This window comes from Runella sp. R0.1_18, from assembly GCF_057652155.1.
Window position 1 is genome coordinate 1 of the sequence record NZ_JBYFCK010000014.1, and the last position, 57,671, is coordinate 57,671.

The window sequence follows — 57,671 nt, forward strand, 5'->3', positions numbered from 1 at the left end:
AAATGAATCGGAATATCATTCAAAATATCGAATCTGTCCTACAAGGCTCTTTTCAATGGGCTACCTAAACAGTTACTAAAATTTTAATTGAGTTCTAAGCGTAATTTTTGTACTACTTCAACCGTGACATCGGCTAAAGCGGCAATTTTAGCATTATCAAAATCAGTTGAAGTAATCAAGTTTCGAATAAAAGTCAACTTTTGTTCTCTAGCTTTTTTCTCACCTCTCTTTTCACCTCTTTTTTCACCTCTTTTCTCACCAATTCGGCGTTCCCTGTCCAAAACAAACTCTACAAGGCCCATTGTTTTATTTGGTTTATTTAATAACTGTTCCAGCGACGAATCAAATTTAATATCATTTTCTGGATTCCCAAAACGCACATATAATTTTAGGAAGCCCATCAATGCTTCAATCTTAGCTCTTCCAAAGTTGTTTGATACCAACCGTTTAAGCACCCCTATTTTCCGCTCCAAAAGCTCACTTTCTGATATTTTACCGCTTTTTAGCGCCGTTAACGCAGTTAGAACCACCATTGCAAACGGGTTGTCGCTCTTTGCAAGTTCTGACTCATTTTGCTCTAAAATTTTATACCTGTTAAAATCATAGCGGAGCGAGGTACCCATAAATTTTTCTTCAAAATACTTGGGTTGAAAGCTTTTGTTACGGTCTGTCAGAATTGCAAAAGCGATAATTGGATGATTATACTTATCGTAAATTCGGTAAAAATATTGAAACATTCTTTTGGCAAAAGCTCTATCACTACTTCCTTGCACTTCAACGTGCACCAAAACCCACTGCTCTTCCCCAGCTTTTGTAAAAACCTTTACAAGCTTATCGACATATTTTGGAGAAAAATCATCTGAATTAACAGGAAAAAGTTGTTCAAGTTCTTTGTCTAAAAACTCAAAAGGTCTGTTAAAATCAAATACTTCGTCTGCTTTTTCAAAGAAAAAACGGAGAAAATCATCAAATACATCTTCTAGTATTGCTTTCCATAGACTGTCATCACGTTTCATAATAACCTTCTTTTTAACATTGACAGCTCCGTTTTTGCCCTAAAACGCAAATCGTAAACCTCCAGTGACATTGACGACCCCTACATTTTGTTGAATGTCCACCGATTGCGTCACTGCAGGAAAACCTGTCGTTGTTACTTTATTATTTACGCCCTTAAATGTTGTGCTTATCAAACTTGCATCGGCATTTACTACAAGCGCTACTCCACTAAAAAGCCCAAGATAAAACGTAGCTCCTGCACCGTATGCTAAATCTGACGCCATTTGGCTAGAGGTTTCTACGTTGATGTTATAATTTTGAAAAGCACCCGTTGTCACAAACATCGGACTATTCACTTTGGCATAACCCACCAATAAGCGCCCTTCTAATCCAAGACGGCTACCTCCTAAACGCAGGGTTGGCCCAATCATCGCACTCAACACATCCCATTCTTTTGCTTCTACCACCACTGGGTTTACGATGCCGTATTGGTTTGACGCAATTTTTTGAATTCCTTCCTCTCTAGTTTCATTTCTATTGTAAGAAACCCGCGCTGCCAGTCCAAGACGTTTGGTCGGATAAAAACTCGCCACCAATTGCCCTCCAATTCCGTCCCCCGCAATTTCACCGCGCGTTTCCCCAAAAACCTTGGTAGCAAGTTCTCGAACAGACAAGCTTTTTCCAGCCGCAATGTTCAGGGTAAAACGGTCATAATCTTGTGCAAAACCAGTTGATATACAAATAGCAACTAAAAAAAATCCCAAAAAGCCAGAACGTATCATGGGTAGTTAATAAGGTTAATAGATAAAGATGGGAACAAGACGCTAATTACGGTCGAAAGTCTTAAAAAACGAAATTATAAACGATTAGATTATTTTTCGGCGGTATTTTTCGTCGTTTTTTTGCTTTTATACAACAAAGAAAATGGTTGTATCATGGCCCTGATTCACGCGTTTCAAAAGGACGAAGCACTACTTGCCGATATTAGAAAAAGTCAATCAACTCCTTCAGGTTTTCGGACATGGTGGCTGGGGCAAAGTGGTTTTTTGATTCAATGGCAAGGGAAGCATTTATTGTTTGACCCCTATTTGTCGGATTCACTAAGCATCAAGTACGCACAAACCGACAAACCCCACGTTCGTATGAGCGAACGTGTGATGGTGCCCGAATTACTTGAAGGTATCGACATCGTTACGTCATCGCACAACCATACCGACCACCTCGACGGCGAAACGCTTTTACCTCTTTTTGGCCAAAATCCCTCCATACAAATGGTAATTCCTGAAGCAAATCGGGCATTTGTCTGCCAACGACTAGGCTGTTCTACTGCCTGGCCCAAAGGCATCAACGACGGAGAAAGTATTGAAATAAAAGGGTTTACACTTTATGGCATCCCCGCCGCCCACAACACTGTAGAACGTGACGACCAAGGGCGCTGTAAATTTATGGGCTTTGTGGTTGAATTTGGCTCCTATCGGGTGTATCATTCGGGCGACACCCTTTGGTTCGATGGATTAGCTGAACTTCTTTCTCCTTTTAAGGTTGATGTTGCATTTTTACCCATCAATGGCAACAAGCCTGAGCGTCGGGTAGCAGGCAACCTCAATGCCGAAGAAGCAGCCCGCCTTGGGAAGGAAATTGGTGCCAAACTGGTTATTCCTCACCATTACCATCTATTTGAATTTAATACCGCCGAACCAAGTGAATTTGAACACTTTGCTCAGCGGTATAAGACTCCTTATAAAGTTTTACAATTGGGAGAAGGCATCGAAATTGAATAACCATTTTGATTGGTTATGCCCTTACTAACTCCATCAACGTAATTTCGGGCAAAATACCCACGCGCCCTGGATAACCTAAATACCCAAAACCACGATTGACGTACAAATGTTGATCGCCTTCGGTATATAAACCACCCCACTGTTTGTACCGATACTGCACTGGACTCCACTGAAAACCGCCTACTTCTACCCCAAATTGCATCCCGTGGGTATGACCCGCAAAAGCAACGTCGATGTCCTTAAACTGCGAAGTTACTTGGGCGTTCCAATGGCTTGGGTCGTGCGATAGAAGTAATTTTACGGGAAAATCATCGGTACGTTGGTGGGCTTTTTCTAGGCTTCCGTATTTGGCAAAACCGCCCATTCCCCAGTTTTGAATCCCCAATAAGCCAATTTGCTCATTACCCACTTTAATGGCACGGTGTTCGTCTAGGAGTAAATCCCAACCCAACAAGCGGTGCGCATCTTTCAAATCGTTGAGATTTTTTATTTTGGCTTCTACCGAAGGCCATTGGTAATAATCGCCGTAATCGTGGTTTCCCAATACCGAAAATTGGCCCAATGGTGCTTTTACTTTTTTGAAAATATCAATGTAATTTTTTACTTCATCGGCGGTATTATTGACCAAATCTCCCGTAAAGAAAAACAAATCGGGTTTTTCGGCCATTAGCATATCTACCCCGCCTTGAACGGCTGTTTTGTTAAAAAAACTCCCCGAGTGAATGTCCGACAACTGGGCAATTTTTATTCCTTCAAAAGCTTTTGGCAGGTTTTTAACTGGAACCCTAACGCGGCGAATGCGGTAATCGTGCGCTCCCGAAATGATACCATAGGTAAATCCCGCGACCGTCGTGCCCGCCACTGCCAAGGCCGATTTCATCAAAAACTCTGAACGAGGAATTGTAGGGGCGTCCACGGCAGGAGTTGTCGTTGGTGGCTGTGATTGAAAAAGACTGACTACCCATTTTCCAAAACGTACAACATCGTCGATAAGGAGTAAAAACATACCAAAAAATTTGGCAAAATAGGGAATCAACAACGCACTCCAGATAAGTTGGCGCGTGGTTCTCGAAAGTGAATCGGGCGGAATGATGAACTGAGTGACAATCCAAACCACCAAACTTACCACGGGAATTGCCCAATAAATGGTTGAAATGAGTCGGCGGGTTTCTAGTGAACTAGCGCGAGAAAGGGTTTTTACGGCTTGAAAAACGTACAAATCCAACAGAAAAAAAAAGCCTATCGTCAGGAGAATGGCTGGTAATCGATTCATAAAGTTAGAAGGGGAAATTACAATTTTAACAATGGATGAGTAACAAAAGAAGCTTCAAAAAAGTGTTTATGTGCGCTAGTTTTGTGGGAAACGGCAAATAGTTGGGATGAACTGACTATTTTTGAGGCCGAGTAATGTTTGTTAAGATTTTGAAGCAATGATAGATATTCACCTCACCGAGGCGCCGCTTTCGCTCGATACTTGTTATCAATACGTTCTTACTGACGACGCGGGCGGCATTGTCACGTTTGTCGGGACAGTTCGAAACCAAACCAAAGGAAAACAGGTAATGCGACTAGAATTTGAGGCGTATGCCCCCATGGCCATTAAAGAAATGCAGAAAATCGCCGAAGAAGCGGTGCGTCGTTGGCCAGTTTTAAAGATTTCGATTCATCATCGTGTAGGCGTGCTTGCCATCGGAGAGGTTCCTGTCATTATTGCCGTTGGCTGTGCCCACCGAAAGGCCGCCTTTGAAGCTTGTCAATTTGCGATTGATACCTTAAAAGAAACCGTACCGATTTGGAAAAAAGAATTTTTTGAAGACGGCGAGGTGTGGGTTGCTGCCCACCCTTGATGTACAAAGCAAAGTCAGAGACTTTATGCCGTTTCCGCCCCGACGAGACGTCGGGGCGCGCTAAGTTCCGTCCCGACATATTGTCGGGACAAGCTCATTCGACATTCTATCACTCTCACTACATTCCCTTCAACACTTTCCACATTTCATCCGCAACTAGCTGATTTCCTGCGTCATTAAGGTGAACACGGTCGGTAGTAAGGATATTTTTCTCGTCGTTATTAGGATTGTTTTTTAGGCTATAATCTAAAAATGCCTTGCGGAGGTCAATCAAAGGCAGCCCTTGCTTTTTGGCCAAATCTCGAATCAACTGGGAGTATCGGTTCAAATCCCCATCTTGTTGGTTGGAAAAATCGGTGCGCTCGCCAATTACTGCGGGAGTACACATCGCCACTCGAATGTTGGCCGCTTTAAATTTCTTCAACAGCGCTTCATAAAAACGAACAAATTTATCAGGGTCGGTTCCTGTTCCAGAAGAAGCTTTGTGCCAAACGTCGTTTACTCCTACATATATCACGACAATATTAGGCTGCTTTGCCAATACATCATCTTCCAGGCGCAAGTAAAGGTCATATACTTTATTCCCTCCAATTCCCGCTCCAATGAGCTCATATTTATCCTTTAGCCCTTGTTTTTCAAGCATTTCTCCCATTTTTACGATGTAGCCACCAGGTCTTACTCCTGCTTGGGTAATCGAATCGCCAAAGAAAACAATTCGGACGGGTTTGTCTTGTTGAAATGCCAACAAGGGAATGGCCACAAGGGCTAATTTGAGGTAGTGAATAAAGGATTTCATTGAAAAATTGTAAAATTGATTCGTTTGGTAAAGCAGTTTCTTGCTTATTTCTAACCCTGACAACCTCAAAATGCCGAAGGTTAACTTTCTTGGGGTTGTAAGCAACCTACTTGTTCTTCCTAAGCGGCTGGTTAGGAGTAATAAGCTACACATTTTAATAATCAGTAGCACAGCAGGTTTTAACTGAACAACTGTAAAATATCGTCCTTATCAAGCTTTTTAAGAAAACCTGCATCGGTCGAAATAAGGTCGTCGGCCAAGGCGCGTTTTCGTTCTTGGAGTTGCATGATTTTTTCTTCGATGGTGTCTTTGCAAATCATCCGATAAGCAAAAACCCGTTTGGTTTGGCCAATGCGGTGAACGCGGTCAATCGCCTGTTGTTCCACGGCTGGGTTCCACCACGGATCTACGATATACACATAATCGGCTTCCGTTAAATTCAACCCAACGCCACCTGCTTTTAGACTCATCAAAAACACCCGACAAGCTTCATCGCCCTGAAAACGATTAACCCGTTCGGCACGGTCGTTGGTCTGGCCGTCCAAGTATTCGTAAGGAATTCGGTCGCGTTCGAGCTTCACTTTGATGAGGTCAAGCATTTTCAAGAACTGACTGAAAATGACAATCTTATGATCAGAGGCATTTTCTTCAATTTCTCTGACAATTTCGTCCAACTTTACCGAATCGTTACCATAATCTTCATCATCGGATAGCAATGCGGGCGAATCACAAATTTGGCGTAGTTTTAATAATCCTTCCAAAATCAAAAACGACGCCTGTTCGCGGCCAACTTCGTCCATTTTTCCCGCAATTAAGTCACGGTATTTGTCCTTAAAGGCATTGTAAACTTTGCGTTGACGTTTGTCCATTTCGCAAAACAGCACCGTTTCTGTCTTTTCTGGCAAGTCTTTGGCAACCTCTTCTTTGGTACGTTTGAGCATGAATGGATATACCATTCGGCGTAGCTCCGCAGCACGTGTTTTGTCTTGGTATTTATCAATTAATACTGCGTATTCGGCTCGGAAGAAATCTTCTGCCCCCAAAAAACCAGGGTTTAGAAAATCAAATTGGGAGTATAAATCAAAGGTGTTGTTTTCTACGGGCGTCCCTGTCATCGTCAAGCGGTTTTTGGCGTTAATCAATTTCACCGCCTTCGCAATCATCGAATCGGGGTTTTTAATGGCCTGTGCTTCGTCCAAAATCACGTAATGAAACCTGAAATCCTGCAACAACTCTATGTCCGAACGTACGGAGCCGTAGGTGGACAAAATGATGTCGTATTTATTAAAAACCCGCGTATTTTTGGTTCTTTGTGGCCCCGTATGGACGTACAAACGCAAATCAGGACAGAATTTAGCGGCTTCGGCTTGCCAGTTAAAAATCAAGGTTTTGGGTACAACCACCAAATGAACCCCTTTCGGAAAACGATTTTTTTGTTCTTGCAAAAACGTCAGCATCTGCAACGTTTTCCCCAACCCCATGTCATCGGCCAAGCAACCTCCCCAGCCAAATTCATCCAAGAAATTGAGCCACTTATAGCCTTCTTCTTGATAGGGGCGCAACTGAGCTTGCACATTTTTGGGTAATGCAATGTCTTTTATAGCCCTAAAATCAAGCAACTTCTCCCGTTTATCGTCTAGTTCATGTAGCAATTTCGGATTTTCGATATACTCTTTGTAACGTTCCAAAATTGTAAAATGCTGTTTCGACAAGCGGAGCGTGTCTTTCTTATCATCCACTTTTCCAAAACGAAACAACTGTGCGTACTGCGCCACCCACTCATCGGGCAATAAGCCAAAAGAACCGTCTTTTAACTCAACGTAATTTTGTTTTTTTAGAATAGCCTTTCGTACTTGGGCCAAGGAGACGACTTGTTCGCCAAACGAAATTTCTATTTGTAAGTCAAACCAGTCGATTCCTGACGAATTCTTGATTTTGAAGGTCGCCTTGTTGGGGTTGTATCGGAATTTTTTAAGGTTATTGAAGCCAAAAAGTTTGGCACCATGTTGGTTTAAGGCTTCATAAAACTGAAACAACCACCCATTTTCTAAAACCGAATCGGCAGGCAAATAAAAATACTCGTCTGTTTGGTGGGCAAAATCAGGGTGTTGACTTTGCAAAAATTGCACAAACTGTTCTTCCGCATCTCGGTCACGCCGCTGAATTTGCACGGTATTCTTATAGGCGTTCACGCGCGCTTGCCGAAAATCTCGCGGCAATTCTATCGACGCTTCATCGTCGCTGGAATAAATAAAAGCGGGGACTATCAGCAAATTATCCTCGACCTCTTTCAAATACACCCGACCTTCCTGCCATTCTAAATCAGCTTGGGTAATGGATTGGTCTTTGTCAAACTCCAACGAAAACTGGTCGGCCAGCGGAATCACAAAACCATTAAAGAAATCATCGTCTCGTACACTTCGTAAGCGAATAGCCCCCCCCAATTCCAGAAAATGACGTGCTACTTTGGCCGCCGCCGTTGACCGAAAACGGCACAGCAGGTTATCGGGCAGCACTGCCAGCCAGTACGTTCCGACGTCTTGTAATTGCTGAAAAGAAATTTGTTCGCCCGTTGGAAGCACCACAAATGCCTCCAATAAAGTCTCTTGGCCCGTCCGAGAGAGTTTAAAATGCAAATCAAGCGGTGTTTCCGAAACCTTTACTGCATGACCCGTATTTCCGTAACTGTCATTTTTTTTGTTGACCCGAACCACTTTTTCCACCAACATCGGAAACAACTTCTCCAGCACCTTACCCGTAATTTCCAATGCTTCGTCGATGGCTTCGCTGGTGTAGTTCAAGTTCCAAGAATTAGCGGAGATTTTATGCCCACGTTGGCGAAGGGTTTCGTGCAAAAACTCTTGTTCCAACAATCGACTGGTTTTGATTATTTCTAAGTCTTCCGTTTGGGTAGTCGGGCGCTCTTTGTCTCCCCACGTACTGCGGGTGACGTTCGTTACTTTACCTGATTTAGCGTTGAGATTTCCCTTGGCAATTTCCAAGCGCATAAAGGGCAAGGTTTTTACCGAAAATTGCTCAAAAATATACACGTAAACCAACCTCTCTTTGCCCGCATTTACGGGAACAAAAGGGCTATTGGGCTTCACAGGCAGGGTATTTTTTAGAATATTGTTCCATTCTACTCCCTCAATGGGCTGAATGCTTTTATCCAACAAAATAATTTCTAACTCCCCTTTTGAATTGAATTTAAAATCAAACTTTCCCTCCAAATCATCTTCCAAGGTGTATCCATAACGCACCAATAAAGCGTTCTTTTCTGGGCTCCAATCCCGCAGCGATTCGAGGTAATGCGCACCGTATTGTATTTTTAACCAAACCAATGCTCCCATCATGTGTTCGCACAAAGGCGTGCGAAGCTTTTGCTCACAACTGCACGACAGATGGACACGCCCTTTTTCCAATCGCTTCACTGTCACGGCATATCGTCCGTCTTTTTTCACATATACATCCAGCGTCTCAGAATCGTTTTCTTTCAACACCGAAAACACATTCAAATAATGACGACGCCCCATCCAGTGCTGTGGAGAGCAATGCCGTTGAATATAATGCTCCTCCAGCGACGGCATTTCAAGGGTAACATCTGCCATTGAATGTAGCCCTTTATCCTGAAATTCAATCACTTTTGGCGGTTGTGGGCGTTTACCATTGGTCAGGTCAATGATTACCTTTTGAAGGTCTTGCACCGACGCTTTCGGTTTTTTATTGTCACGCTCAAGGTACTCATCTAACGCCAACGACGCCGCTACGGCATGCTTGCAAGGATAATGCTCTGAAGGACAATCACAATAACTTTGAACGCCCTCGGCATCGTCGAGGTTGACCAGTTCTAATTCATATTTTTCAAAACTAGACTGACTTTCAACTTCAAATTTAGCCCCATAATAATCTCCGTTGAAGGACGTCATTTTTACCCCTCCATTTCGGTAAATATCATTCCCTCGCTGCCGCACTGCCGTCGATGCTTCTCTTCGTAACGCTGCTAAACTCTCAAAAATAAGTCCTTTATAAAAAGCCATGAATATTATAATCTCGTCTAAACTGTACTGTTTTTTCTACCCACATTCTTCTAAACACGCTTCGGGCAAGTCATAAAGTTGATTTTCAACTTCTTTCATTTTAGGAAAATTGGTCGTATCAGGTAATACACCGTAACGAAATGTGAGTTCTGCCAATTCATATTCGAGGTTTGCTTTGGTTGCCCAAAGCAACGGAAACGCCACCCGAACCTGGTACACGGTCCCTTCAATCACCTCATAGGGTGGTTTTTTGTAGAGGGTTTCAATATGAACCCGCACTTTATCTCCTACTTTGAAAGGAGACACTATTTCTGTTTGTGGAAATATCACTTTCATAATTGCGCGAATAACGATAAAACAACCCACCTTTGCAACGAAGTTCCGCTCGGAATCGTAATATTGTACAACATCCACCAACGAACCAAATGCTGCGAACTCTATTCTTTGTTTTGTTTTGGGCACCCCTCCTTCCTGCTTCTTACGCCCAGGTCGAAGACTATTACACTCCCCGAAGAAAGAGTAGTCCTATTATCTTTAACCACCCTGATTTGATAAAAGTTGACAACCATTGGTACATGGGGCTCGAAGGGGGAGGAAAATGGATGGGAACCCAGCTCAGTAGTTCGTTGACAGGGCTTATTGGGTTTCAAAAATCGGTCATTAATGGATACGCGGCAGCGCAATTTGGCTACTTGCACCACCTCAAATGGGGCATCGAAACGGGTTATATTCGCAATCCTTCGCGCATGGTATTGGCCATCAATAGCGCGCGCCCTTTTGTATATCGGATAGAGGATTTACAACATAGCATTCCTCTCCGCTTCAAGTGGCGGGTATTTCGACTTGGCAGAATCCAAAAAAAATCGGGCATGTACATTGGAACAGGATTCGTCTGGACACCCACCCGAAATCGTACCCAAATCAATCAGTTTGATTTGGCGGGGCTGGCGCGGGTGAGTGGTTCGCGAACCCAATTTGATACCCTAACTATTGAAAATTACGCTTACACGACGGGCAAAGCCAAACTCGAATGGGAAGGGAATTTGGAGTTTGTCGGGCGGATTTCTCAGCATTTTGAGATTGTTGCCTACGGCCGAGCTACCCTTGCTCCGTCCTCAAGTATTGAGTCACGCACTGAACTGTTTGTCAATCGTCTTTCTCAAAGTACTTCCATTGCCTCATTAAAACCAATGACATACCAATTTGGCATTACCTTTCGGTATTTATACGGCTTTATGAATACCTACCGAAGTACGTATGAAGAATAAAATGCTAATTATTCCTTTTGCGCGTCCATACAAACACCCCCAACGCAACGACAAGCATTCCCAAAAAAAGTAAGCTTAGGTACAGGTTGTAATACACAATGGCCACCAAACAAAGTACCGCAAGCCCCAACGCTAAAAGAGGCACCCACGGATAAAAAGGTGTTCGGTAGGGCCTTTCCAATTGTGGCTCAGTTTGTCTCAAACGAAACAAACTTAGTAAACTTGTCAGGTACATCACCATTGCCCCAAGTACTGAAAAAATAATAATTTCGTCAGTTTTACCCACAAAAAGAGCCACCAAGCCCACAACTCCACCCGCCAATAATGCCCAGTGGGGAGTTCGAAAACGTTGATTTAATGCGGCTAGTTTGTGAGGCAAATAGCTCTCGCGCGCCAACGCATAAATTTGCCGTGAATAGCTAATCGTATTGCAGTGAAAGGAAGCAAGTAGGCCAAATAACCCTAAACTTGCAAAAAGCTTAGTCCAGGCGTTATTTCTCCCCAAAGTAATGGAAAGCGTCTCTGGCAATGGATAATCCATGTCAATTAACGTCCGCCAATCGGTAGCCCCGCCACTCAACACCATCGTCCCCAAGGCCAGAATAACGAGCGTCAAAATACTCAAAATATACCCTTTGGCAATGGTTCGTTTGGGGTCTTTGACCTCTTCGGCGACCATGGCAACTCCCTCAATGGCAACGTAAAACCATATAGCAAAGGGCAAGGCTTCAAAAACACCTCCAGCAGTAATAGGAAGATTGTGCGCCACAAAATTTTCGGTTTTGTAAAACGGCCAAACTAATCCCATAAACACCAGCAGTTCCACTACCGACAACGCCGTGATAATCAAAGAGAAATTGGCCGAATCGCGCATTCCGAACAGGTTGATTGCGATGAATACAACATAAGTGCCAACAGCTACGCCCATCACCGACAAATCGGGGTGTAAAAAATGGGCATAACCACCTAATGCAAACGCGATAGCAGGAGGCCCCATGACAAAATCGACCAAGGTGGCAAACCCCGCCACAAAGCCCATGACGGGGCCAAAAGCTCGAAAGGCATAACTAAATGCCCCGCCTGCTTCGGGAATAGCAGCGGTAAGTTCGGTATAGCTAAAAATAAAAGTCAGGTAAAAAACGGTGACAATGAGCGTTGCCACCAAAAAGCCCAAAGTACCTGCGACGGCCCAGCCATAATTCCAACCAAAATAAACGCCCGAAATGACTAGCCCAACGGCAATGGCCCAGAGTTGGGGCGTGGTGATGACTTTATGAAGCGTGGGGGTTGGTTGTGAAGGCGGCTCGTAGGTGGGCATAGTAAAAAATGGTTCTGTGGGTAGTCCACAGAACCAAAGTAATCCTAAAAGTTAGGTTTGAGCAAGTATTTAGCGTAGAAATCGTCAATGACTTTCACTGCTTCCTCGGCGGTATCCACCACGCTAAACAGTTTTAAGTCTTCGGGATTAATATTACGTTCGGTTTCCAACATGGTGTCTTTTATCCAATCAATCAGTCCCGACCAATAACTTCTTCCCACCAACACAATCGGGAAACGCCCGATTTTCTTGGTTTGAATCAAGGTCAAGGCTTCAAAAAGTTCATCCAATGTTCCGAACCCTCCAGGCATTACCACAAAGCCCTGGGCGTACTTGACAAACATCACTTTCCGAACAAAAAAGAAATCAAAATTGATGTTTTTGTCGGCGTCGATGTACAGGTTAGAATGCTGTTCAAACGGCAAAACGATATTCAATCCTACCGATTTCCCCCCTTGTTCAAACGCCCCTTTGTTACCCGCTTCCATGATACCAGGGCCACCACCTGTAATAACTCCGTATCCGTGGCGTACCAATTTGGCCGCAATTTCTTCCGTCATTTTATAATAAGGATGGTCGGGCTTGGTTCGGGCAGAACCAAAGATGGACACACAAGGACCAATCTTTGCCAACTTGTCGAAACCTTCTACAAACTCGGCAAGTACCTTAAATATTACCCAAGAATCGGCTGTTTTTATCTCGTTCCAATTTCGATCTTCAAACGCTACACGAATCCGATCTTCTTCATTCAATGCTTCAAACTCTGACATACTCATTTTGGTTTTTTAGGGTTGTTCTTAATGAAGACATCCGTACCTTTGCGGTAGGGATTACAATAACGAAAACTTTTCTAAAAATAGTTCTATAAATGGCTAAAAAAATTGCAATTGGAGGCGACCACGCAGGTTTCCCCCTAAAACAACCGTTGGTAGATTGGCTTATTCAACAAGGATATGAAGTAAAAGATTTTGGTACATATAGTGCCGACTCCGCCGACTATGCCGACTTTGCGCACCCTGTCGCACTAGCTGTAGAAAGTGGTGAATTTGAGGCAGGTGTGCTTGTGTGTGGCAGCGGGCAAGGCGTGGCTATTACGGCCAACAAACACCAAGGGATTCGTGCGGCGTTGGTATGGGACAAACCTTTGGCAGAACTTGCCCGTCAGCACAATGACGCCAACATCATCTGCCTTCCTGCACGTTTTATCAGTCAGGAAGTGGCATTTGAATGTGTTAATCTCTTTTTAAATACTGCGTTTGAAGGCGGTCGCCACGCAATTCGCGTTGGGAAGATTTCTTGTTAGCTGTACGTCGGGGTGTGAGCACCCCGACGTACGCAATATGTGTGTCAGGTTGCTCACAACCTGACTTTTATTCATAAAAGAACAAATAGCCCAGTAATATCCCCGCAATTACTCCTACAAAATCCGCGATAAGTCCCGCCACAATCGCATAACGGGTGTTTTTAATACCTACCGAACCAAAATAAAGGGCAACGATGTAAAAAGTTGTATCGGCCGAGCCTTGAAAGATACACACCAGCCGACCAATGAACGAGTCTGGGCCAAACTGTTTCATACTATCAATCATCAAAGCTCGCGCCCCACTACCGCTCAGAGGTTTCATCAGTGCCACAGGCAACGCCTCGGTAAAATCGGTATTCACTCCCATTAGTCCAATTACCCACTTAAACCCTTCCACTAAATAGCTCATAGCGCCCGCATTGCGAAATGCGCTGATGGCCACCAACATGCCAATAAGATAAGGCATAATTTTAACCGACGTTTCAAAGCCTACTTTTGCCCCTTCAATGAAGGTATCAAAAATATTGACTTTCCTAACCAACCCTCCCACGAGAAACGTAACGATAATTGACATCAAAATCAGGCTTCCCGTTATTTTTGAAAAGGTTTCAAGCCCTTCTTTCGACAGACCAGATAAATACCAAAGAAGCAGAGCAATGCCAAACGTAATTCCCCCTAACCACCCGATGACTGTTCGGTTCCATAAGTTGATTCGTTGGTAAGAGCCCACAATCAGAATACTCACCAGCGTCGTTACGTACGTACCAATCAAACATGGGATAAAAATATCCGAAGGATCTTTCGCCCCCAAAATCGCCCGCTGCGCCATAATCGATAACGGAATGATGGTCAAACCCGAAGTGTGCAATACCAAAAACATGATTTGGGCATTGGAAGCCGTGTCTTTGGACGGATTCAGCTCTTGCAAACTTTGCATGGCCTTGAGACCAAAGGGCGTAGCGGCGTTGTCCAGACCCAACATATTGGCCGAAAAGTTCATAATCATCTGCCCATTTGCGGGGTGATTTTTAGGTACTTCAGGAAACAATTTATTAAAAAATGGCCCGATGATACGTGCCATGAAGTTGATGGCTCCCGCTTTTTCGCCAATGTTTAGAATTCCCAAAAAGAAGGTCATCACACCTGCTAAGGGCAACGCAATGTCCATCACGGCCACTTTGGCCGAGTCGAACATTCCCTCCACCATGAGTTTGAAAATTTCGGTGTCGCCCAAAAAGATTAATTTTAGCAACGCCACCACGAACGCCACGACAAAAAATGCCGCCCAAATGTAATTCAATGCCATAGGTATAGGGTTTAGGGACTACGTTTATAAGCAAATGTATTGACTAGACTTTCCAAGTTTTGTTTTTGACCTTGCTGAAACTTGGAAAGTCTATGATTGCATGATTATTGACTAGACTTTCCAAGTTTTGTTTTCGACCTAGCTGAAACTTGGAAAGTCTATGATTGCATGATTATTGATTAGACTTTCCAAGTTTGTTTTCGACCTGGCTAAAACTTGGAAAGTCTGGCCAATTTATTTTCCAATTAGTTTTTTTGCAAAGCCATAAGTATGAATCAAAGCCAACCACGACTTGCGTTTGAATAAATCATAGTAGTAAGAAGTCGTCACTGCCGAACTGAATTGAATCTGTCCAAACTTCTCATTGATGTATTTTTCGGCGTTTCGTTCGGCATTCCAGTACGTTTCTGAGCTCGAATTGGCCTTGGTTCCACTCCCTGTGGTGTCAAACGCTGCGTGACGCGTATAATCTTCGAGGGTCAAATGGCGAAACGTATATCCACGCTTAAACATATCGTGCGACCATACCGTAGCCGTGTCAACCCCGTTCCAACCTCCTCCATAACATCCAATATCTCCATTAGGCAACGTTTCTTTTCGGTATTTTTCAAGGTCAATCATGGCACAATATTCGTTCAAACGACACTCGGGCAGTATGTGCGTGCGGCCATTACGAATCACTTTCAGTTGAATATCGCGGCGGGGAGTAGCATGAGCTTCGGCGAGTGCAATGGCTTCTTCGGTCGTTGGCACATATTGCTCAAACATCTTTGAGTTACACTTATTGCCCCAATCAGGCCCAGCAGGGCAGCTCCAGCATTGCCCGATTGACCCCACTCCTACCAAGTTTTTTGGGCCTTTTTCAAACTCTTTGAGCATATCACCGATCATGTCTCCATAAAAAAGCATGTCGTTGTGCATCACTACCAAGTACTTTTTATCTGATACCTCAAGCGGGTATTGGTACATGATACTCTGGCGAAAACGCGTATCAACTTTGGCTCGCTCATGGTCGCGTACCCCCAGTCCCAAAAAATAATGCGGGTATTGCACCACTAATTTGACCGACGGGTCGTTACGGAAATAATCAATGATTTTAAAAATTCCCACGTAGTCGTCGTGGGGTTGGAGTCGCTCGCGAGAAAGGTAAATTTTATCAATGTGCTGACCACTGTACTGCATCAAAGTTTTAATAGTGACAATGGCTTGGTAAGGCTTGCCGTAAAAGGCTATGCTTACATCTACTTTTTGACTCATTCGGGAGGAGTTAGCGGTGGTTTTTATCCGTTGATGGTTAAAAAATCAAAAATCTAAGTTCCAAAATTACGACGACGGCGTGATTTTGCCAAAGTAACTTGATTTTTCATAACTTTGTATGTGATTTATAAACTTCAATACCCTTGAAAGAATACGGTAGCAACGTCCAAAAATTAGCCGATTATCTCGTTTCCATTCCTGAACGTGATAAACGAACCCTCCAAGCCCACGTCTTGGTCGAATTAATGCGTCAAATTCACCCCAATATGCGTGATGGACAAGATTATTCTCAAAAACTTTGGGATGATTTGTACATCATGACCAACTTTAAATTGGACATTGACAGTCCTTTTCCTCCTCCGTCGCCCGATGCCGTAGGAAAAAAACCGCTTCGAGTTCCTTACACCCAAGAGCATATTCGTTACAAACAATACGGCAAAAATTTGCTTTTGCTCGTTGAAAAAGCGATTGCTTGCACCGACCGCGAAGAAAAGTTTGCATTTATTTCGTATTTGATTCGTCAAATGCGTACTTTTTACAATACTTGGAACAAAGACAACCCCGAAGACAACGTTGTATTTACACAACTCGATGAAATTTCGCAGGGGCGTCTGAAAGAAGAATTGGCTTACCTTCGCCAAAACGGATTGGTGGACTCGACGCCTCGCGACAAAGGAACGCACGTTGAACGCTATCAACGTAACCTACAGAACAATCGCGGAAGTTATCAAAACCACAATCGCGACCGTAGCAATAACAACAATAACCGCAATAACAACAACGGCAATAGCAATAATAATAACAACAACAATAGTAACAACAGCGGAGCAGGTAGGAGTAATAACAACAATAAGTTTCGGAACAACAAAAACAACCGAAGACGCTGATTTAGATCGTTCGAGACGGCACAAACGCCGTTTCACAATTCATTACTGACATGCAAATTCAAAAAAGCAAACGCCTTGAACATCTACGGTACGATATTCGAGGCCCCGTTTACGAAAAAGCGCTGGAACTTGAAAGCCAAGGGTACAAAATTGTCAATTTGAACATTGGAAACCCCGCCCCTTTTGGTTTTGACGCACCCGATGAAATCATTCACGATATCATCCTCAACATTCGTAACGCCCAAGGGTACGTTGACTCTCGGGGATTGTTTGCCGCCCGCAAGGCAGTAATGCACTATACCCAAACCCAAGGCATCAAAGGGGTCGAAATCAATGACGTTTATATCGGAAACGGCGTAAGCGAGCTTATTGTGATGGCCATGCAAGCTTTACTCAATGAAGGAGATGAAATTTTGGTTCCGTCTCCTGACTATCCCCTTTGGACAACTTCGGTGGCACTGAGTGGCGGCAAACCCGTTCACTATATTTGCGACGAACAGAGCGATTGGAATCCCGATTTGGAAGATTTGGAGAGCAAAATCACGCCACGTACCAAAGGGATAGTGATGATTAATCCCAACAACCCGACGGGTGCCGTTTATGAAAAAGAGGTCATTCAAAAAATAGCCGAAATCGCCGAGCGTCATCAGTTAATTTTGTTTTCTGACGAAATCTACGACAAAATCCTCTACGATGGAGCCAAGCATTACCCCGTGGCCACGATGGTTCACGATACGCTTTGTGTTACCTTCGGAGGACTTTCCAAAAATTACCGTGCGGCTGGTTTCCGTGGTGGTTGGTTGATTTTGAGTGGGGCAAAACACCGTGCCAAATCGTACATCGAAGGCTTGACATTTTTGGCGAGTATGCGTTTATGTGCCAACGTTCCAACGCAATACGCCATTCAAACCGCTTTAGGAGGATACCAAAGTATTCAAGACTTGGTACTACCAATGGGCCGTCTTCATAAACAAATGAACTTGGTCTATGACCGACTAACTGCCATCCCTGGCGTAAGTTGTGTCAAACCCAAAGGTTCTTTGTACGTTTTCCCTAAAATCGACCTGCGTAAGTTTGATTTTCAAAATGATGGGGACTTTGTCTTTCAATTACTTTCTGAACAGAAAGTGCTTGTGGTAGCAGGGACAGGGTTCAACTATATTCACAATGACCACTTCCGAATTGTATTTTTACCTTCAACCGACGAGCTTACAATTGCCATGAATCGGATAGAACTGATGCTCGATGAACACCGCATTCATGCGACAAAGTCGGTTGAAGAATATTTGGTCTAACATAAAAAAGTACAAAAAAAGCGGTGGCAGAGCAAAGCTCTACCACCGCTTTTTTATATAGGCAAGTAACGTTTTTATTCGCCAATCGCTTTCATAAACTCTTCAACGTATTGCTCTCCCACTGGAATGACGGCTTCCCCGATATGGATTTTCAGGTTACGTACCGATTGGATTTTGTCAAGAGAAACAATGTACGACTTGTGTATTCGCATAAACTCATGAGAAGGAAGCTTTTGTTCGATTCCCTTGAGAGTCATTCTAGTAATCACTGGATGACGCGCGGAAGAAAGGTAAATCTTCACGTAGTCTTTCAAACCTTCGATGTACAAAATTTCGTCGTAACGTATTTTTACCAAAGCGTAGTTTGCATTCACAAAAAAATGCGTCGCGGTTTGCTCGGTAGGCGTTTGTTGGTGCAGTTTAAACAAATCGTAGGCTTTATTGACCGATTTTAAAAAGCGCTCAAAGGCTACTGGTTTCAACAAATAATCTACAACGTCCAACTCAAATCCTTCTAACGCATACTGTTCATAGGCCGTAATAAAAATCACCATCGGGGTAGTGTTTTGCCCCTGAATAGATTTTAAAAACTGAACACCCGTAATACCAGGCATTTGAATATCCAAAAAAATCAAGTCGGCTCCCTGTTCGTGCAAAATATCCATGGCCTCAAACGCATTGTGACAACTTGCTACTAGCTCCAAAAAAGGCACTTGGCGAATGTTATCTTCTAAAAGTTCGAGGGCTAGGGGTTCGTCATCAACCGCTATGCAACGTAGCTTAGGCATGTTCATTGTTTGTTATTTACTTCAAAAGTATTTCTAAATCTGTCACAAACATAGCCTTATCTTTTGAAATTTGTAACGTATGGGTTTCTGGATAAAGCAATTCGAGGCGGCGTTTTACGTTGGCCAACCCAATTCCTGAACTATTATCTTTGGCTTCTACAAAGTCAGCATTGTAGCGGTTTTGTACTTTGAACCGTATTTTATTGTCACCCGACACCAGCATGATTTGAATAAAAGGTTCACGAATAAGCCCCGTACCGTGTTTAAACGCATTTTCTACAAACGGAATCAGCAGCATAGGCTCAAGGGCTAAATTATTGTAGGATGTATCAAAAACCATGTCCACCTTTACTTTATTTCCAAAACGCAATTGTTGCAACTCCACATAACTTTTCAAATAATTTATTTCTTTGTCCAAAGGGATTTTTGAATCGTCCGAATCGTACAACATGTAACGAAGCAAATCTGACATTTTGACAATCATGGGCTCTAGCAAATCTGATTTTTTTCGGGCCAACGCCGCCAAGCTATTCATCAAATTAAACATAAAATGTGGGCTAATCTGCGAACGCAAAAACGACAATTCTGACTGTAGCCGTACCTTCTCCTGTTCATTCTGCAAGCGATGTTCACGTTGATAATCACCCAATAATCGAAAACACGTACTAATGCCAAAGGACGAAATCAAGGAATAGAAAGTAGTGTAGCTAAACCAAGTCTGAGGCGGCATTCCCCACATCCAGTACCGAAAAAAATACGTAATCGTAAGGACTAAAATCAGGGCAAGCACAATCACCAAAATATATACGCCGAGCCCTCGCTTTTTGAATAACCTTGGCAGTAAAATTTCGGAGTTGGTGTAAAATAATAAAACTGAGAAGAACTGACTAAAATAAAAAATTGTCTGCCAAATTCGATCTTTTTCTTCTTGCGACAGTTTAAGTTGAGAACTCGCTAAGGCGTTGGCTTGCTGCTGCGATTGTATCAACAAAAAGGGTAAAAAGATGAAACAAGCCCAGAAAAATATATGGGTAACCACCACCAAAACTTGCCTCCAGCGAATTTGCTTGGTGCCTGGTGGTACTGGTAACGAAAGAGTCGTAGTAGATGTCATGGTAAGTCAGTAAGAGATTTTAAGCTTATGAGGTTAAGAGAGACATTCTTCAAAAATTATGTAATGGTCGTTTTATCTTTTTGAAAATTAGCAAATAAAAGTCACGATTTCAATAGGAAGCGACGTTTCGGGAAAATGATTAGACAAAGTAGGGCATCATGCCACCCATTGAGGTATTTTAGCATTAAAAATATACCTAATCTTCAAAAAGGGCGCTTATTCCCATCATTTTGATAGGTAATTTCTTGCCAAGTAGCTAAAATAGTACTACTCTCTGGCAATTGTGACACCACAAAAAAGGGAAAAGATAGTTAGGTTTGTAAAAACTTAAACCCACTCCAACCATGCAAACTTTTATTAGGCGCGCTTACCAAGGTTTGGTTATGCTTCCCCTTTTAACTGGGCTGTTGTCCCCTATTTCAACCTTCAGTCAAGGAACGGCAGAAGACTACCAACGCTCAGAGACGCTTAAAAACAGGCTCAAAGACAAAGTCTATAACGCCCCTGCTCAGGTATTTTGGTCAAAATCGGGTAAAATCGTTTGGTACGTAATTCAAACCCCTCGCGGAAAAGAATTTATTTCGGTAAACCCGCAAACCAAAACGCGTCAGTCGGCCTTTGACCATGAGCAATTGGCCCAACAATTGGCAACGTTATCAAAAACCGACGCCAAACCTTTCAGCTTACCTTTCAATTCCATTACATACGTCAAAGACGACCAAGAAATCGAGTTTAGTGCAGAAGGGTTTGTTTGGACGTACGGGCTCACTACCAAATCTTTACGCAAAAAAGAACCCATTCGTAACGACCCACAACGCTATTGGGCAGCCGCACCCAGCGACCAACCCGAAAAACCCGTTTACTCTCCCGATAGTTTGTGGACGTCGTACGTCAAAAACCATAACTTGTACGTTCGTTCGGAGAAAACAAAAAAGGAATCACAACTTACCTTCGATGGCTCTGAAGGTGAATATTATTCTGGCTATGTTCAGTGGTCGCCCGACTCTAAAAAACTGGTAGCCAACAAAATACGCCCCAACCAAAAGCACCTTATCTATTTTGTACGTTCGTCGCCCGAAGACCAGCTCCAACCCAAACTCGAAAGCCGCGAGTACCTCAAACCTGGCGATGCGTTACCGATTCGTCGCCCGCATCTTTTTTTGGTGGAAGAAAAAAAACACATTCCCATCGACGATGCGCTGTTTAATCACCAGTACAACATTTCGAGGATGGATTGGCGCAAAGACAGCCGCGCTTTTAGTTTTGAATACAACCAACGAGGCCACCAAGTGTATCGGGTGTTGGAAGTCAATGCGGCCAATGGAGCAATTCGTGCGCTTATCGACGAGCAAAGCCCTACTTTTATTGATTATAGCGGAAAAAAATATCGCTACGATGTGGCAGACGGTAAAGAAATTATTTGGGCTTCTGAACGTGACGGCTGGAACCACCTTTATTTATACGATGGTGTGACGGGCAAAGTAAAAAAACAGCTAACCAAAGGTGAATGGGTGGTGCGTAACGTAGTAAATGTCAACGAAGAAAAGCGCACCATTACCTTTGCCGCCAGCGGCATGAACCCCAAACAAGACCCGTATTTTACACATTACTACCGAATCAATTTTGACGGTACTGGGCTTACGCCACTTACTTCCGAAAACGCCAACCACACGGGCGTATTTTCATCTGATAATCAACTGTTTGTTGACACCTATTCGCGGGTGGATATGCCTCCTGTCACGGTTCTGCGCTCAGCTACCGATGGTTCGGTGGTGATGGAGCTGGAAAAAGCTGACATTTCGGAATGGACAAATGCGGGTTGGAAAGCCCCTGAAGTATTTACAGCCAAAGGGCGTGATGGTAAAACAGACATTTGGGGAATTATTATCCGACCGACCAATTTTGACCCCAACAAAAAATACCCCATCATCGAAAATATCTATGCAGGGCCGCACAGCTCGTTTACGCCCAAAACGTTTATGACCTACAACCGAAGCATGTTTGAATTGGCCGAACTTGGGTTTATTGTGGTTCAATTAGACGGCATGGGCACCTCCAATCGTTCCAAAGCTTTTCACGATGTATGCTGGAAAAATCTCAAAGATGCGGGCTTTCCCGACCGAATTTTGTGGATGCAAGAAGCGGCTCGCAAATACCCTTCGATGGACGTAAGTCGGGTGGGGATTTATGGAACGTCGGCGGGAGGACAAAGCTCAACAGGAGGATTGTTGTTTTATCCCGATTTCTACAAAGTAGCCGTTTCTTCATGTGGCTGCCACGACAACCGTATGGACAAAATTTGGTGGAACGAACAATGGATGGGCTACCCCATTGGCCCACAATACGAAGAATGCTCTAACGTGGTGAATGCCAATAAACTCCAAGGAAAACTGATGCTTGTTTTGGGAGAAGTGGACGACAACGTTGACCCAGCATCGACGATGCAGCTCGTCAATGCCCTCATCAAAGCCAACAAAGATTTTGATTTTCTGATGGTTCCCAACATGGGCCACTCAACGGGCGGCGAATATGGCGAACGCAAACGCAGGGACTTTTTTGTTCGCCACTTATATAAAATCGAACCTCCTGCTTGGAAAGAATAATAAATTGAATGTCGAGTGTCGAGTGGAGAGTGCAGAATGTCGAATAAGGGTATTAAATTCGACATTCTGCACTCTCCACTCGACACTTAAAAAACAGTTTTTATTCTCCGAACTACTTCTTCTAAGGTAGCTCGTGGACAGGCAAAATTGAGACGAATGAAACCTGCCCCGTCAAATTGTACCCCGTCTGATACACCAACGCCAACAGCTTCCAATTTTTGGGCAAAATCAGCAATACCGGACTCCCGCGTATCAATCCATGCCAAATAAGTCGCTTCCAAAGGCACCATTTTCATGCCCTTCAACTGGTTGATTTCCGTCAATAAATACTGGTGATTTTGGCGAAGGTAGTCCAACAATTCTTCGTGCCAAGCGGCGCCGTCGCGGTAAGCTGCCAAGGCCGCTTCATAGGCATAAGCCGATAGCATAGGCATGAGCCCCGCTTTGGTTTTGATAAATTTGGCCCGAAGTTCATCATTAGGAATAATGGCCATAGAGCAGCCCAAACCTGCAATGTTGAAAGTCTTGCTCGGTGCTAACAGCGTAATCGTTTGCTGTGCCGCTTCAGGACTAAGGGTAGCAATCGACAGGTGATTTTTGGTTTTGTCGAGTAATAAATCACAGTGAATTTCGTCCGAACAGATGACAATGTTGTTTTTAAGACAAATTTCAAGCAGTTTTTCTTGTTCTTCTTTAGTAAAAACCGTCCCTGCGGGATTATGAGGATTACACAACAAAAACAGTTTTGTTTGAGACGTAACCGAAGCTTCTAACGCCTCGAAATCAATGACCCAACGGTTGTTTTCTAGTTGTAACGGTACTTTTTGTAACGTACGACCTGCCGCATGGGTTTCTAACATAAAAGGGTGATAAACGGGTGTCGCGGTCATCACTGCCTCGGCTTCGGTTGTCACCGTTCGGATAGACAAACCAATACCTGGCACCAAGCCTGGCAACCACACAATCCAGTCTTTTTTTACATCCCAGCCATGGCGGGTTTTTAAACGTTCAATAACGATGTCATAAAGCTCATCGGGACATTTGGAATACCCAAAAATGCCGTGCTCAGTCACTTTTTGTAGCGCCTCCAAAATAGGCGGGGCGGCTTGAAAATCCATGTCTGCTACCCAAACAGGAATCACAGCTGGGTCAGCGTATTTATCCCACTTATAACTATTGGTATTTCTTCGGTCAATAACTTGGTCAAAAATGCTCATTATTAATGCGTTGGTTTATCTTGGGCGGGTGCCGAGGCGTGATAATCGTGGCGTATCATCTCGGCATATTTATCCATCAATTCCATGACCCGGTTCCGATTGGTTGATTGTACAATCAGCCCGACATGGTATTCTTCTTTCATTTGCCATACAATTTCGGGATCATTAAACGGCGACATGTCGGGCCATTGCTGACGTGCCAACGAGATAATGATGCCTGAGTATAAATTCTGAACTTCGGGCAGTTCATAGTCTGCATTGATTGCTTTGGCATGTTCTATAAACGCCCATTCTTTCCACAAATTAATTCCCGACGAATAATCGACCATTTCGGCCAAATGCGCTCCACCCACCCGCGAGGCCGTTTCGAGAAAATAAAACTCCCCATCTTCGTAACATTTAATGACCTCCGTGTGAGAAGCGCTGTAGTTCATTTGGAAAGCTTTCAGCACTTGTTCGTTTACTTTCTTGAGTGCTTTGGCATCTTTGGTACCAAACTCAACCGTCACCGAACGAAAAATACCGCCCCCGTGTGCCACTTCAAACGGCGTATTGAGGTATTGACTACTTCGTTCAAATATTACTTTTTTATCCAACGTCAGTGCATCTACGTGATAGACATCACCTGGCTTAAATTGCTCAATCAGAAACATGTGCCGTTCTTCCCCAAGGCTATGAATGGTGTTCCAAGCTTCGTCAAAACTATGCACTTTTTTAATACCTGCCGCAGAGGCTTCGGCACGAGGTTTGATTACCCACGGCGCTTGGGTAGCCCTCAAATATTCCGTAATCTCCACGTCGTTGAATAAGCCCGTAAAAGCGGGCACTTTAATTCCTGCATCACGGGCTTGTACGCGCATCGCCAATTTGTCCCTAAAAAAACGTGCGGTGGTTTGTCCCATGCCTGGGATTCGGAAATGTTCGCGCAAAATGGCCGCTTTTTCCACATCAAAATCGTCCAAAGCTACCACACGGTCTATTTTTCGCGTGCGCATGATGTACGCCATCCCCTTGATGATATTGTCAAAATTCGACAGTGTATTGGAATCATCTTCTAAATAAAAAAACTCATCAATCGACTCGTAAGGCCATTCTTTCCCTTCGGTTCGTCTGGCGGTCAGTAAATATACCGTGTTGCCAGCCTCTTTACAGGCCCGCAAAAAATCACCGCCTTTAAAATAACACGTAATACACAAAAACGTTAAACTCATGGGTAGTTAAGGTTTAATCAGAAAACGTTAGTATTGTAGGAACTTTTCAAACTTACAAACTATCAAACATTCAAACAAACACCACTTGTGAATTTCCCCTTTTTCGTAGCTCGTCGTATTAGAGAGCCTCAACAAACCACTTTTTCTGCGACGGTGTCTCGCGTCGGAATCATTACCATTGCCTTAGGTGTAGCAGTCGGAATTGTTGCATTATCAGTCTTATTTGGCTTTAAAGATACTATTTACCAAAAAGTCTTCCTCTTTGGCTCGCACCTTCAAGTCAACAAACTTTCGCTCAATCAATCTTTTGAAAGTGCGCCCCTCCCCCTTCATACCAAGCCTTACGACCAATGGCAACAAATCAAGGGGATTCGACATCGGCAAGCAGTGGCGCACAAAGCTGGCATCCTAAAAACGCCCGACGAACTTCAAGGTGCGGTTATCAAGGGTGTGGGACGCGATTATGATTGGAAATTACTCGCTGAAAATTTGGTAGAAGGTCGGGTGATTCAGTATTCTGACACCGTCTATGCCAACGAAATTATCGTCAGTCGCATCATTTCTCAAAAACTCAATTTAAAGCTCAATGATGAAGTCTTGATGTACTTTGTACAAAATCCACCCCGCGTTCGCAAACTGAAGATTGTCGGCGTGTATGAAACCAACCTCGAAGAGTTTGATAATCAACTGGTTTTAGGCGACATCGGGCTGGTTCAGCGCCTCAATGGCTGGGGGCCTGACTCGGTAGGTTCGTACGAATATTTTGTCAAAGATTTTGCCCAACTTGAGCCTACGGCCAAAGAACTTTACGCCCAACTTCCCAGCTACATGCGCCTCGAACGGGTTACCGACAAATACCGTCCACTGTTTGAATGGTTACAATTGCTCGACCAAAATACCATGGTCTTGCTCGCTTTGGTGTTTTTTGTGACTTGTTTCAACATCGCTTCTGTGTTGTTGGTAATGATGATGGAGCGTACGCCCATGGTCGGTCTCCTCAAAACCCTCGGCAGTCCCGACAGCCAAATCCGTCGCATTTTCTTTTACGTGGGGCTGCAATTGACTTTGAAAGGCTTGATTATTGGGAATGTTGTCGGTTTGGGGCTTTGTTGGCTTCAAAGCAAGTTCCATATCATCCCGCTCGACCCTGTCAATTATTTCATGAATACCGTTCCTATTGTTTTTGATTGGCCATCCTACCTGCTTCTGAATGTCGGGATTCTGAGCGTCATTACGTTGATTTTACTCATTCCAACCCTCATCATCAGCCGCATCCGTCCTGCACAATCGTTGGTTTTCAAAAAATAGAGGTGTACGAACAAATGATAGACATCATTAAACCTATTTGCTCAAATACCTTTTCTTGAACGACAAGGGGTTCTCGCCCGTCACTTTTTTAAAAGTTCGGTTAAAATAAGACAAGCTATCAAAACCACATTCAAAGCAGGTTTCCGTTACGTTTTTGTCCATCAAAAGCAGTTTTTGGGCTTGATTGATGCGGTAATGATTTAAAAATTCGGTAAACGTCAAACGGGTCATTTTCTTAAAATACCGACAAAAAGCAGGGATACTCAGGTGGCACAAACTCGCCACCTCTTCCATCTCAATTTTGTGGTGAAAATGCTCGTCGATAAATCCATAAAGTCGTTTTAGGCGTTCTTGGTCTTTTTTAGTATATTGATTTTCAACGGGTTGATCGTGCAATAAAGTAATATCCGAAGCATTGGCTAACCTTTGCAGTATTTTCAATATTTCCAAAAACTGCTCAAAAGGTGGCAACCCCGCCAAGTGTCGCATTTGTTCTCCAATCATTTGCTTGGTATCAGCCCCAAAAGCCAAACCATGTTGCGCTTTTTGAAAAAGATGGGCAATGCTCGACAATTCGGGCGTGGTCTCAAAAGCAGCCCCTAGAAAATCACTTTTGATGTGTAAAACGACTTTTTCATAGTCGGATTTGATGCCATAATCAAAGTTAAGGTGCGGGATGTTTGACCCAATCAATACCAAATCGCTCCCAATAAAACGCGAAATGTGTTCACCAACGTGTCGCATTCCACTTTCTGCCTCAATATAGACCAGTTCCAGTTCAGGATGAAAATGCCAATAAAACACGTCGCTAAGGCGCGGGTTGAGAAGTAAACGAAATGAGCTATTTGAATCGGGAACGAAAGCCTCAAAAACAACCTTCATACGAAGCAGTTTGTCTATTTTTAACTTTAAAATTATCTAAAAATACTATTTATATCAATATAATTCAAATTTATGCAATTATTGGCGAAGATTTTAGCGGCTTCACTGTGCTACCTTTGTATCATTATTTCTACTCAAAATAGAACATATCATGGAAACACAAGCACACACAATGACCCCAACCATGGCGCCAGTTAAAATGGCCAATACCAACCATGAAGACATTCCTGGTAACCCATCCACTGCTACAAGTAGTCATTTGACCCTCAACGACCATTCCAATGGAGAACCTTTGCGGGTGTTGAGCGAAGAAGATTGGCAGTTTTGGATTCATAACGGCTACATTGTCATCAAAAACGCCGTCCCTCGCGAGCAAGCGCTCAAAACGGCAGAATTTCTGTGGGAGTTTGAAGAAAAAGACCCTAACGACCCCGAAACTTGGTACGCCCCTCCCCGCGCCGATGCGGAACTCCGCCCGATGAAGATGAAGGAGTTGATAGGTACGGGGATGGTGGAAGTGTATAACAATCAACACCTTTGGAACAACCGCCAAATGCAACGGGTCTATGATGCGTTTGTGGATATTTGGGGCACCGAGAAACTGTGGGTGACCATCGACCGCGCCAACTTAAACTTCCCGATTCGCCCAGGTTTTGAATACAAAGGCTTTATTCACTGGGACTATGACCCCGAAACAAAGCCCCAAAACGTGCAAGGTGTACTGGCTTTGGCCGACCAAACCGACGAAAACATGGGTGGGTTTCAGTGCATTCCCGAGCTGTACCGCACCTACGATACGTGGAAATTGACCCAACCCGCCGACCGTAATCGTTTCCAACCTGACGTGACAGGCTTAGAAGAGCACATCGTCAAAGTAAAAATGGAAGCGGGTGATTTACTGATATTTAACAGTACCCAACCGCACGGCATCCGCCCCAATTTATCAGGGAATAAAGTTCGGATAGCCCAATACATCTCTATGATGCCCGCCGAAGAAGAAAACGATGCTCTGCGCGACTGGCGCGTCAATTCGTGGAAAAATCGCATTTCGCCCGAAGGCTATGCCTTCCCAGGCGACCCACGTAACTGGGAACAAACGAAGTACGGCGTAGCCGAATTGAACGACCTTGGCAAGAAGCTGCTAGGACTTGAAAAATGGTAAGTAGGTGCTACAATCGCTTTTTTACTTTTTGTGCATCTAATTCTCAAAGAATCAGGTCTCCTAATTTTTTTTGCTTTGAGGTTCCTTTGTTTTTTAACCTTTGAGCTGTTCTCCTTATCCATTGGTCACTCATTTGTGCGAATTTAGCTGGGTATCTATAAATGTTTGGCCTTTATGTTATGGATATCTGCGCGACGACGCTCACGCCATCAACCCGTCCACAAAAAAAGCCGCCCTCGATAAGCTTTCGGGGCGGCTTTTGTGCTTTTTAGCTACTTAATTAACTTTAAACGTCCTTTCTTTCACGCCCAATACTCCTGTAGAATTCATGCCTTCTACCCGAATTTTTACGTCGGTTTGGGCGTCTGAGGCAAAAAAAGAAACCTTGGCTTTTCCATCTTTGTCAGTCTGAATCATTGGAGACCAAAACATCGTCGCTCTAAAATCAGGCTGAACGTGTTCTGGCATGGCTTTGTCATATTTTGGCGCATAAAATTCTCGCACGGGGCTGTAGCCCAGTATTTTCTCCGTAATCACCCCTTCGGCTTTATCTTGTGTCCAGTCATAGTTAGAGCCTCCTCGTTTTGTTAAAATCGCAACTACGCCCCCTCCCCCTTGGCTACCATAAATAGCCGCATTGGCTCCTTTCAAAATATCGACCGCCTCCACATCACTTGGAGGTATTGAGATAATCGCATCTTTGCTCACTGCCATACCATCCAGCAAAAACAAGGGCTCAATCGCTCCGCTAAAGTTGGCCGCTCCTCTGATTTGGATGGAGCGATTCATGCCACTTCCCGTCACTTGCACCCCAGGTACTCGCCCCTGAATAACATCAAAAATCGACATCGCTCCTGCCGTATTCATGTTGTCAAATTTTACGGTATTGCTTGGTTCTCCATACATCGCTCGGCGCGAATCGTCTTTGATGGGGTCTGGCCGTTTGGCTTTTACCACCACTTCATTCAGCAACTGCTCGCGGCTGGCCCGAATTTGGCGCTCAATTCGCAAGTACTCTTCAGTACGCTTGAGGTATTCTGCCAATTCGTTGGGGTCAAATTCGATGGGATTGAAAGGTATCTTAGTAACCGACACTTTTGCTGGTTGAAAAGGATTGAGCATAATCGAAAGATTTCGATTTCCGCGCTCTGTCATGGCCTGTACCAGAACTGTTGTTGTATCTCGCACATCCAAGTCATAGACCAAAAACTCACCCGTTTCGGCCGTTTCGCCCATCAATACCGACCGCGTACTGTCTTTTTGAACAAGCATATACGTCAATTTCACCTTTCCAGGTTGTTTTTTATTCATACGCGCTACTTTTCCCGAAAACGAAATACCTTGTTCTACATAAAATGGCGCAGGGGCTAAAGAATCTTTCAGTACTTCGCTCCAGTTAAAACGACGCCACCCTTGCGTCATCAGCAAAATATCCAACTGTGCCGCCGCATTTGGGTTTGTTTTGTCAAAATAATAACCAGGCTGCTCAATGCTTCCTTTCAAATCCGACGTAAGCAGGATATACGAACGAATCGACAACGCATGAGGCTCTTTTTCTAGCACTTGTTTGGCATCGGTAGCCGCCAACGAAAAGTTGCCCATCACGGGTTTTCCCTCGGCGTCTTTTGCCGTAATCTCAAGTTCTACTTTTTCCCGTGGCTTATACGCATTTTTATCGCTTGCTATTTCTAGCTCAATCTCTCGGTTTCGTTGGATATAAACCAGTCGTTCCGCCGTTGGAAGGTTTTTTTCATCAAAAAGTGTGATGTGCGTAATACCATCGTTCAAATTAGCGCGTGGGATGTTAAATAAAACCGTTTTTTTGGCCAAAGTAGCCTTGGCGGCATAACCAACTGCCCCGCGGGTATGAACAAAAATCGACATTTCGGCCGACGGATTCAACGGTTTGTTGTGGCGCACAATCACCCTTACGTTGTCTTTGTTAGACAAATTATCGACTGTCACCGTAAATCCTTCTTTTTTAACCTTGGGAATAGGGTATTTCACGTACTGTCCGTTAGGTTTTCGTACTTCAATACGGTATTCTTGACCTGCTTCTGGCATAAAGCTAAAAAATCCCATGCCTAGATGCGACGTCGAAAACCCAGCCAAGGTATCATTCGCCTGATTTACCACCGCTCCCGTAACTCCAACGCCTTTACCCAACACATTGACCGCTTTGAAAGCGACTCTTCCTTCCAGACCTTCCACCAAATCGCCACCTTCGGGCATAAATTGCACATCAATATCATCCGCATTCTGTGGTAGCGACGTAACAGGTTTGTTAGATTTTAGCACCCGCAGATCGCGATGGAAGTAAAAATCCTCCGAAAAATTGCGCATCCATTGGGTGTAAGCACGCAGTTGGTACTCTCCCTCTTTCAGCGAATCGGCCAAGGCCATTTCACCATGGCCAGTTCCTCCGTTGAGGGCTACTTTTTTGAGCAATACAACTTTTGAAGTCGCTTTATCCACCAAGTCAACGTACAAAACACGGCTTACCGAATCGGCCGCATGGCTGATTCCGTACACCAAATAAGCTTTAAACCAAATCGTTTCCCCCGTCGAGTAGTAGGGACGGTCGAGGTGCAAATACGCCTTTTCAGCAGGATAGGTTTGTTGGTACTTTTCAAATTTGGCGACCAATTTGTCTAACCACTTGTCTTCCCATGGAAGTACATTGACCCCCAACAACACCGCGCTAAGGGCAACTAGAATAAAACTACGATACATGGCTGTACACTATTTTGGTTTAGATTTTAGAAATAACGCAAGTATAACTAACTATTATGTACTTAGCAACAAAAAAAACTAACCGAATAGTAAACTGTCAAAATCGTATAGTAAACCGACCAAAATATGTCACTTAATCAACACCCGTTCGGACAACCGCCGTCCGTTCACTTCTACCTGAAGTAGGTAAGTACCCGTTGGTAGTTTTGAAGCGTTTATTTCACGCTCGTTTATCCCTTCTTTGAGTAGAACCTCTTCTTTTGAATGTACTTTTCCTACGAGGTCGGTCAGAAAGATGGAGGCTGCTGTACTCGTCATACCTTCAACTTGATAATAAATTTTTTCGTGAGTAGGGTTCGGAGTCACTTGTAGGCTTTTCAATCTATATTCTTCCTTTACGGACGTAATTGTATTCAAATCAAACGAGCACAAAAACACTTCGCGGCCTTTGAGGGTAATTGTTTTTTGCCAATTTTGAAAGCTTACATTGATGATTGTTTCTTGGGTATCCGACGAAACATAGGGATTTTGGGCAGCAATCAGGATGTTAGACCCTTTAACAACGCCCCGCCAAATGGGCGATTTTGTTTTCGATGATTCAAGGGCAGGCGTGGGAATGACCAATTGATTTGTTCCCTCAAAAAATTCTTTAAACTGCGACAAACGATACAAACCACCAATAAAATATTCATAACTGGCGTAGTTATCTTGGCGGCTCAAATCAACGGGGGCATCCCAAAGCCAAAGCCCTTTCGCCCCCGAAAAGAAAGGAAAAATGGCGGTTGCCTCTGCCACAAACGAAGGCACAAAAGGCACTGTTGGGTTAAACGCATCGTGGTAGCGCATCCAGATGTAAGGAATCACGGGTTTGTCGGACCACGCCCGATTGGCCTCAATAACAAACAGCAAATACGCCAAGTAATCTTTGCCCAAAGGAGAGGTATTGTAGTCGTAATAGTAATAACAAGAAGGCGTGAGCAGGTTGAGTTGGTTGTAAAAAGGCCCTCCAGGCTGCCCCGACGTCGAGTCTTTCATCACGTGCAGTAGCAAATTGGAGTTGGTTGTCCAATCTTTCCAAGTTGTCAAGTCCATGGCCAACCAATTGGTAAAGCTCCCCCGAATCAAAGCATCGCTGTAGCTCCCAATTTTAGTAGTTTCCACTGATTTTTTTCGCAAAAAATCAACGGGTGCGGCATATTGTCGCTGCATATCTCGTTTGTATCGTTCCACAAACTGCGCATCGGTCAAGGAACGGTAAACCTCGGGAATCCTTGGTTGGGTTTTTATCGCCGCTATTTCGCGGTCAGTATCAAAAATCCGTTCGATGTCCAGTCCAACTATACTGTATGCCAAAGGTTTCCCTCCTTGCGAATCTTGAAAAGCATCGGCATGACCCCGAAGTTGGTTTTCCCAAATCGAATTATAGAGGTTTTGATCATTACCCCAAGGACTCCGTACAGCTCTATCAGCCCAAGGTTGGCTACTGGCTTCGGTGGCTACGTGATACCAAGTCAGGGCTCGCTTTTCAAAAGGTAACGATGCACTTTCGTTTCCCGAAAAAGTGGCTAAATGGCTAAATCCACGACTAAGTGGGAGCGATTTTGTGTCGCCAAACCGTGGCCCTTCATAAATAATTGTAAACGGGAGCGAAAAAGCTGGAAATTTTTCCCATTCGATGACGTTATTGGTACTGACAGGGGTCCATTGAAACGATGAAGTACATTCTTGTGCCTTTAGCTCCCTCATTGTCGTTATTCCATACCCTATCAGCACAAAAACAATTCGAGCACGTAAATCAATGGCTCGAAACGGATTCCTAACTCTGTTTTTCAATCGTATTATCGTTTAAAGTGAAAACTGCGACGTCTGTCAACCAATATTCGTATATCTGGGGTTTATCCTAAGAAAAACGCTATTTTTGTGTACAAATTTAACCCGTATTTAGAAGCTATGAAAAAGTGGTCGGTTCTTTGTTTCGTTTTTGTGTCACTATTTCTTGCAAGTTGCAAGAAAGTAGAAGTAGGTGATACCCCAACAACTCCCGATGCAACGGTGAGCGTATTGACAACCAACCCCTGGAAAGTTACTAAGATTACTGACCTCAACGGTAATACCATTGACAAAAACTTACTACCGACTGATGTAAAAAGCTTTTTTGAAGTCTATATTTATTTTAAAGAAGACAAAACGGTTCGTGCACTCGACCCCGTCGCTCTTACGGTGCAGCAAGGTGGTGCTTGGGATTTGTTAGATGACTCCAAAACGCTGTTTATCGACTTAGGCAAAACATTTAAGGGAAACTATCCCATTAATAAGCTAGAAAGAGCTCGGATGAGTCTGCGTCATACAGCCGTGTATAATGGGCTTAATTTTGACGTCTATTTAGAACTTGTCCCCGCAATTTAATGCCATCTCACCCGCTTCGGTTTGAAACAGAACCTCATTTTTTTCTGTCGGCAGAAGGTTGGGGAAACCCAACTCATCCACCCTTAATTTTACTTCATGGTGGCGGGCAAACGCGTCATTCGTGGGGAGATACCGCCCAAAAATTATCGAACCAAGGTTGGTATGCCATCACATACGATGCGCGTGGACACGGAGAAAGCGATTGGTCGGCCACGGGCAACTATTTGGTAGATGGCCTAGTTGCTGATTTAAAAGCAATTATTCACCAACTTGGTACAAAACCTGCCCTCGTTGGCGCTTCTATGGGTGGGCTTACCGCCATGGTGTTAGACGGCGAATCGGACGAATCGCTCGCCTCGGCCATTGTCTTGGTGGATATTGCGCCCAAAGCCGAACAAAAAGGAATTGAGCGCATTTTTGCCTTTATGAGCTCACACCTTGAAAGTGGATTTGGCAGCTTGGAGGAAGCCGCCGCTGCCGTATCGGCCTACTTGCCACAGCGCTCAAAAAATTACGACCCCAGTCGGTTAGAAAAAAATCTCCGTTTTCGAGAAGGGCGGTATTATTGGCATTGGGATCCGCAAATGCTCAAAGTGTGGAAAAATGCTACGCCCGACCAGCAAATTGCGTACGAAGAACGCCTTTATCAGGCTGCCCAGCAGCTAAAAGCACCCACGCTTATCGTTCGTGGTGGCATGAGCGACGTCGTAAGCGAGCGAGTCATGGCGGAGTTTTTGGATGCCGTTCCGCACGTTCGGAGCACCACCGTTTCGGGCGCAGGGCACATGGTTGCGGGAGACTCAAACCATGCCTTTACCAACGCAGTCATTACTTTTTTGGAAGAAGTATATCCTAGCCATACCCCTTAAAACAAAACGCCACCGCGTTGTGCGATGGCGTTTGACAAATATTAATCTTTTACTTTGCCCCAACCCAAGGTCGCTACCATCCAGTCGGGTAAATGTGTTTGTTTCTTTCTTTTTTTCAAATTGAGATAAATCCCCAATTTCTTCACGATTGGTACCTTGTGCGTTTCGACAAACTCAATAAGTGTTCCGTCGGGGTCTTCAACGTACGAAAAACGTCCTGCGGCTTCGCCCATATCAAACGAATCGGCGCTATCGACCGTAAACGGAAAACCATTGGCTTGGCACTGGTTCTTGAGGGCATCCATGTCAAGGGCATCAAAGCACAAATGGATAAAACCAGCATCGCCCCAATCGCGGTCTTCAAAAATTTTGCGCGGCGTCCGATCCAACGCTTGTACCAGTTCGATTTCAATGCCACCTAGCAACTTACCAAAAGCACCTACTTTGCCCAAGGTTTTGCGCAACAATACCCGACGAAAACGTTGCTTTTCGACGCCCAAAAACGCAAAATCCTCGAAAGTACCCGTTTTGTCATAGACGATTTGGTCAATCTGAAGCGTTCCTGCGTAAAAAGAAATGGCTTTGTCCATGTCGCTAACGCCAATAACCGCTCCACACACCCCACCTGTCAAATGGCCATTGGGACGAAACCACGAGTCGTTGGGAACAATTTGAAGAATATTATTACGGAAATCACGCAACCAAAATTGCTTACGATTTTCGGGGGAAGAACCTAGCGTAGATTTTTGCTCTTTGCTGCCTAGTTGAGCGTAAAATGTAGGCACGTCAAGGCATTTAATTTTAATGGAAAAAATTCCTAAATCACCCAACACAGGCTCAAACGTCGGTTCAACTGGGACGCGGTTTTTGTATTGCCAAATTTCGACACCTCCACCGCCTGCCATGTTTAAGGCCATGATGGCATGACGGCGACGAACTTCACCCGAGGTATAACACGTCATTAATTTTGCATCTGCTTCATCATTAAAGATGGGGACATTCAGGCCAAGTGTTTTCCGATACCACGTAAATGCGTCATTGGCGTTTGGAACACCAATACCCACTTGTTGAATTCCGCTAATTAGTGCATTCATATAAGTAGAGAAAGAGGGGGTTGGGTTATTTGATGATGGCTAAGATAAGAAGTTTTTTTTAATATGAAGACAACTTATCGACCTCTTTCCCCCATTTGGGATTTGGACTTTCGCTCATTTCTAGTACTAAGGTGCCTCCGTTTTGAATTTGTTCGTGGGTTAAAAACGCTGTTTTCAAAGGTTTTCCATTCAACACCGCCGACCGAATATACCTATTTTTAGGGCTTTGTTTCTTGGCTACTATTTGAAATGTTTTTCCGTTGGGTAACTGTAACTTTGCCTCTTCAACACTGGGGCTTCCCAATACGTAATATGGCTTTCCTGGACAAACAGGATAAAATCCAACCATGCTAAAGACCAACCAAGCCGACATCTGCCCGCCGTCTTCGTTGCCGCTCAAACCGCCCGCATCCGTCGAGTACTCCTCTTCTACCAGCTGCCGCACCCATTTTTGGGTTTTCCAAGGTTCTCCGCCGTAAGCATACAGATAAACCGTATGGTTGCCTGGCTCATTTCCATGCCAATATTTTCCTTGTTCAAACATGGTGTCTAATTTTGCGATAAAACGCTCACGACCACCTACTTGTGCCATCAACCCCTGGACGTCGTGGGGCACAAACCACGTGTATTGGGCGGGAGAACCCTCCGTGATAAACGGCACCCTCGTGGCAAAAGGGTCAAAATTTTTGCTCCATTGCCCATTGGCATAACGTCCTCTTGCCCAGCCCGTTGAAGGATCAATAACGTTTTTATAATTCAATGCTCGGCGGCGAAGTACCTCATAATCTGCCGTTTTGCCCAACGCTTTTGCCAACGTACTAAGACAAAAATCATCGTAGGCATACTCAAGCGTACGCGAGGTTTGTTCGCGCTTGTGAAACGCTTGCCAAACGGAGTCTTCGAGCGGAATGTAGTTGTATTTCAAATAGCTCAACAACGCCCTACGTCCTTTGCCTGCTTCGTAGCTTTTGGGGTCGGCATTGGGTGTAAAAGCATTTTGGTGCAAATAATGATAGCCCTTTTCGACATCGAAACCCCGAATACCTTTGGCATAGGCATCTGCCATGGCCGACGCGACGTGATCGCCAATCATGGCTGCCGTAAAATGATTCCAACACGGAAATATCGGCATCCATCCACCTTGTTCGGCTTTGGTGACCAGCGACTGCATAAAATGCGACGAACGCTGGGGTTCTAACAACGTATGGAGCGGCATTCCTGCCCGAAATGTATCCCAAAGACTAAAGTCACAATAGTAGTCAAACCCGTTTGTTGTATGGATTTCGGCATCATCAGCAAAGCCTGGATAACGCCCATCGACGTCCGAAAAAAGCCGAGGTGTATGTTTGGTATGATACAATGCCGTATAAAACAACGTTTTTGTCTGGTCGCTGCCTTTGATGGCTACGCGCCCCAGTTCTTTGTTCCATGCTTCGGCAGCTTGGGCTTTGACCTTCTCCAGTTCCCAATGCGAAAGCTCGTTTGCGAGGTTGGTACGCGCTCCTGCCGCATCCGTAAAGGAGGAACCCACCCGAACATTGATCACGGGGTTGGTTGTTATGTCAATTTCTACATAAGCCCCCACCGATACCCGATTTCCAGTACCTTTTACTTTTTGGCTGCGGGGTTGGATTTCTCCCCCTTCCCACGTTCCGTAGTTTTTGAATGGTTTTTCAAACTGAATAACGTAATATCCGCTAAATCCTGCCGATTGTCCACTGCCTTGGTAAATACGATGAACTGGGTTATACACCACCAGTTCGTTGCGGTCGGGTACGATTTCGACGTAGCCTTCGCCTTCGTCGCTGTTTGGTTCAATCAACAAATAAGCAGGTGATTTGTCCTGAAATGTAAACCTCAACAGCCCCGAACGCTTCGTCGCTGATAATTCCGCTTTGATGTGCGCGTCGGTTAATTCAACCGAATAATAAGACGGCGACACCATTTCTTGCTGGTGCGAGTACGAAGCGGCACGATCCGCAGGCGTGATTCTAAGTTTACCCGAAATCGGCATTAGCGTAAGACTACCATAGTCTTGCACGCAGCTTCCGTTGAGCCAGTGGGTAGCCCGAAAACCGTTGATTTTGGGGTCGTTGTAATAATAAGGAGCAATGCACTTAGTTTCGGTCGCGCGGGTTTGTGGGGTCCACGTTGTCATACCATGTGGATGGCCAATCGCAGGGGCAATTTGTCCACGTAGCTCACTCGCTCCTTCACTGTGACGGCGCGCGCTTTCGGTGGTAGAGGGCGCCGATCCAATCAAAGGGTTGACATAATCCACAGGTGTTTTCTGTGAAAAACAAACAAGGGGCAATAGCCCCATCACTAAAAGACGTTTCATTCCAAATAGCAAATGGTTCAACTATACAAGTTTCTAAATAAGAAAATCTTCACAACTACTCACTAAATCAGGAAAAAACGAACGAAAGTAGCTTTCATAAAGCGGTTCTCTTAGCAACAACTCCTCTCCAGCGTGCTCAATGCCTTTTAAAAAAGCAAATCGATGCGCCATGCCCCGAAACGAACGATTCATTCCTTCAATAAACTGGTAGTGGTACAGCCAGTCATATTTAATCATCGAATCGACCAGTGGCACTGCATCAGCGGGCAAAATTGACCGATTCATTTCCAGGGTTTGATATACCTCTGCCACAAAGTCAGGCAAAGGTTGGGCGTGATATTCGCTAAAATGTTTGGCCAGAAAATAATCAAAGTACATGTCCATCACCACACCGCGATACTTCCCAAAGGCGGGGGGAAATGCTTGGCGGCAAGCCAATCCCACAGGGTGAGCGTCCGTAAAAGAATCTATGTGTCGATGAAGAAGAATTCCTTGTTTGATGGGCGTTGGGTAGTGGGCATTTCGAGGATGATCGAGGCGGCCTCGCACAAAATCGCCCAGTAGATTGCCTACAACCAGCGGTTTTTGACCAAATGACAGATAAAAATGTGCGAGATAGTTCATGGTGTTTTGTTAAGCACTTACGGCCGAATGATGTCGTTCGACTTGCACCCCAAACTTCCGCAAAAACTCCACACCTTCGTCAATCCCGATTCCCTTGTAAGCCGCATAAGAATCCAAATAGATAACCCGTTTGATTTTCATGGTATAAATCACCCGCGCACAAGCAATACAAGGCGAAAGCGTCACATACAGGGTTGTTCCTTCGAGGTTAGCACCATTTTTGACGGCATATAAAATCGCATTTTGCTCGGCGTGCAAGGCCAACGAGCAGCTCCCTTTTGAATCACGCGGGCAGCCTGTTTCAGGAAACTCTTCGTCGCAGTTGTGCGTTCCTGACGGTGGGCCGTTGTATCCAATCGAAATAATCCGTGTATCTTTGGTAAGGACAGCCCCCACTTGCGCTTTAATACAATGCGAGCGCCGTGCTAAATTTTGGGCTAATTCCATAAAAATATCGTCAAATGCGGGACGTTCCTGTAAAGCCATAAAGTTTGAATAAAATACCGTGATTGAACCAGCGAGAATCTGCAAAAGTAACAAAAAGAAGAGGTATGAAGCATGTTTTAAGGGGAATTAAGCGCAGTCTTTTCTTGTGGCTTCTATTTCCATACGCGATTTTAGCACAAGTTCAAACGATTGCCCTTAAACCCGAACGATTGAGTGTCAGACCCAACGGTTATTATATTGCCGAAGTGGTTGACGAGCGAGCCGTCACGGCCAACGTTGGTAAAATTTGGAGTCGTCCGCAACCCATAACGGCCGTACTGCAAGGAGGGACGACCAAAGCCATTGAAAACTTCCTGAACCGTACCTTCAATCCAACCAAAACTGACACCTTGGTGCCAATCATTGTCGTTATCAAAGAACTCCGCATTAGCGAAACCCTTACACCTGCCAACCGCGTCAATGGTGAAATCAAATTGGGACTCAATTTTGAAACGTATCGAGAGGGCAAGCGGGTAGCGCTAACAGGTGCCAGCGCGGCAAGTACCTATACTCGCTCGGGAATTACGCCCGAAGAGGTTATCGAGTCTATGCTAAGAAAACTCATTGAAAATCAACTCAAAGGCTTCAATAGTTGGTTTTCAAAAGGTATAAAAACATCCGATGTATTTGTGCGAGAGGTGAAGCTGATTTTTGAAGATGATTTACCAATTTCCGATGGCGACACCCTGTATTATCATTCTGAACGCCCCTTGGTGTGGAAAGATTTTTTGGGCGCCCCCAGCGTATTAAGCCGATGGGCAGCCCAAATTTTTACCAGTTTTGGTTTTGAAGCTAGGTCTTCCGTTAGCAATCGGGTGCTAGAGCTACGGGTGAAGACCAAAGTTTGGATGGACAAAACGATTTCGTGGGTGAGACAAGACTCAAAAAACGACTATGTGCTTGACCACGAACAACTTCATTTTGACATTACCCGCCTGATTTCGGAACGATTCCGACGCCATTTAAAAACGATGGCCATTTCCTCAGAAGATTTCAGCAGCGAAATCCAGTACCAGTACATCGAATATTACCGAAAACACACCGAACTTCAGCAGCGATACGACGAGGAGACGGCCCACGGCATCAACAAACCTCAGCAAGTCGAATGGGCAAAAAAAGTGCGGGACGAATTGCGGAGCTACGGCATCAAACCCGCCCATCCCTGAGCATTACGCTACTTTTTTTATCCAATTTAACACATAGCCAGCCACCTCTTCCCAGCCTTTTTCACCCGCTATGAAGTGACTTTTTGGTATGTTTTAAATTTCCAATAGGGAGTAGATAGCTCAAATTCATCGGCAGTGAGACCTGCAAACTGCTGAAGCGCGTGTTGTAATTTTTCGGTATTTGTCATTTTTGAAGGCGTTTTGGGCTGCAATGGGAAAGATACTACCTAGTGACCCATTTTCAAAAAAAAGACCCGTGCAAACAGCGCACGGGTCTTCTACACTCTTGGAAACCTTACTTATTTATTGAAGAATCCACATGGTTTTGTTGTAATCGTCATTTCCAGCATACTGCGACTGAATCGCGCTGTTTACGTTTGCTGTATTGTAATCAAGCTCCTTTTGTGGGTAAATCCAACGAACAGGAAACTTGTCGGCAGGAACGTTTAAGTTTGACTTAGGGTTCAACGGAAACACAGGGAAACCAGTACGACGGTTTTCATAAAACGCATCAAACGGTGCGTGGAGCATAAATGTGCTCAAATAACGCTGCGTGATGATTTGTTCCAACTGAACCGCCTCGCTCGCCGTCGTTTTCAACTTCACTTTATCAGAAGCTACGTACGCATCAATGTACGCATCGGTCATTTTACGCTTGTGGTGGAATAGCTCGTTGTCAGGCGTAAATCCAGCTGTAAACTTCATACTTGCCTTGATACCATCCGTATAGTGTGTGCTTGCTGAGCTAGAAATCCAGCCACGAAGTGCGCCTTCGGCCAACATAAACTTAGCCATAGCGTAGCTCAAAACATACACAGGTTCTGCGTTTGGTAATTCTAAGTAGCGGCTATTTACGTTTGAATAATCCTTACCTCCAAAAATGGTTGTCAATTCGGCATACACCATTGAAGGGTCAAAACCTAAGTACGAATCCCAGCTATCAATCGCCGCCCCTTTCGAGATTTTAACTGGCGAAGGATCGGCGTAGTAGAACAAGCGATAATCCTCCAAAGCTTTAAGTTTATCTACTACCACGGTTGTCATCATGGTATATAAGCGCGTCGTATTGCCCAGTTTGTAGAATGGATAACGTTGCCCAGCCAAGTCCGAATAAGTTACTTGGAAGTTGTCAGCATTGCTTTCAAAAATAGGCTTGGTCGTAACGATGGTGTTAAAGCGCTCTTTTACTTTCAAATCAGCATCGCTTGTTTTGCGGTACAAATGCAACAATACTTGAAGTTCAAAAGTATTGACCAACTTTCTCCATTTGGTAATGTCTCCGCCGTAGATAGGGTCACCGTCGAATTTAATACCAGCAGCAAATAATTTGTCGGCTTCTTCCAATTCGTTCAATACGCCTACCATTACTTCTTTTTGGGTCGAATATTTGGGGTTCAACGTCCCTTTTTCGCCCAACAACGCCTCAGCGTAAGGAATATCTCCCAACTGCATCGACAACCAGAAGAACTTGCTCGCTTTTACAAATTTACCAAGAGCCGTGTAAGAGTTTTTGTAAGCGCCCGCAGGTGAAAGTTCAATCATCTTATCGACGTTGTTCAACACCGCAAGGCCGTCAAAACTTGCTCTCCCAAGGTAATTGTACTGGGCGTTTTCGGGAAATTCCATACGGATGATGGATTTACCGTTCATCATGGATGAGATACTTCCGAGTGAGTTTCTCGTTACATCCAAGATAAGCGTAGTGGCCAGCATAGGCGCCGACGCTTTGGTCGCTGCGTTAGGGTTGGTATTGATCTCATCAAAGTTTGAGCAACTGCTCATTGAAAGACCCGCCACCGCGATTAAAAAGTATTTTTTCAATGTAAATTTCATACCTAATTCTTTTTAATGTGATGCAATTGATTCTTAGAACGTCAGCGTGATGTTACCACCCATATAACGTACCGATGGCGACGTCAACTGCGTATCGTCTGCTTTGTCTGGGTCAGCAAAACGGAACGCTTTTGTCCACATCCACACGTTTTGTCCCGTCAATGAGATTGAACCCGAACGCGCTCCGAGCAACTTAGCTACGTTTGATGGAAGGTTGTACCCGATTGACACCTCTCTTAATTTCAAGAAAGTTGCATTGGTGATACCACGCGTTCCGTCTCCGTATGAGCGCGCATAGTCTTGGTACGATACCTTTGCTTCGTTTGGTGCAAACACGCGGGTATCGCTGGTGATGTTACCGAAACTATCAAACGTGACAGCGCCTGACTTCACAACCACACCTTGTCCGTTGAAAGACTTGTTTTTGTTAACCACTTCGTCGTATCTCCATTGGTTGTCCGAATCTGGGTGAGCACCCGTATCCCACATTTTGAACGCAGTATAGTTATTCAATACTCCACCTACACGGCCGTCGAAGTTCACCATCAAGTTAAATTGTTTGTACTTGATGGTATTGGCAAAGCCCCACAAGAATTTTGGATCAGTATAACCACGCAAATAGCTAACATCGCTCAACAATGGCAAACCATTGGCACGGTGAATAAGGCTACCCGAAGCTGGATCTGTCAACCAAACACGATCCGTGTAAACATCCATACGTCCACCAGCTACTGTCCACGCATTTTTAGCAGAGTTGGCTGCGATGTCCTTAAAATAACGGTGGTTGTACGAGTAGTTAGCTACCGCATCCCACTGCCAATCTTTGTTTTTGAGGATGGTTGCATCCAAGCTCACTTCCAAACCTCTACGTACGATGGTTTCGTCCCAGTTGATAAGGGTAGTATAGAAACCAGAAGCAGAAGAAACGTTGGCTTGTGTTTGACGGTTGTAAGTATATTTATTGAAATACGCTACGTCTAATTTCAAACGTTTTTTCAAGAAATACGCCGCCGTTCCGATTTCCCACGTACGGTTTGTTTCAGGAAGGATGTTTTCGGCGTTACGAATCGTGGTTGGATAAGAAGCTGAGTTAAAGGTATTCCAAGCTCCAATTGTCGTTCCATAAGTTTGGTTAGTGGCATAAATATCTAAATCTGACTTCGACAAAGTCCACGAACCACGCAATTTCCAGAAATCTAACCACGAAGGCATTGTCCCCAACACTTCACTGATGACGAAACTACCACCCACAGATGGGTAGAAGTACGAGCGTGAGTTTTTAGGCATGGTTGAGCTCCAGTCATTACGACCCGTTGCATCCAAGAAGAGCATGTTTTTATACGAAAGCGTTAGCTTCGCGTAGGCACTGTTTACTTGTTTAGCACGAGTTCCTTTGCTGACATCAGGAAATCCAAGGGCCGTATATCCAACAGAAACGTTAGGGCGTTCAACCGAGTTATTCAGCGAATAATAGCCTGGAATCAAAATACCACTACGTGTTGAGCTATACAAACTGTTGTTGTCCATTTTATAAATAGCCGCACCTAACAATCCATCAACGTTAAATTCGCCAAAGTTTTTATTGTAGGTCAACAAGGCGTCTCCGTTGAAACTATAACCCGTACTTTTGTTAATCGAATACAATCCTGGCGTATCCCAACCACGGTTTGAGAGAATGTTTGGTGGGTTACGTTTGGTTTCGTCGTTGTTATACAAATCAAAACCTGGACGAATAATCAAGTTAGCTCCGTCAAACAATTTATAAGTTGCCGTAAGGTTGGCATTCAAACGGTTTTCATATACCCCCCATACTTTTTCGTTGGCCATTAAATACGGGTTGTCGTACCAAGCCTTGTAATGCCAGTTTTGCTGAACGTCAGGAATCAACCAGTAGTTATCTTTGTAATCGGCCAAACGATACTCAGGCCCCATCCAAATCAAGATGTTGTACATATACCCTTGGTCACTGTAACCCGCACCCATAATCTGCGGAGCGTCACGTTTGTTGTAACCCATTTGGCTCGACAACTTGAAGCGATCTCCCACTTTCATTTCACCACTCAACGTAAAGTTGTAGTTGTTCGATTTCAAGTTTGGATATTGTCCTTTGTTGTAAATGTGCGTCAATGAGGCGCGGAAACTTCCATTTTCACCCGTTTGTGCCACGCTCACGCTGTTGTTGGTAATCAAACCTGGCACTAAGAAATCCTTGAAGTTATCTTTACCACTCGACACAAGCTCACGCATTTCCATTTGCTTAGTAAAGGGGTTCCATTGATTGGCCATGATACCAGCATCCAATTTTTGTCCCCATATATAATCGGTAGGGTCATACACCCCCCCAATACCCGCGCTGTATGAATGCTGCACTTCAGGGAGCATCAAGAACCCTGCGTTAAACATATTGTTGGTGTTTACTGTCACCGTCAAGCCTTTATTGGCGCTACCTTTTTTAGTAGTTACAATGATGGCTCCACTCCCCCCGCGTGAACCGTACAAGGCCGAAGCAGTTGGCCCTTTCAAGACGTCGATACTTTCGATGTCATCTTGGGCAATGTTATTAAGGGAGATATTATTATAAGGTACACCATCAATTACTATCAATGGTGTCTCACCCCGCAAATTGATGACGGGCATCTGGTTAAATTCGGTACTGTTTCGTACCCACAAACCAGCTACTCTACCCGTAAGTGAAGTACCTACGCTTACCCCTTTTACCGTTTGCACGGCAGGCCCTGCCACTTTTTGAACGGCATAACCCAGCGATTTTTCTTCACGTTTTACTCCCAAAGCCGTTACCACCACCTCGTTCAAAATTTTGGTATCGGTGGTCATTTTAATCGAAAGTGAAGTTTGAGTACCTACCACAATTTCTTGCGAAGCGTACCCAATAAAAGAGATAGAAAGGACGGCTTTATCACTTTTAACAGAAAGTTTAAACTTTCCAGCGGCATCGGTAAGCGTACCGTTGGTAGTACCTTTTTCTACGACGTTCACTCCAGGAAGTGGTTCGCCGTTTTCGTCTGTGATGGTTCCAGTAATGTCTTGTGCTGCTTTCTGAGTCCCCACTTTGTGCGAGGGAGGGGTGGCAGCATAAGCCCCCATCATAGTTGAACTGGTTAGAACAGAAAGCGAAAGCATAGAACCCGTCAATAAAAAAAATCGACTCCTATCTCTCAGCGAAATGTGGGAAAGTAATGTTTTTCTCATTTGCTTTTCATTGTGATTTGGGAAATTAAAAAACAAAAAACTAGTGTTCCACACGTATTAAACGGTGGCAAAGTAGGGCGAAACAAAGCTTGTAAAATCAGTTTTATGAATGTAAACTGATCAATGAAAGTAGTCTGTAGAAACGAAACGGTGGTTTGTTGTACGTTAGTTAAGTTAGTTTGTGAATGATTTATTTTAAAATGATGAGGTTGCCAATATACTATTTCTTTTACATTCATGAGCAAAAGTGGCGCAAAATTAGTTTAGGCATTCTACACACAAAAGCCAAAACCATTATCAAAATATTAACTCTAATAAGTCGCAAAGCTATTTTTTCCAAAAAAAGCCAATGGCGACAGTATAGGTAAATTAAACCATAACCCTTTCCGTCTTATCCTCTGATCTCAATCTTCTATTAAAATAAAAACATACTTACGGTATATTTTTCACTAAAATAAGGCGTAATTGAAGTTATTCAAGAAATGCACTTTATTAGGTAGCTCTTCTTGAAATTTTTGCCAATAACTCACCTAATCCTAATACTGCACAATGGTAAAAAAAGACTACTTGTAGTATGTTATTTTATTGTTAAATTTCATTTTCAATCTTAACCGTCAACTTACTCCTAACCTTCTCTATCCTTGTGAAACGTTTTATACTTTTCTCGTTTAGCCTCATTTCTGGGCTAAGTTTCGCCCTTTCTGCCCAAGAACTGTCCGTCAAAGGGTTTAAGCAACCCGTCGAAGTCATTCGTGACCGTTGGGGAATTTCGCATATTTATGCCCAAAATGAGCATGATTTGTTCATGGCACAGGGCTACGTAGCCGCGTCCGACCGTCTTTTTCAGCTTGAAATCTGGCGGCGACAAGCTACAGGTACGGTGGCCGAACTGCTGGGCGAAAAGGAATTAAAACGAGACATTGGCACTCGTTTGTTCAAGTTTCGGGGAAATTTAACGGCCGAATTAAACCACTACCACCCCCGTAGTGCGCAGATTATCAAGGCATTTGTGGAAGGAATTAACGCCTATGTGGGCGAAATGCGGCAGCATCCCGAAAAACTTTCCTTTGAATTTAAAGTATTAAATACCTTACCCGATTTCTGGACGCCCGAAGTCGTTATCAGTCGGCACCAAGGGCTGTTGAGCAACGTCAAAGACGAGCTGAACAATGCCCGAATTGTACACCTTGTCGGCGCAGAAAAACTCCGAGAATTGCAATGGTTTCACCCCGTACAAAACCCTCAAGAACCCGATTTGAGTCTTGATAAAGTCATCAAGGGAGAAGAATTGTTTCAACCCATTTTAGAGATGTACGAGGCGTTTCGAGCACCGATGAAATTCACCAAAGAAGACAAGCGCACGGGACAAGCCTTCGATTTTGACGCTTGGTACGAAGAAGAAAAGCTGCAAGTAGGTTCTAACAACTGGATAATCGACGGAAAACGCTCCCAAAGTGGCTATCCGATGCTTGCCAACGACCCCCACCGAGCGCAATCTGTGCCAGGGCTTCGGTACTGGATTCATCTCAACGCCCCAGGGTGGAATGTGATTGGCGCGGGGGAACCTTCACTTCCTGGCGTTTCCATTGGCCACAACGACCACGCAGCTTGGGGGCTCACTATCTTTGAAACGGATAACGAAGATTTGTACGTGTATGAAACCAATCCACAAAACCCCAATCAGTATAAATACCAAGGGAAGTGGGAAGCCTTGAAGATAATTCAAGATACCATTAAAGTAGCCAACCAGTCGCCCGTAGTAGTTGCGTTGAAATACACCCGCCACGGCCCCGTAACGTTTGAAGATACCAAAAACCATAAATTATATGCCGTAAGGGCGGGTTGGCGCGAAGAAGGATGCGCACCCTATCTGGCCAGCTTACGCATGAACCAAGCAAAAACGTGGGAAGAATTTCGTACGGCCTGTACCTACAGTCGGATTCCAGGAGAAAACATGATTTATGCGGACCAAAAAGGCAACATTGGTTGGCAAGCCGTTGGGATTTCTCCCATCCGTAAAAATTGGACAGGACTGGTCCCCGTCGCTGGAGATGGCCGCTACGAATGGGCAGGATACCTGCCGATTGTACAGCTTCCCCACAAAATCAACCCATCGGAGGGCTATGTGGTGACAGCCAACAACAACTTAACCCCTGTCGATTTTCCGTACCGCAATGCCATCGGATGGACGTGGGCAAACCCCGTGCGGGCACACCGCATAGAAGAAGTACTCAATGCAGGTAAACGGATGAACCTCCAAGATTTTGCTACGCTACAAACCGATTACCTTTCGATTTCAGCCCGTACGCTCGTACCGCTTCTCCTCAAAAACTCAACGGATGATTCAAAAGAAGCCGAACAAGCTAAACAACGGCTGGCCCAGTGGGATTATCAACTTACGCCTACCTCTATCGCCGCCGCTATTTATGCCGAGTGGGAAACGCAGCTAAAACTAGCCATGCACACACTGATAGTGCCCGAAAACATTCGACCGTATTATAAAACCTTGCCTATGAAACGAATCGTGGATTGGTTGGTGACGCCAACGTCGGCATTTGGTCCAAACCCCGTGGCAGGCAGGGATGAGTTTTTAAGTAAATCCTTTCAAAAAGCGATTGAAACGCTCCAAAAAAGGCTTGGTAACGACATGAATCAGTGGCAATATGGCCAACCCAAAAACAAACACATCGCCCTCAAACACGCCCTGAGTGATTTGGTCAGCGAAGAACAACGTGCAAAAATCAATCTTGGCCCGCTCCCTCGCGGTGGCTATGGCGAAACCGTGGGCAATACAGGTGGCCAGTTAAATCAGGAACATGGCGCTTCTTTTCGGATATTGGTGGACACCGAAGACTGGGATAAAACCTTGGGAATAAACAACCCAGGCCAATCGGGCAACCCCGACGACCCACATTACCGCGACTTATTTGAACTTTGGGCCAGAGACGGCTTTTTCCCCGTTTATTTTACCAAAAATAAAATCAAAAACATCGCTGACCGAACGTGGACGTTTAAGCCTCAATAGAAATACGTACTTTTACCCCGAAGTCAGACCGAATCTTACTGTAGAATGAAAATAGTGAATATCGTGGGGGCACGCCCCAATTTTATGAAGGTAGCGCCACTGCACCGAGCCTTTCAAAAACGAAGCGAAATTGAGTCTAAAATTGTCCATACTGGCCAACACTACGACGCCAAAATGTCGGACGTGTTTTTTAATCAACTCGAACTTCCTCAGCCTCATTATTTTTTGGGTATTGGAGGCGGTACTCATGCCCAACAAACCGCCAAAATTATGTTGGAGTTTGAAAAAGTAATGGAAGAAGAGCAGCCTGATTTGGTGCTCGTGGTTGGGGACGTTACTTCTACCATTGCCTGCGCGTTGGTTGCCAGTAAAATGCACGTGCCGATTGCGCACGTAGAAGCGGGTCTGCGCAGCGGCGACCGACGAATGCCCGAAGAAATCAATCGAATTTTGACGGATAGTATTTCAGATTTACTTTTTGTGACCGAACAAGCAGGCATTGATAACCTAAAACGTGAGGGTGTTCCCGACGAAAAAGTATTTATGGTGGGAAATTGCATGATTGACTCCTTGGTGCATTACCGCCAAAAAGCCCAACAACTTAGGGTGTTGGCTGATTTTGGGGTTACTCATGGCGAATACGTGCTAATGACCATGCACCGCCCTGCCAACGTCGATACGGCCGAAGGACTGTCGAGTATTTTGCAAATTGTAGCCGATACCGTTAAATACAAAAAAGTCATTTTCCCGATTCACCCAAGAACTCGTTCTAATATCGAGAAATTTGGGTTGAATGACCAACTTGCTAGCATCGAAGGCATACTACTAACCGAGCCGCAGGGGTATTTGGAATTTCTTCATTTGATGGAAAATTCAGCACTGGTCGTTACTGATTCGGGTGGGATTCAGGAAGAAACCACGTATTTGCAAGTACCGTGCCTGACGTTTCGAGACAGTACCGAGCGCCCCGTCACGGTCGAGCTTGGAACGAATCAGTTGCTCGCCGACTTAAATCCCCAAACGGTTCACGAAAAAGTGGTTGAAATTTTGGAAGGGCGAACGAAACAAGGCATCATTCCGCCGCTCTGGGATGGGAAAGCAGCGGAACGGATTGCGGATATTTTGGTACAAAAATTTGCCTAATAAGATGTGGCCTCTACCGAGGCTACATCCGATATACTTGCCCACTGAAAACCTACAAAGGTTGCGCCTCTACCGAGGCTACTTCCGATACACTTGCCCACTGGAAACTGCCTACAAATGTTGCGCCTCTACCGAGGCTACTTCCGATATACTTGCCCACTGGAAACTGCCTACAAATGTTGCGCCTCTACCGAGGCTACTTCCGATACACTTGCCCACTGGAAACTGCCTACAAATGTTGCGCCTCTACCGAGGCTACTTTCGATACACTTGCCCACTGGAAACTGCCTACAAATGTTGCGCCTCTACCGAGGCTACTTCCGATATACTTGCCCACTGCAAGCTGCAATTGGTGAGGGCGAAATCTGCGCAGTGGTAGCATAAATCAACTCGTACCCTTTCAGCGACAAATCGTCTATTTCTAGGCTTGGCTCCGTGCCTAAATTCGCCACAAAAACGTAAGAATCATCTTCCTCCAATGTCCACGCAATGAGCTTCTTTTCGGCCGTTGCATCAGGAGCGAGTAGCCATTTTACCCTTTTTCCATCAATCTGCGGCCATATTGTTTCCGCAAAAAGGCGCAACTCCAGCATTTTGCTAAACTGCTCGATGTTTTCTCCCCACTCAAACGACCCATGAGTTACTTTGTCGGTCTCGGCATCGTCGTGGATTTGAAAGACGTAGAGTTTGGTATATTCTTCATTTTTGCCCCGTTGTTGATGAAGATTTCTTACCTCAAAACCTAGGCTGTAATAACTCGGCATGTCGGTGAGAAATAACCCCGTAAAATACCTAACTAAGTTTCCTGTTCGGTAAAACTCATCAAACCGAGGGTCGTCTTTATCAGCCGTAATCATGGTAAAACTTGGTGCAAAAGCCCGCGAACGGAGCAGTTGATCATATAGGCTAAAACGCTCCATAAATGTTGCCTCTCCCACAATCGACGACTGCAAATCGCCTAGCGTTGCATCGGCTTTAATCGCCTCTAAATGATCTAGTTCATTCCCATAACCCATCGTATCAGGTGGCGCAATGAAGGTTTCGGCATAAAAAGCAAAGTGTTTTACCCCCTGTTTTTGAATGTACTCTTTTACCGCTCGCAACGGATCATAAAAATCATCGGGCTGGGCAGGCACTCCCTCAGCCCGCATTTGGACGTGCGCCATGTCTCCCCGCATAAAATCAAAGTTGAATTGCTGTTGGCATTCAAAATATTTGCGAGTAAAATAGTCCCAAGCGGCCATGTGCGGACGCTGAAAATCAAGCTCCCATTGTTGGTTATTGTTTTTGGAATGATAAAAACGGTAGCGCGTCAACGGCCCAAATACCCGCGACATATCCTGTGGATGGTCAAATTCATACTGGTACCAAGGTGTGCCGCGTTCGTCAAGGACAAACTCCTCAGGATTAATGTGTAACCCCCTATACGGCGGCGCCATGGTCATGGGCAAGGTTTCAAACCCTCGACTTACCAAGGCTTGCATCAACGCAAGTCGGCGGTGTAAGCGTTGTTGCTGGTCAAAACCAAACAGTATTTCCTGCCTTTTTTTGTCGTGTAAAAAAGGGATGGTGGGGTCAAAAAGTACTTCTTTCCCAAAGTTCAACCACGAGCCATCGGCTGTTCCGTGATGGTGGAGATGCTGCCAAATGGCCTCTTCTACTTGCTCCCACACGTTTTCTGAATGGTTGACAAGCCGACCGCCATCTCGCTGCACCCACTCAAACAAGCGAGGATGCGTCAATACAATTTCCGAAAAACGGTCAGTGTGTGGTATCACATCCAACCCAACCGTTTTGCCCATGGCGTGTAGCAAATTCACCACCACTTTGAGTTGTTTCTCGACCGTATCCAGCCACGGTACGGCACGTTGAAGCTGCCAGCTAAAAAACTCAGCATTGATATTCCAACTCACTTTTCCGTACAGGCTCCCCACCACCCCAGGCTCCCAAATGGGAAGTAGGTGAATAGAATCGTGGAAAGACGGCAGGGTAAGCGCATACCCCACCACGTTCCAAAAGCTCCCAATCGTTCGGACGTTTACACCCACCATGTTGGACGTCTTAAGCCATTGACTGTCTGGCTCATTTGCCCGTGGCGAAACAATGCTTTCCGTGGGTTGTAGCGCGCGGCCAAGTAACTCTGTTCCTAGGCGTTTCTGCAAAATATCTAGCAGTTGAAACGCATCAAATTTAGTAGGCAAATCAGGCAATAAGCCCGACACAAACGAGGATTGCTTTCGTTCGTAGCTTGTTAATGAACGGTGATAAGTAGTACGCCAATCTTGCACGTACGCATCACGCGTCAGCGAAGTAGTAGAAGTCAAACTGTTCATCATAGGTCTTTGTAGGTCAGCAAGGTACTATTTTTTAAGAAAAGGTCATATCTTGTGTTGGAAAAATTAAACAAAGATATGCCTGATTTAACCCCCGCGCTAGCCACCCTAAAAACCGTAATAGATACTACTCACCCACTCTCAAATGACAGTTTGGAGGCTTTCAATGCCATTTGGCGGCCTTTTTCTGCCAAACGAAAAGAAACCTTGACCGTGGCAGGAGAACGGGAACGTTATTTATACTTTGTGTTGGAAGGTGTGCAACGGGTCTTTTATTTTGACGATCAAAACCGCGAAGCCACCTTGGTTTTTACGTATGCACCTTCGTTTGGGGGAGTTCTCGACGCACTTATGCTCAACACCCCTTCCCGTTATTATTACGAAACCCTGACACCCTCCGTTTTTTTGCGGGCTTCCATCACCGATTTACAACCTCTCATTGACGCTCGACCCGACATCGCTACTTTGATTCGCTTGGGTGTAACAAATGCTTTAGCAGGGGTACTCGAACGGCTCGTTGAACTTCAAACGTACAGTGCAGAAGACCGATTTCTGCAACTTCTACGGAGAAGTCCACACATTTTGCAGCTCGTTCCTCATAAATATTTGGCCAATTACTTGGGAATAGACGCAACTAATTTTAGCAAATTGATTAATCGAATTCGGGTGTAGAAAATCTTGGTAAATACCAACTCTTCACAGCAAAATACCTCCGATTTTTGCAGGCGTTAATCCAATAAAACAATGGCTAAAATCATACAAGACCAACTTATACAGCAGCTCGAAAGCCGCATTGAGCAACATTTAAAAGATACCATTTATTCACTACAAAACCTCCCAGAAGAAGTCCTTCTTCGCCCAGCCGCCGACGGAGGTTGGAGCATTGCCCAGTGCCTAGAGCACCTCAATACGTACGGTGATTATTATTTACCACAGATACAACAAGGCTTGGCGCAGGCTTCTCCTACCCCTACTGTGTTCTTTCAAAGTTCGTGGTTAGGGAGCTATTTTACCAAAATGATGGAACCTACAACGGGGAAGAAAAAATTTAAAGCATTTAAAGGACATATTCCAGCGGTTCAGCTAGACGGGCACGCAACAGTAGCGCGGTTTATTCAACAACAGGAAGAATTGTTGTCGTATGTGAAACAAGCCAAGTCCGTCAATCTCAACAAAATTCGGATTCCAATTTCTATCACTCGGCTGATTCGACTCAAATTAGGCGACGTTTTTCAGTTTATTATCGCTCACGACGAACGGCATTTGCAACAGGCTTTTCGTAACCTTACCGATTACACCAAAATACCATGATTTATGAGTATAAGTTCTTTGATTATCAAATTTTTGCCGTTTGGCTCATCCAATAATTCAACAGGTTTTAATCCTTTTAAAGCATTGTTTGGAGTATGTAACCAAATCTCCCACTTCTCCATACCTCCAAAAACATCAATACCAATTTTTGTAATTTCCTCCATTAGAATAAATAATCATTGAGGTTAAACGCATTAAAAAAATAGCCTCAGCGAGGCTAAATCCTAGTAGAAAAAAAGAGGTAAAGGCCGCCCCGGTGGGGTTTTGGGGGAGGATTTAATTTGTTTTTCTACGAAGATTTAGCTCCTCTGGAGCAATAAAGAGTAAAACCCTTACAGCTTCATACTCAACGCAATTCGCTTGCGTGACAAATCGACTTCCGTCACTTTTACCGTCACGTGCTGTTGGAGTTTTACTACTTCGTTCGGATCTTTGATAAAACGGTTGGCCATTTGCGAAACGTGTACCAAGCCATCCTGTTTGACGCCAATATCAACAAATGCCCCGAAAGCGGTGATGTTGGTCACGATACCTGGCAGCACCATTCCTTCGTGCAAATCTTCGGGCTTACGAACGCGGCTGTCAAACTCAAAGGCCACAATGGTTTCCCGAGGGTCACGCGAGGGTTTTTCGAGTTCTTTCACAATGTCTTGCAAAGTCAACAAGCCAGTGGAAGCACTGACGTATTTTTGAGGATTAATTTGGCGACGCAACTCTGGTTTGCGCATCAATTCGGCCACGTTGGTTCCCAAATCTTTTGCCATTTTCTCGACCACAGGGTAGCTTTCGGGGTGAACAGCGCTGTTATCGAGCGGGTTTTCCGCATTTTCAATCCGTAAAAAACCAGCGGCTTGCTCAAAGGCTTTTCCTCCCAAACGTGGCACTTTAAGCAATTGTTGGCGCGACTTAAAATCCCCATTTTGAGCACGATACGCCACAATGTTTTTGGCCAAAGCAGGCCCCAATCCCGACACGTATTGAAGAAGGTGTTTGCTGGCGGTATTGAGGTTGACACCCACGGAGTTTACGCAACTTTCAACCACGGCATCTAGCGCACCTTTCAGCATGTTTTGCTCAACGTCGTGCTGGTATTGCCCAACCCCGATGGATTTAGGGTCAATTTTAACCAATTCTGCCAAAGGATCCATCAAGCGACGGCCAATCGATATCGCGCCTCTCACTGTCACGTCTTTGTCAGGGAACTCGTCGCGGGCTACTTCTGAGGCCGAATAAATCGATGCCCCTTGCTCCGAAACCATGTAAATGGCTACGCCGCTGAAGCCGCTGTTGGGTCCAAGTGGGCCATTTTTTATAAAATCTTCCGTTTCGCGCCCTGCCGTCCCGTTACCAATGGCCACGGCTTGAATCTGGTGTTTTTTCACCAAATTAAGAATCGTTGCTTCGGCTTCCAAACGTTTATCAAAAGGATAAATAACGCCATCGGCCAACAGATTACCCTGAGAGTCAAGGCATACCACTTTACAACCCGTACGAAAACCTGGGTCAATGGCCAATACCCGTTTTTGGCCTAGAGGCGACGCCAAAAGCAACTGGCGTAGGTTTTCGGTAAATATTTGAATGGCGTATTTATCCGCTTTTTCTTTTGATAAATTTGAAAATTCCGTTTCAATACTTGGCTTCAACAAACGCTTATACGCGTCCGAAACAGTTTGTTCTTGTTGGTCTCTGCACGCAGGTAACCCTTTGACAAACAAGCGATCAAGGTATTCAATGGCTTGTTCTTCGTCGGGAGAAATATCAATATTTAAGAACCCTTCTTCCTCTCCCCGTCGAATGGCCAACAAACGGTGCGAAGGAATTTTGTTGAGCGGTTCGCTAAAATCAAAGTAATCGCGGTACTTAGCGCCTTCTTCTTGCTTCCCTTTTTTGACTTTTGAAGTAATAATGGCCGAACGCTCAAATGCAAAACGCATTTTGTTTCGTGCCTCGGTGTTTTCAGAAATCCACTCGGCCATGATGTCACGCGCCCCTTGTAGGGCATCATTGACTGATTCCACTTGTTCGTTGAGGTATTTCTCAGCCAAACGCTCAGGATTTCCTTCTTTGCCCGAAAAAATCACTTGGGCCAATGGCTCTAACCCTTTCTCAATGGCCATCGAAGCCCGCGTCTTGCGTTTGGGTTTGTAGGGCAAATAAATATCTTCCAACGATTGAAGATGGTAGGTATTTTCGAGCAGTTTGCGTAGCTCGGGCGTCAGTTTACCTTGTTCTTCAATACTTTTAAGAATGGCTTCGCGGCGTTTTTCGACCTCCTGAAATTTTTGGTACTGTTCTTTAATGGCGAGAATTTGAACCTCGTCGAGCTGACCTGTCATTTCTTTCCGATACCGCGCAATGAAAGGCACAGTAGCGCCTTCATCGAGCAGTTGAATGGTATTTTGGGTTTGTCGTTCGCTAATGCCCACGATGGGCGCAATGAATTGAGATGCGGTCATTTATGTTAATTATCCAATTTAAGAATGTATATCGCTCTATTGCTCTCCCCAAACTATCATTTGGGGAGAAAAGGCGCTGCGTCTCTGACGCAATGCTATTTTTGCACCGAAACAGCCCGCAAATAAGCAAACAGAAGCGGATTGGTGCAAACTATTTTTTCAATCTAAACCTAAAACGCTGGCACAATTGTTTTAGTCGTACCTTCGGAAATTCAAATTTGTACTTTATGCACCTCGACATCACACAAACGCAAGCATTGCAAGAATACCTACAGGCAAAAGGATGGCTCAAAGCGTATGAACCTATTTTTAGCCTTGAAATTCCAGGTGAAGGTAACATGAATTATACGCTGAGGGTTCGCACGCACGACCGAACCTTGATTCTCAAACAAGCTCGGCCTTACGTAGAAAAATATCCCCAAATTTCTGCTCCCGCCGAACGAGCCACCGTGGAAGCCAATTTTTACGAAAAAATTCAAGAATTTACCTCCATTCAAACCTTCATGCCTACGTTGATTGGGGTGGATGAAAGCAATTATATTCTTGCTTTGGAAGACTTGGGCACGTCGAGCGACTACACGTTTTTGTACCAACCACAACAAAAACTGTCAATGGTTGAGGCCGAAGCATTGGCGCATTTTTTGGCCATGTTGCACCAACTAACGTGGAAAGAAGCCCTCGACGGGACGTTTGCCAACCGCGCCATGCGCGTCCTGAACCACGAACATATTTTTAATTTCCCCTTTTTAGAAAACAACGGATTCGACCTTGATACCCTTCACGAGGGTTTTCAGATGATTTCGATGGGGTACAAAATTGATCCATTTTTGAAAAAGAAAGTGGCCGAGTTGGGTCAGGTGTATTTGTCGGACGGGCACAGCTTGCTGCACGGCGATTTTTACCCAGGTAGTTGGCTAAAAACCGATTCGGGTCTGAAGGTGATTGACCCTGAGTTTTGTTTTTATGGCTGTCCTGAATTTGACTTGGGTGTACTTACTGCCCATCTGATGTTGGCCAAACAAGACGAAGACACCATTCGTAAAGTGTATCAAGCCTACGGCGTGGTAAAAAACCCACAATTGGTTGATCAATTTACGGGGGTCGAAATCATGCGCCGCTTGCTAGGTTTGGCCCAATTGCCCCTCTCATTGAGTCTGCTCGACAAAGAAGAATTGTTAGAAACGGCCTACGAAATGATCATGAAATAGGCCATCCAAGACGGGGACGTTAGAGCGTCCCCGCAGCTTTTTTGTACCGCACATAGGCAATTAAAAATTGATACACACTGTTCAAATAATTGGTTTCAGCGTTCTGAAGACTGTATTCAGTGTTTTTCAAATCGGCCAGCAACAATATCCCTTTTTCGTAGCGAAAGCGGTCGGTTTCTAAAATTTGTTGCGCTAATGCCACGTTTTTTTTCGTGTCCAGCACATTTGCCTTTTCTTGGGCCAAAACTGTCGTTGTGTTGGTAATTTCGTACTCAAAATCTCCTTTTAGTTTATCAATAGTATTCCGATTTACTTGCGTTTTCAAAGCATATTCGTTGCGCAAAATGGCGGTCTGTTTACCATCATACAGAGGAATATTTAGCTTCAAACCCACATAGTTGAACGGAAACCACGTTCCCGACGAAAACGGATTAAATTTATCGTTGAGCTGGAGCGCGGTGTAGTTTCCGTAGGCACTTACCAACGGTGCCAACCGTGATTTCTGTTTCTGCTGAAGCAGTTCATTCACCCGCAACGCCGATTGCTCTTGCTTTAGCTCAGGGCGAGTATCAAGCGCCATTTCTGGGGTTGTATTTTCTGATGTTGCCAACACAGTTTCCAAGGTTTCGGTTAGCTCTACCGAGCTTTGTTTAAGGCCAATTTGGTACAAAAGGTATGCCTGATTCACTTTTAAATCTTGCTTTGCCTTCGTTAGTGCCGTTTGCGCATTGTTAACATCCAATAGCAGGCGGTCAAAATCGTTTTTTAGCATTGTCCCTTTCTCCCACTTCGTCTTCCCCGACTCCCAATACGCTTGCGCCCGAACAACCGCTTTTTCGGCCAAAGTAATCTTTTCTTGGCTGAACAGCACTGCATAATAGGCTTCTGTAACGGCTTGTTTTATATCTATTTTTTGCTTTTCGAGGGTAATTTTTTGCCCCTCTACCGTTTCCTGATTAATCAAACGGTCGTATTTGGTAGCCGCATCATAGACTTTTTGCTCTGCCGAAAGTCCGACGTTATTGTTAAAGGGCACTCCAAGCACCAATTTCACATC

44 protein-coding genes (1 of these 44 running past the window's edge) are annotated in these 57,671 nt (G+C 44.6%); 17 read left to right on the top strand and 27 right to left on the bottom strand.

Annotated features, from left to right (window positions below; translation table 11 throughout):
• Positions 1-83: 83 nt before the first annotated feature.
• Together AC23P2_RS21440 and AC23P2_RS21445 are read right to left on the bottom strand one after the other, a co-directional pair.
• Complete coding sequence (locus AC23P2_RS21440; RefSeq protein ID WP_487775104.1) at positions 84-1,016, bottom strand: Rpn family recombination-promoting nuclease/putative transposase; 933 nt, start codon at positions 1,014-1,016, stop codon at positions 84-86.
• A gap of 39 nt (positions 1,017-1,055) precedes the next feature.
• The gene (locus AC23P2_RS21445; protein WP_487775105.1) at positions 1,056-1,778 is read right to left on the bottom strand and encodes a hypothetical protein; all 723 of its coding nucleotides are present in this window, start codon (positions 1,776-1,778) and stop codon (positions 1,056-1,058) included.
• Positions 1,779-1,931: 153 nt separating this feature from the next.
• On the opposite strand from AC23P2_RS21445, the gene AC23P2_RS21450 reads away from it, so the two are divergent.
• The gene (locus tag AC23P2_RS21450) at positions 1,932-2,777 is read left to right on the top strand and encodes an MBL fold metallo-hydrolase (protein WP_487775106.1); all 846 of its coding nucleotides are present in this window, start codon (positions 1,932-1,934) and stop codon (positions 2,775-2,777) included.
• A gap of 13 nt (positions 2,778-2,790) precedes the next feature.
• On the opposite strand, the gene AC23P2_RS21455 is transcribed toward AC23P2_RS21450, so the two are convergent.
• Complete coding sequence (locus AC23P2_RS21455; protein WP_487775107.1) at positions 2,791-4,050, bottom strand: metallophosphoesterase; 1,260 nt, start codon at positions 4,048-4,050, stop codon at positions 2,791-2,793.
• Positions 4,051-4,207: 157 nt separating this feature from the next.
• Here AC23P2_RS21455 and AC23P2_RS21460 point away from each other — a divergent pair, with 157 nt between their 5' ends.
• Positions 4,208-4,624 carry a molybdenum cofactor biosynthesis protein MoaE gene (locus tag AC23P2_RS21460; protein ID WP_487775108.1) on the top strand — a complete coding sequence of 139 codons (417 nt, stop codon included), beginning with the start codon at positions 4,208-4,210 and terminating at the stop codon, positions 4,622-4,624.
• Positions 4,625-4,742: 118 nt separating this feature from the next.
• Here AC23P2_RS21460 and AC23P2_RS21465 read toward each other — a convergent pair whose 3' ends face one another.
• The 3 genes from AC23P2_RS21465 to AC23P2_RS21475 all read right to left on the bottom strand — a co-directional run bounded on the left by AC23P2_RS21465 (position 4,743) and on the right by AC23P2_RS21475 (position 9,793).
• A complete protein-coding gene (locus AC23P2_RS21465; RefSeq protein ID WP_487775109.1) occupies positions 4,743-5,420 on the bottom strand; it encodes an SGNH/GDSL hydrolase family protein in 678 nt (225 codons plus the stop codon).
• 179 nt (positions 5,421-5,599) lie between these two features.
• Positions 5,600-9,457, bottom strand: coding sequence for a DEAD/DEAH box helicase (locus AC23P2_RS21470; RefSeq protein WP_487775110.1), 3,858 nt, complete (start codon positions 9,455-9,457; stop codon positions 5,600-5,602).
• A 36-nt stretch (positions 9,458-9,493) separates the two neighbouring features.
• On the bottom strand, positions 9,494-9,793 hold the full coding sequence (locus AC23P2_RS21475) for a hypothetical protein (RefSeq protein WP_487775111.1): 300 nt from the start codon (positions 9,791-9,793) through the stop codon (positions 9,494-9,496).
• A gap of 89 nt (positions 9,794-9,882) precedes the next feature.
• Between AC23P2_RS21475 and AC23P2_RS21480 the strand changes: the two genes are divergently transcribed.
• Positions 9,883-10,725 carry a hypothetical protein gene (locus tag AC23P2_RS21480; RefSeq protein ID WP_487775112.1) on the top strand — a complete coding sequence of 281 codons (843 nt, stop codon included), beginning with the start codon at positions 9,883-9,885 and terminating at the stop codon, positions 10,723-10,725.
• A 4-nt stretch (positions 10,726-10,729) separates the two neighbouring features.
• Here AC23P2_RS21480 and eat read toward each other — a convergent pair whose 3' ends face one another.
• Together eat and AC23P2_RS21490 are read right to left on the bottom strand one after the other, a co-directional pair.
• Positions 10,730-12,043 carry an ethanolamine permease gene (eat, locus tag AC23P2_RS21485; protein WP_487775113.1) on the bottom strand — a complete coding sequence of 438 codons (1,314 nt, stop codon included), beginning with the start codon at positions 12,041-12,043 and terminating at the stop codon, positions 10,730-10,732.
• A gap of 44 nt (positions 12,044-12,087) precedes the next feature.
• Entirely contained in the window at positions 12,088-12,813 is a 726-nt protein-coding gene (locus tag AC23P2_RS21490; protein WP_122930653.1) for an LOG family protein, read from the bottom strand.
• A gap of 98 nt (positions 12,814-12,911) precedes the next feature.
• Between AC23P2_RS21490 and rpiB the strand changes: the two genes are divergently transcribed.
• Entirely contained in the window at positions 12,912-13,346 is a 435-nt protein-coding gene (gene rpiB / locus AC23P2_RS21495) for a ribose 5-phosphate isomerase B (protein WP_028525691.1), read from the top strand.
• A 67-nt stretch (positions 13,347-13,413) separates the two neighbouring features.
• On the opposite strand, the gene AC23P2_RS21500 is transcribed toward rpiB, so the two are convergent.
• Both AC23P2_RS21500 and AC23P2_RS21505 read right to left on the bottom strand, forming a co-directional pair.
• Positions 13,414-14,652: a nucleoside recognition domain-containing protein gene (locus tag AC23P2_RS21500; protein WP_487775114.1), complete on the bottom strand. Its 1,239-nt coding sequence runs from the start codon at positions 14,650-14,652 to the stop codon at positions 13,414-13,416.
• 234 nt (positions 14,653-14,886) lie between these two features.
• A complete protein-coding gene (locus AC23P2_RS21505; protein ID WP_487775115.1) occupies positions 14,887-15,909 on the bottom strand; it encodes a hypothetical protein in 1,023 nt (340 codons plus the stop codon).
• Positions 15,910-16,052: 143 nt separating this feature from the next.
• Here AC23P2_RS21505 and AC23P2_RS21510 point away from each other — a divergent pair, with 143 nt between their 5' ends.
• Both AC23P2_RS21510 and AC23P2_RS21515 read left to right on the top strand, forming a co-directional pair.
• Positions 16,053-16,796 carry a DUF4290 domain-containing protein gene (locus AC23P2_RS21510; protein ID WP_487775116.1) on the top strand — a complete coding sequence of 248 codons (744 nt, stop codon included), beginning with the start codon at positions 16,053-16,055 and terminating at the stop codon, positions 16,794-16,796.
• A gap of 50 nt (positions 16,797-16,846) precedes the next feature.
• On the top strand, positions 16,847-18,091 hold the full coding sequence (locus AC23P2_RS21515; protein WP_183972626.1) for a pyridoxal phosphate-dependent aminotransferase: 1,245 nt from the start codon (positions 16,847-16,849) through the stop codon (positions 18,089-18,091).
• A gap of 74 nt (positions 18,092-18,165) precedes the next feature.
• Here the strand turns inward: AC23P2_RS21515 and AC23P2_RS21520 are convergent, their stop codons facing one another.
• Together AC23P2_RS21520 and AC23P2_RS21525 are read right to left on the bottom strand one after the other, a co-directional pair.
• Entirely contained in the window at positions 18,166-18,879 is a 714-nt protein-coding gene (locus AC23P2_RS21520) for a LytR/AlgR family response regulator transcription factor (protein ID WP_028525695.1), read from the bottom strand.
• 16 nt (positions 18,880-18,895) lie between these two features.
• Positions 18,896-19,993: a sensor histidine kinase gene (locus tag AC23P2_RS21525; protein WP_487775117.1), complete on the bottom strand. Its 1,098-nt coding sequence runs from the start codon at positions 19,991-19,993 to the stop codon at positions 18,896-18,898.
• A gap of 383 nt (positions 19,994-20,376) precedes the next feature.
• On the opposite strand from AC23P2_RS21525, the gene AC23P2_RS21530 reads away from it, so the two are divergent.
• A complete protein-coding gene (locus AC23P2_RS21530) occupies positions 20,377-22,596 on the top strand; it encodes a S9 family peptidase (RefSeq protein WP_487775252.1) in 2,220 nt (739 codons plus the stop codon).
• 86 nt (positions 22,597-22,682) lie between these two features.
• On the opposite strand, the gene AC23P2_RS21535 is transcribed toward AC23P2_RS21530, so the two are convergent.
• Together AC23P2_RS21535 and AC23P2_RS21540 are read right to left on the bottom strand one after the other, a co-directional pair.
• Positions 22,683-23,813: a MalY/PatB family protein gene (locus AC23P2_RS21535; RefSeq protein WP_487775118.1), complete on the bottom strand. Its 1,131-nt coding sequence runs from the start codon at positions 23,811-23,813 to the stop codon at positions 22,683-22,685.
• A 2-nt stretch (positions 23,814-23,815) separates the two neighbouring features.
• Positions 23,816-25,024 carry an ATP-grasp domain-containing protein gene (locus AC23P2_RS21540; protein WP_472487460.1) on the bottom strand — a complete coding sequence of 403 codons (1,209 nt, stop codon included), beginning with the start codon at positions 25,022-25,024 and terminating at the stop codon, positions 23,816-23,818.
• An 87-nt stretch (positions 25,025-25,111) separates the two neighbouring features.
• Between AC23P2_RS21540 and AC23P2_RS21545 the strand changes: the two genes are divergently transcribed.
• Entirely contained in the window at positions 25,112-26,332 is a 1,221-nt protein-coding gene (locus AC23P2_RS21545; protein ID WP_487775119.1) for an ABC transporter permease, read from the top strand.
• A 33-nt stretch (positions 26,333-26,365) separates the two neighbouring features.
• Here AC23P2_RS21545 and AC23P2_RS21550 read toward each other — a convergent pair whose 3' ends face one another.
• Complete coding sequence (locus AC23P2_RS21550) at positions 26,366-27,214, bottom strand: helix-turn-helix domain-containing protein (protein WP_472487458.1); 849 nt, start codon at positions 27,212-27,214, stop codon at positions 26,366-26,368.
• A gap of 151 nt (positions 27,215-27,365) precedes the next feature.
• Between AC23P2_RS21550 and AC23P2_RS21555 the strand changes: the two genes are divergently transcribed.
• Positions 27,366-28,376 (top strand): phytanoyl-CoA dioxygenase family protein, encoded by a 1,011-nt coding sequence (locus AC23P2_RS21555; protein WP_487775120.1) that lies wholly within the window; start codon positions 27,366-27,368, stop codon positions 28,374-28,376.
• Between the two features lie 276 nt (positions 28,377-28,652).
• Here the strand turns inward: AC23P2_RS21555 and AC23P2_RS21560 are convergent, their stop codons facing one another.
• Both AC23P2_RS21560 and AC23P2_RS21565 read right to left on the bottom strand, forming a co-directional pair.
• Positions 28,653-31,109 (bottom strand): TonB-dependent receptor plug domain-containing protein, encoded by a 2,457-nt coding sequence (locus AC23P2_RS21560; protein ID WP_487775121.1) that lies wholly within the window; start codon positions 31,107-31,109, stop codon positions 28,653-28,655.
• 129 nt (positions 31,110-31,238) lie between these two features.
• The gene (locus tag AC23P2_RS21565) at positions 31,239-32,942 is read right to left on the bottom strand and encodes a T9SS type A sorting domain-containing protein (protein WP_487775122.1); all 1,704 of its coding nucleotides are present in this window, start codon (positions 32,940-32,942) and stop codon (positions 31,239-31,241) included.
• A 117-nt stretch (positions 32,943-33,059) separates the two neighbouring features.
• Between AC23P2_RS21565 and AC23P2_RS21570 the strand changes: the two genes are divergently transcribed.
• Together AC23P2_RS21570 and AC23P2_RS21575 are read left to right on the top strand one after the other, a co-directional pair.
• Positions 33,060-33,515: a hypothetical protein gene (locus tag AC23P2_RS21570; RefSeq protein WP_472487452.1), complete on the top strand. Its 456-nt coding sequence runs from the start codon at positions 33,060-33,062 to the stop codon at positions 33,513-33,515.
• A complete protein-coding gene (locus tag AC23P2_RS21575; RefSeq protein WP_472487451.1) occupies positions 33,515-34,384 on the top strand; it encodes an alpha/beta fold hydrolase in 870 nt (289 codons plus the stop codon). The genes AC23P2_RS21570 and AC23P2_RS21575 overlap by 1 nt, the downstream gene beginning before the upstream one ends.
• 41 nt (positions 34,385-34,425) lie before the next feature.
• Here the strand turns inward: AC23P2_RS21575 and AC23P2_RS21580 are convergent, their stop codons facing one another.
• The 4 genes from AC23P2_RS21580 to AC23P2_RS21595 are packed head-to-tail and all read right to left on the bottom strand — an operon-like array spanning position 34,426 to position 38,929.
• Positions 34,426-35,478, bottom strand: a complete 1,053-nt coding sequence (locus AC23P2_RS21580; protein ID WP_487775123.1) for a VOC family protein — start codon at positions 35,476-35,478, stop codon at positions 34,426-34,428.
• A 58-nt stretch (positions 35,479-35,536) separates the two neighbouring features.
• Positions 35,537-37,819: a GH92 family glycosyl hydrolase gene (locus tag AC23P2_RS21585; protein ID WP_487775124.1), complete on the bottom strand. Its 2,283-nt coding sequence runs from the start codon at positions 37,817-37,819 to the stop codon at positions 35,537-35,539.
• Positions 37,820-37,852: 33 nt separating this feature from the next.
• Entirely contained in the window at positions 37,853-38,443 is a 591-nt protein-coding gene (locus tag AC23P2_RS21590; RefSeq protein WP_487775125.1) for an acyl carrier protein phosphodiesterase, read from the bottom strand.
• A gap of 9 nt (positions 38,444-38,452) precedes the next feature.
• Positions 38,453-38,929 carry a deoxycytidylate deaminase gene (locus AC23P2_RS21595; RefSeq protein ID WP_487775126.1) on the bottom strand — a complete coding sequence of 159 codons (477 nt, stop codon included), beginning with the start codon at positions 38,927-38,929 and terminating at the stop codon, positions 38,453-38,455.
• A gap of 65 nt (positions 38,930-38,994) precedes the next feature.
• Between AC23P2_RS21595 and AC23P2_RS21600 the strand changes: the two genes are divergently transcribed.
• Entirely contained in the window at positions 38,995-40,095 is a 1,101-nt protein-coding gene (locus AC23P2_RS21600) for a DUF922 domain-containing protein (protein WP_487775127.1), read from the top strand.
• Between the two features lie 303 nt (positions 40,096-40,398).
• On the opposite strand, the gene AC23P2_RS21605 is transcribed toward AC23P2_RS21600, so the two are convergent.
• Both AC23P2_RS21605 and AC23P2_RS21610 read right to left on the bottom strand, forming a co-directional pair.
• Complete coding sequence (locus AC23P2_RS21605) at positions 40,399-41,928, bottom strand: SusD/RagB family nutrient-binding outer membrane lipoprotein (RefSeq protein WP_487775128.1); 1,530 nt, start codon at positions 41,926-41,928, stop codon at positions 40,399-40,401.
• A 33-nt stretch (positions 41,929-41,961) separates the two neighbouring features.
• Positions 41,962-45,138, bottom strand: a complete 3,177-nt coding sequence (locus AC23P2_RS21610) for a SusC/RagA family TonB-linked outer membrane protein (protein ID WP_487775129.1) — start codon at positions 45,136-45,138, stop codon at positions 41,962-41,964.
• 643 nt (positions 45,139-45,781) lie between these two features.
• On the opposite strand from AC23P2_RS21610, the gene AC23P2_RS21615 reads away from it, so the two are divergent.
• A complete protein-coding gene (locus tag AC23P2_RS21615) occupies positions 45,782-48,163 on the top strand; it encodes a penicillin acylase family protein (RefSeq protein ID WP_487775130.1) in 2,382 nt (793 codons plus the stop codon).
• Between the two features lie 45 nt (positions 48,164-48,208).
• The gene (wecB, locus tag AC23P2_RS21620; protein ID WP_487775131.1) at positions 48,209-49,306 is read left to right on the top strand and encodes a non-hydrolyzing UDP-N-acetylglucosamine 2-epimerase; all 1,098 of its coding nucleotides are present in this window, start codon (positions 48,209-48,211) and stop codon (positions 49,304-49,306) included.
• A 314-nt stretch (positions 49,307-49,620) separates the two neighbouring features.
• On the opposite strand, the gene AC23P2_RS21625 is transcribed toward wecB, so the two are convergent.
• Positions 49,621-51,642 carry a hypothetical protein gene (locus tag AC23P2_RS21625; RefSeq protein WP_487775132.1) on the bottom strand — a complete coding sequence of 674 codons (2,022 nt, stop codon included), beginning with the start codon at positions 51,640-51,642 and terminating at the stop codon, positions 49,621-49,623.
• 75 nt (positions 51,643-51,717) lie between these two features.
• Between AC23P2_RS21625 and AC23P2_RS21630 the strand changes: the two genes are divergently transcribed.
• Together AC23P2_RS21630 and AC23P2_RS21635 are read left to right on the top strand one after the other, a co-directional pair.
• Entirely contained in the window at positions 51,718-52,311 is a 594-nt protein-coding gene (locus tag AC23P2_RS21630) for a Crp/Fnr family transcriptional regulator (protein WP_487775133.1), read from the top strand.
• A gap of 72 nt (positions 52,312-52,383) precedes the next feature.
• Entirely contained in the window at positions 52,384-52,950 is a 567-nt protein-coding gene (locus AC23P2_RS21635; RefSeq protein ID WP_487775134.1) for a DinB family protein, read from the top strand.
• On the opposite strand, the gene AC23P2_RS21640 is transcribed toward AC23P2_RS21635, so the two are convergent.
• Together AC23P2_RS21640 and AC23P2_RS21645 are read right to left on the bottom strand one after the other, a co-directional pair.
• Entirely contained in the window at positions 52,932-53,114 is a 183-nt protein-coding gene (locus AC23P2_RS21640; protein WP_487775135.1) for an antitoxin Xre/MbcA/ParS toxin-binding domain-containing protein, read from the bottom strand. The two genes, AC23P2_RS21635 and AC23P2_RS21640, sit on opposite strands and share 19 nt — an antisense overlap.
• 168 nt (positions 53,115-53,282) lie before the next feature.
• On the bottom strand, positions 53,283-55,406 hold the full coding sequence (locus AC23P2_RS21645) for a Tex family protein (RefSeq protein ID WP_487775136.1): 2,124 nt from the start codon (positions 55,404-55,406) through the stop codon (positions 53,283-53,285).
• A gap of 227 nt (positions 55,407-55,633) precedes the next feature.
• Here AC23P2_RS21645 and AC23P2_RS21650 point away from each other — a divergent pair, with 227 nt between their 5' ends.
• Entirely contained in the window at positions 55,634-56,614 is a 981-nt protein-coding gene (locus AC23P2_RS21650) for a phosphotransferase (protein ID WP_487775137.1), read from the top strand.
• Between the two features lie 19 nt (positions 56,615-56,633).
• Here the strand turns inward: AC23P2_RS21650 and AC23P2_RS21655 are convergent, their stop codons facing one another.
• On the bottom strand, positions 56,634-57,671 hold the 3' portion of the coding sequence (locus AC23P2_RS21655; RefSeq protein WP_487775138.1) for a TolC family protein. 270 nt of this gene lie beyond the right edge of the window; the window shows 1,038 of its 1,308 coding nt (coding positions 271-1,308); its start codon lies beyond the right edge, outside the window — the gene reads right to left on this strand; its stop codon occupies positions 56,634-56,636.

What these genes read in the sequence shown, in the direction of transcription:
- AC23P2_RS21650 (WP_487775137.1), top strand. Translation starts at nt 55,634, where the DNA reads ATGCACCTCGACATCACACAAACGCAAGCATTGCAAGAATACCTACAG.
- AC23P2_RS21445 (WP_487775105.1), bottom strand. Translation starts at nt 1,778, where the DNA reads ATGATACGTTCTGGCTTTTTGGGATTTTTTTTAGTTGCTATTTGTATA.
- AC23P2_RS21525 (WP_487775117.1), bottom strand. Translation starts at nt 19,993, where the DNA reads ATGACATCTACTACGACTCTTTCGTTACCAGTACCACCAGGCACCAAG.
- AC23P2_RS21455 (WP_487775107.1), bottom strand. Translation starts at nt 4,050, where the DNA reads ATGAATCGATTACCAGCCATTCTCCTGACGATAGGCTTTTTTTTTCTG.
- AC23P2_RS21555 (WP_487775120.1), top strand. Translation starts at nt 27,366, where the DNA reads ATGGAAACACAAGCACACACAATGACCCCAACCATGGCGCCAGTTAAA.
- AC23P2_RS21570 (WP_472487452.1), top strand. Translation starts at nt 33,060, where the DNA reads ATGAAAAAGTGGTCGGTTCTTTGTTTCGTTTTTGTGTCACTATTTCTT.
- AC23P2_RS21505 (WP_487775115.1), bottom strand. Translation starts at nt 15,909, where the DNA reads ATGAGTCAAAAAGTAGATGTAAGCATAGCCTTTTACGGCAAGCCTTAC.
- AC23P2_RS21465 (WP_487775109.1), bottom strand. Translation starts at nt 5,420, where the DNA reads ATGAAATCCTTTATTCACTACCTCAAATTAGCCCTTGTGGCCATTCCC.
- AC23P2_RS21520 (WP_028525695.1), bottom strand. Translation starts at nt 18,879, where the DNA reads ATGCCTAAGCTACGTTGCATAGCGGTTGATGACGAACCCCTAGCCCTC.
- AC23P2_RS21560 (WP_487775121.1), bottom strand. Translation starts at nt 31,109, where the DNA reads ATGTATCGTAGTTTTATTCTAGTTGCCCTTAGCGCGGTGTTGTTGGGG.
- AC23P2_RS21480 (WP_487775112.1), top strand. Translation starts at nt 9,883, where the DNA reads ATGCTGCGAACTCTATTCTTTGTTTTGTTTTGGGCACCCCTCCTTCCT.
- AC23P2_RS21530 (WP_487775252.1), top strand. Translation starts at nt 20,377, where the DNA reads ATGCTTCCCCTTTTAACTGGGCTGTTGTCCCCTATTTCAACCTTCAGT.
- AC23P2_RS21500 (WP_487775114.1), bottom strand. Translation starts at nt 14,652, where the DNA reads ATGGCATTGAATTACATTTGGGCGGCATTTTTTGTCGTGGCGTTCGTG.
- wecB (WP_487775131.1), top strand. Translation starts at nt 48,209, where the DNA reads ATGAAAATAGTGAATATCGTGGGGGCACGCCCCAATTTTATGAAGGTA.
- AC23P2_RS21600 (WP_487775127.1), top strand. Translation starts at nt 38,995, where the DNA reads ATGAAGCATGTTTTAAGGGGAATTAAGCGCAGTCTTTTCTTGTGGCTT.
- AC23P2_RS21635 (WP_487775134.1), top strand. Translation starts at nt 52,384, where the DNA reads ATGGCTAAAATCATACAAGACCAACTTATACAGCAGCTCGAAAGCCGC.
- AC23P2_RS21585 (WP_487775124.1), bottom strand. Translation starts at nt 37,819, where the DNA reads ATGAAACGTCTTTTAGTGATGGGGCTATTGCCCCTTGTTTGTTTTTCA.
- AC23P2_RS21605 (WP_487775128.1), bottom strand. Translation starts at nt 41,928, where the DNA reads ATGAAATTTACATTGAAAAAATACTTTTTAATCGCGGTGGCGGGTCTT.
- AC23P2_RS21580 (WP_487775123.1), bottom strand. Translation starts at nt 35,478, where the DNA reads ATGAATGCACTAATTAGCGGAATTCAACAAGTGGGTATTGGTGTTCCA.
- AC23P2_RS21590 (WP_487775125.1), bottom strand. Translation starts at nt 38,443, where the DNA reads ATGAACTATCTCGCACATTTTTATCTGTCATTTGGTCAAAAACCGCTG.
- AC23P2_RS21645 (WP_487775136.1), bottom strand. Translation starts at nt 55,406, where the DNA reads ATGACCGCATCTCAATTCATTGCGCCCATCGTGGGCATTAGCGAACGA.
- AC23P2_RS21595 (WP_487775126.1), bottom strand. Translation starts at nt 38,929, where the DNA reads ATGGCTTTACAGGAACGTCCCGCATTTGACGATATTTTTATGGAATTA.
- eat (WP_487775113.1), bottom strand. Translation starts at nt 12,043, where the DNA reads ATGCCCACCTACGAGCCGCCTTCACAACCAACCCCCACGCTTCATAAA.
- rpiB (WP_028525691.1), top strand. Translation starts at nt 12,912, where the DNA reads ATGGCTAAAAAAATTGCAATTGGAGGCGACCACGCAGGTTTCCCCCTA.
- AC23P2_RS21550 (WP_472487458.1), bottom strand. Translation starts at nt 27,214, where the DNA reads ATGAAGGTTGTTTTTGAGGCTTTCGTTCCCGATTCAAATAGCTCATTT.
- AC23P2_RS21630 (WP_487775133.1), top strand. Translation starts at nt 51,718, where the DNA reads ATGCCTGATTTAACCCCCGCGCTAGCCACCCTAAAAACCGTAATAGAT.
- AC23P2_RS21610 (WP_487775129.1), bottom strand. Translation starts at nt 45,138, where the DNA reads ATGAGAAAAACATTACTTTCCCACATTTCGCTGAGAGATAGGAGTCGA.
- AC23P2_RS21460 (WP_487775108.1), top strand. Translation starts at nt 4,208, where the DNA reads ATGATAGATATTCACCTCACCGAGGCGCCGCTTTCGCTCGATACTTGT.
- AC23P2_RS21470 (WP_487775110.1), bottom strand. Translation starts at nt 9,457, where the DNA reads ATGGCTTTTTATAAAGGACTTATTTTTGAGAGTTTAGCAGCGTTACGA.
- AC23P2_RS21450 (WP_487775106.1), top strand. Translation starts at nt 1,932, where the DNA reads ATGGCCCTGATTCACGCGTTTCAAAAGGACGAAGCACTACTTGCCGAT.
- AC23P2_RS21440 (WP_487775104.1), bottom strand. Translation starts at nt 1,016, where the DNA reads ATGAAACGTGATGACAGTCTATGGAAAGCAATACTAGAAGATGTATTT.
- AC23P2_RS21535 (WP_487775118.1), bottom strand. Translation starts at nt 23,813, where the DNA reads ATGAGCATTTTTGACCAAGTTATTGACCGAAGAAATACCAATAGTTAT.
- AC23P2_RS21625 (WP_487775132.1), bottom strand. Translation starts at nt 51,642, where the DNA reads ATGATGAACAGTTTGACTTCTACTACTTCGCTGACGCGTGATGCGTAC.
- AC23P2_RS21475 (WP_487775111.1), bottom strand. Translation starts at nt 9,793, where the DNA reads ATGAAAGTGATATTTCCACAAACAGAAATAGTGTCTCCTTTCAAAGTA.
- AC23P2_RS21640 (WP_487775135.1), bottom strand. Translation starts at nt 53,114, where the DNA reads ATGGAGGAAATTACAAAAATTGGTATTGATGTTTTTGGAGGTATGGAG.
- AC23P2_RS21540 (WP_472487460.1), bottom strand. Translation starts at nt 25,024, where the DNA reads ATGAGTTTAACGTTTTTGTGTATTACGTGTTATTTTAAAGGCGGTGAT.
- AC23P2_RS21490 (WP_122930653.1), bottom strand. Translation starts at nt 12,813, where the DNA reads ATGTCAGAGTTTGAAGCATTGAATGAAGAAGATCGGATTCGTGTAGCG.
- AC23P2_RS21515 (WP_183972626.1), top strand. Translation starts at nt 16,847, where the DNA reads ATGCAAATTCAAAAAAGCAAACGCCTTGAACATCTACGGTACGATATT.
- AC23P2_RS21575 (WP_472487451.1), top strand. Translation starts at nt 33,515, where the DNA reads ATGCCATCTCACCCGCTTCGGTTTGAAACAGAACCTCATTTTTTTCTG.